The 57,671-nt window shown below is 44.7% G+C and carries 41 protein-coding genes, 2 rRNA genes and 2 riboswitches (2 of these 45 cut by a window edge); of the genes, 26 read left to right on the top strand and 17 right to left on the bottom strand.

The features are described from left to right. Together KUA50_RS08815 and KUA50_RS08810 are read right to left on the bottom strand one after the other, a co-directional pair. On the bottom strand, nucleotides 1-3 hold the beginning of the coding sequence (locus KUA50_RS08815) for a hypothetical protein (protein WP_218457781.1). Its footprint begins 525 nt before the window's first position; only the first 3 of its 528 coding nucleotides appear in the window; the start codon lies at nucleotides 1-3; its stop codon lies off the left edge, out of view. 99 nt (nucleotides 4-102) lie between these two features. After that, nucleotides 103-2,001: a GIY-YIG nuclease family protein gene (locus tag KUA50_RS08810; RefSeq protein WP_218457780.1), complete on the bottom strand. Its 1,899-nt coding sequence runs from the start codon at nucleotides 1,999-2,001 to the stop codon at nucleotides 103-105. 772 nt (nucleotides 2,002-2,773) lie between these two features. On the opposite strand from KUA50_RS08810, the gene KUA50_RS08805 reads away from it, so the two are divergent. Then, the gene (locus KUA50_RS08805; RefSeq protein ID WP_218457779.1) at nucleotides 2,774-3,523 is read left to right on the top strand and encodes a hypothetical protein; all 750 of its coding nucleotides are present in this window, start codon (nucleotides 2,774-2,776) and stop codon (nucleotides 3,521-3,523) included. 192 nt (nucleotides 3,524-3,715) lie between these two features. On the opposite strand, the gene KUA50_RS08800 is transcribed toward KUA50_RS08805, so the two are convergent. After that, entirely contained in the window at nucleotides 3,716-4,117 is a 402-nt protein-coding gene (locus KUA50_RS08800) for a hypothetical protein (RefSeq protein WP_218457778.1), read from the bottom strand. Nucleotides 4,118-4,740: 623 nt separating this feature from the next. Here KUA50_RS08800 and KUA50_RS08795 point away from each other — a divergent pair. From KUA50_RS08795 to KUA50_RS08775, 5 genes are all read left to right on the top strand, one after another. Beyond that, nucleotides 4,741-5,022, top strand: coding sequence for a DUF3127 domain-containing protein (locus tag KUA50_RS08795; protein WP_218457777.1), 282 nt, complete (start codon nucleotides 4,741-4,743; stop codon nucleotides 5,020-5,022). Between the two features lie 150 nt (nucleotides 5,023-5,172). Beyond that, nucleotides 5,173-5,592: a hypothetical protein gene (locus KUA50_RS08790; RefSeq protein WP_256624339.1), complete on the top strand. Its 420-nt coding sequence runs from the start codon at nucleotides 5,173-5,175 to the stop codon at nucleotides 5,590-5,592. 82 nt (nucleotides 5,593-5,674) lie between these two features. Further along, a complete protein-coding gene (locus tag KUA50_RS08785; protein WP_218457776.1) occupies nucleotides 5,675-8,209 on the top strand; it encodes a DUF3987 domain-containing protein in 2,535 nt (844 codons plus the stop codon). An 87-nt stretch (nucleotides 8,210-8,296) separates the two neighbouring features. Next, on the top strand, nucleotides 8,297-8,770 hold the full coding sequence (locus KUA50_RS08780) for a DUF5675 family protein (protein ID WP_218457775.1): 474 nt from the start codon (nucleotides 8,297-8,299) through the stop codon (nucleotides 8,768-8,770). A gap of 16 nt (nucleotides 8,771-8,786) precedes the next feature. After that, entirely contained in the window at nucleotides 8,787-9,218 is a 432-nt protein-coding gene (locus tag KUA50_RS08775; protein ID WP_218457774.1) for an N-acetylmuramoyl-L-alanine amidase, read from the top strand. 77 nt (nucleotides 9,219-9,295) lie between these two features. Here KUA50_RS08775 and KUA50_RS08770 read toward each other — a convergent pair whose 3' ends face one another. The 3 genes from KUA50_RS08770 to KUA50_RS08760 form a co-directional block, all read right to left on the bottom strand. Then, nucleotides 9,296-11,428 (bottom strand): cation:proton antiporter, encoded by a 2,133-nt coding sequence (locus KUA50_RS08770; RefSeq protein ID WP_218457773.1) that lies wholly within the window; start codon nucleotides 11,426-11,428, stop codon nucleotides 9,296-9,298. 299 nt (nucleotides 11,429-11,727) lie between these two features. Continuing rightward, nucleotides 11,728-12,654: an Rpn family recombination-promoting nuclease/putative transposase gene (locus KUA50_RS08765; protein ID WP_413777419.1), complete on the bottom strand. Its 927-nt coding sequence runs from the start codon at nucleotides 12,652-12,654 to the stop codon at nucleotides 11,728-11,730. A gap of 204 nt (nucleotides 12,655-12,858) precedes the next feature. Continuing rightward, entirely contained in the window at nucleotides 12,859-13,746 is an 888-nt protein-coding gene (locus KUA50_RS08760) for an Rpn family recombination-promoting nuclease/putative transposase (protein WP_218457771.1), read from the bottom strand. 385 nt (nucleotides 13,747-14,131) lie between these two features. Here KUA50_RS08760 and KUA50_RS08755 point away from each other — a divergent pair, with 385 nt between their 5' ends. The 4 genes from KUA50_RS08755 to KUA50_RS08740 are packed head-to-tail and all read left to right on the top strand — an operon-like array spanning nucleotide 14,132 to nucleotide 18,523. After that, nucleotides 14,132-15,145 carry an aspartate-semialdehyde dehydrogenase gene (locus KUA50_RS08755; RefSeq protein WP_022110772.1) on the top strand — a complete coding sequence of 338 codons (1,014 nt, stop codon included), beginning with the start codon at nucleotides 14,132-14,134 and terminating at the stop codon, nucleotides 15,143-15,145. A 4-nt stretch (nucleotides 15,146-15,149) separates the two neighbouring features. Beyond that, a complete protein-coding gene (locus tag KUA50_RS08750; RefSeq protein WP_218457770.1) occupies nucleotides 15,150-16,328 on the top strand; it encodes an AAA family ATPase in 1,179 nt (392 codons plus the stop codon). 48 nt (nucleotides 16,329-16,376) lie between these two features. After that, nucleotides 16,377-16,868, top strand: coding sequence for a C-GCAxxG-C-C family protein (locus tag KUA50_RS08745; protein ID WP_022110774.1), 492 nt, complete (start codon nucleotides 16,377-16,379; stop codon nucleotides 16,866-16,868). After that, on the top strand, nucleotides 16,865-18,523 hold the full coding sequence (locus KUA50_RS08740; protein WP_218457769.1) for a vWA domain-containing protein: 1,659 nt from the start codon (nucleotides 16,865-16,867) through the stop codon (nucleotides 18,521-18,523). The genes KUA50_RS08745 and KUA50_RS08740 overlap by 4 nt, the downstream gene beginning before the upstream one ends. An 18-nt stretch (nucleotides 18,524-18,541) precedes the next feature. Here KUA50_RS08740 and KUA50_RS08735 read toward each other — a convergent pair whose 3' ends face one another. Beyond that, nucleotides 18,542-19,006, bottom strand: coding sequence for a copper resistance protein NlpE (locus KUA50_RS08735; protein WP_118117339.1), 465 nt, complete (start codon nucleotides 19,004-19,006; stop codon nucleotides 18,542-18,544). A gap of 255 nt (nucleotides 19,007-19,261) precedes the next feature. On the opposite strand from KUA50_RS08735, the gene KUA50_RS08730 reads away from it, so the two are divergent. The 7 genes from KUA50_RS08730 to KUA50_RS08700 all read left to right on the top strand — a co-directional run bounded on the left by KUA50_RS08730 (nucleotide 19,262) and on the right by KUA50_RS08700 (nucleotide 32,011). After that, nucleotides 19,262-19,939 (top strand): HAD family hydrolase, encoded by a 678-nt coding sequence (locus KUA50_RS08730; protein ID WP_218457768.1) that lies wholly within the window; start codon nucleotides 19,262-19,264, stop codon nucleotides 19,937-19,939. Nucleotides 19,940-20,085: 146 nt separating this feature from the next. After that, nucleotides 20,086-20,343: riboswitch (cobalamin riboswitch) on the top strand. Between the two features lie 129 nt (nucleotides 20,344-20,472). Further along, on the top strand, nucleotides 20,473-22,479 hold the full coding sequence (locus KUA50_RS08725) for a TonB-dependent receptor domain-containing protein (RefSeq protein ID WP_256624338.1): 2,007 nt from the start codon (nucleotides 20,473-20,475) through the stop codon (nucleotides 22,477-22,479). A gap of 35 nt (nucleotides 22,480-22,514) precedes the next feature. Beyond that, complete coding sequence (locus KUA50_RS08720; RefSeq protein ID WP_218457784.1) at nucleotides 22,515-23,663, top strand: YncE family protein; 1,149 nt, start codon at nucleotides 22,515-22,517, stop codon at nucleotides 23,661-23,663. A 9-nt stretch (nucleotides 23,664-23,672) separates the two neighbouring features. Then, nucleotides 23,673-24,911 (top strand): cell surface protein, encoded by a 1,239-nt coding sequence (locus KUA50_RS08715; RefSeq protein WP_218457766.1) that lies wholly within the window; start codon nucleotides 23,673-23,675, stop codon nucleotides 24,909-24,911. Between the two features lie 61 nt (nucleotides 24,912-24,972). Then, complete coding sequence (locus KUA50_RS08710; RefSeq protein WP_218457765.1) at nucleotides 24,973-28,170, top strand: DUF5074 domain-containing protein; 3,198 nt, start codon at nucleotides 24,973-24,975, stop codon at nucleotides 28,168-28,170. Between the two features lie 284 nt (nucleotides 28,171-28,454). Continuing rightward, nucleotides 28,455-28,630, top strand: a riboswitch (cobalamin riboswitch). Between the two features lie 72 nt (nucleotides 28,631-28,702). After that, nucleotides 28,703-30,808 carry a TonB-dependent receptor plug domain-containing protein gene (locus tag KUA50_RS08705; RefSeq protein WP_218457764.1) on the top strand — a complete coding sequence of 702 codons (2,106 nt, stop codon included), beginning with the start codon at nucleotides 28,703-28,705 and terminating at the stop codon, nucleotides 30,806-30,808. 42 nt (nucleotides 30,809-30,850) lie between these two features. After that, nucleotides 30,851-32,011, top strand: a complete 1,161-nt coding sequence (locus KUA50_RS08700) for a YncE family protein (RefSeq protein ID WP_218457763.1) — start codon at nucleotides 30,851-30,853, stop codon at nucleotides 32,009-32,011. Between the two features lie 318 nt (nucleotides 32,012-32,329). On the opposite strand, the gene ettA is transcribed toward KUA50_RS08700, so the two are convergent. The 3 genes from ettA to KUA50_RS08685 form a co-directional block, all read right to left on the bottom strand. Further along, nucleotides 32,330-34,027 (bottom strand): energy-dependent translational throttle protein EttA, encoded by a 1,698-nt coding sequence (ettA, locus tag KUA50_RS08695; protein WP_006847047.1) that lies wholly within the window; start codon nucleotides 34,025-34,027, stop codon nucleotides 32,330-32,332. 20 nt (nucleotides 34,028-34,047) lie between these two features. Further along, nucleotides 34,048-34,887 carry a S1 RNA-binding domain-containing protein gene (locus tag KUA50_RS08690; protein WP_022109750.1) on the bottom strand — a complete coding sequence of 280 codons (840 nt, stop codon included), beginning with the start codon at nucleotides 34,885-34,887 and terminating at the stop codon, nucleotides 34,048-34,050. 84 nt (nucleotides 34,888-34,971) lie between these two features. Beyond that, nucleotides 34,972-35,733: an ABC transporter ATP-binding protein gene (locus KUA50_RS08685; protein WP_218457762.1), complete on the bottom strand. Its 762-nt coding sequence runs from the start codon at nucleotides 35,731-35,733 to the stop codon at nucleotides 34,972-34,974. Between the two features lie 241 nt (nucleotides 35,734-35,974). On the opposite strand from KUA50_RS08685, the gene dnaG reads away from it, so the two are divergent. The 3 genes from dnaG to KUA50_RS08670 all read left to right on the top strand — a co-directional run bounded on the left by dnaG (nucleotide 35,975) and on the right by KUA50_RS08670 (nucleotide 40,101). Then, the gene (gene dnaG, locus KUA50_RS08680; RefSeq protein WP_218457761.1) at nucleotides 35,975-37,909 is read left to right on the top strand and encodes a DNA primase; all 1,935 of its coding nucleotides are present in this window, start codon (nucleotides 35,975-35,977) and stop codon (nucleotides 37,907-37,909) included. A gap of 24 nt (nucleotides 37,910-37,933) precedes the next feature. Beyond that, on the top strand, nucleotides 37,934-39,358 hold the full coding sequence (gene cls / locus KUA50_RS08675; protein ID WP_218457760.1) for a cardiolipin synthase: 1,425 nt from the start codon (nucleotides 37,934-37,936) through the stop codon (nucleotides 39,356-39,358). An 89-nt stretch (nucleotides 39,359-39,447) separates the two neighbouring features. Further along, nucleotides 39,448-40,101, top strand: a complete 654-nt coding sequence (locus KUA50_RS08670; RefSeq protein WP_022109754.1) for an MgtC/SapB family protein — start codon at nucleotides 39,448-39,450, stop codon at nucleotides 40,099-40,101. A gap of 63 nt (nucleotides 40,102-40,164) precedes the next feature. On the opposite strand, the gene KUA50_RS08665 is transcribed toward KUA50_RS08670, so the two are convergent. From KUA50_RS08665 to KUA50_RS08655, 3 genes are all read right to left on the bottom strand, one after another. Beyond that, nucleotides 40,165-40,890, bottom strand: a complete 726-nt coding sequence (locus KUA50_RS08665; protein WP_218457759.1) for a class I SAM-dependent methyltransferase — start codon at nucleotides 40,888-40,890, stop codon at nucleotides 40,165-40,167. 64 nt (nucleotides 40,891-40,954) lie between these two features. After that, nucleotides 40,955-41,629, bottom strand: coding sequence for a DUF4476 domain-containing protein (locus KUA50_RS08660; protein WP_218457758.1), 675 nt, complete (start codon nucleotides 41,627-41,629; stop codon nucleotides 40,955-40,957). A gap of 309 nt (nucleotides 41,630-41,938) precedes the next feature. Then, on the bottom strand, nucleotides 41,939-42,136 hold the full coding sequence (locus KUA50_RS08655) for a hypothetical protein (protein WP_218457757.1): 198 nt from the start codon (nucleotides 42,134-42,136) through the stop codon (nucleotides 41,939-41,941). A 666-nt stretch (nucleotides 42,137-42,802) separates the two neighbouring features. Here KUA50_RS08655 and KUA50_RS08650 point away from each other — a divergent pair. After that, nucleotides 42,803-44,848 carry an ATP-binding protein gene (locus KUA50_RS08650; protein ID WP_218457756.1) on the top strand — a complete coding sequence of 682 codons (2,046 nt, stop codon included), beginning with the start codon at nucleotides 42,803-42,805 and terminating at the stop codon, nucleotides 44,846-44,848. A 59-nt stretch (nucleotides 44,849-44,907) separates the two neighbouring features. Here KUA50_RS08650 and KUA50_RS08645 read toward each other — a convergent pair whose 3' ends face one another. Genes KUA50_RS08645 through KUA50_RS08635 form a run of 3 tightly spaced genes read right to left on the bottom strand, consistent with a single transcriptional unit; the run spans nucleotide 44,908 to nucleotide 48,596 of the window. After that, a complete protein-coding gene (locus KUA50_RS08645; protein WP_218457755.1) occupies nucleotides 44,908-46,611 on the bottom strand; it encodes an acyl-CoA dehydrogenase family protein in 1,704 nt (567 codons plus the stop codon). Between the two features lie 35 nt (nucleotides 46,612-46,646). After that, the gene (locus KUA50_RS08640) at nucleotides 46,647-47,669 is read right to left on the bottom strand and encodes an electron transfer flavoprotein subunit alpha/FixB family protein (protein WP_006847062.1); all 1,023 of its coding nucleotides are present in this window, start codon (nucleotides 47,667-47,669) and stop codon (nucleotides 46,647-46,649) included. 57 nt (nucleotides 47,670-47,726) lie between these two features. Next, on the bottom strand, nucleotides 47,727-48,596 hold the full coding sequence (locus tag KUA50_RS08635; RefSeq protein WP_218457754.1) for an electron transfer flavoprotein subunit beta/FixA family protein: 870 nt from the start codon (nucleotides 48,594-48,596) through the stop codon (nucleotides 47,727-47,729). Nucleotides 48,597-48,931: 335 nt separating this feature from the next. On the opposite strand from KUA50_RS08635, the gene KUA50_RS08630 reads away from it, so the two are divergent. Both KUA50_RS08630 and KUA50_RS08625 read left to right on the top strand, forming a co-directional pair. After that, nucleotides 48,932-50,098, top strand: coding sequence for an adenylyltransferase/cytidyltransferase family protein (locus tag KUA50_RS08630; RefSeq protein ID WP_022110633.1), 1,167 nt, complete (start codon nucleotides 48,932-48,934; stop codon nucleotides 50,096-50,098). 12 nt (nucleotides 50,099-50,110) lie between these two features. Next, nucleotides 50,111-51,457, top strand: coding sequence for a sugar MFS transporter (locus KUA50_RS08625; RefSeq protein ID WP_218457753.1), 1,347 nt, complete (start codon nucleotides 50,111-50,113; stop codon nucleotides 51,455-51,457). A 374-nt stretch (nucleotides 51,458-51,831) separates the two neighbouring features. Here KUA50_RS08625 and KUA50_RS08620 read toward each other — a convergent pair whose 3' ends face one another. Beyond that, nucleotides 51,832-52,434: a riboflavin synthase gene (locus tag KUA50_RS08620; protein WP_218457752.1), complete on the bottom strand. Its 603-nt coding sequence runs from the start codon at nucleotides 52,432-52,434 to the stop codon at nucleotides 51,832-51,834. 330 nt (nucleotides 52,435-52,764) lie between these two features. Between KUA50_RS08620 and KUA50_RS08615 the strand changes: the two genes are divergently transcribed. The 3 genes from KUA50_RS08615 to KUA50_RS08605 form a co-directional block, all read left to right on the top strand. Further along, complete coding sequence (locus KUA50_RS08615; RefSeq protein WP_218457751.1) at nucleotides 52,765-53,826, top strand: glycoside hydrolase family 43 protein; 1,062 nt, start codon at nucleotides 52,765-52,767, stop codon at nucleotides 53,824-53,826. A 579-nt stretch (nucleotides 53,827-54,405) separates the two neighbouring features. Next, nucleotides 54,406-55,937, top strand: a 16S ribosomal RNA gene (locus KUA50_RS08610). 403 nt (nucleotides 55,938-56,340) lie between these two features. Then, nucleotides 56,341-57,671: ribosomal RNA gene (locus KUA50_RS08605) — 23S ribosomal RNA — on the top strand (it continues 1,567 nt past the right edge of the window). Together the 16S and 23S rRNA genes form the textbook arrangement of a ribosomal RNA operon.

Below are 57,671 nucleotides of genomic sequence, written 5' to 3'. Positions count from 1 at the left end.
CATTGTAAATTATTAATTTAAAATATTATTTATACTTATTATGTTAACCATTAATTAGCTATGATTATACATAATGATAAAATCTTTCTATATATAGGACTCTTACTTTTTAAGCCACACCATTAATGCTAACCATCCATTCTGTAACGCAACTCTGTATGCAGCAGGGCTACCTTTTTTAAATGCACCATGAGACTCATACTTATGTGATTCTATGAATACATTTTCACGTGACCATTTATAATTATAGCTCTTTGGGCGCTTTAGCCATGTCATTTCTTCTATCCACCCATTATCTATAGAAGCCCTATAAGCACCTGGATTCCCCCATCTGAACTCGCTGCGTGAAGAGTATTTATGAGATTCATCCAATGTATTCTGTTTATTTTGCCAATAGCCCTTAGGCTTTACATTAGAAACGAACCAATTCATCTCTTCTATCCATTTGTATTTTACAGCTTTTGAATATGCAGTTGGCGCCATCTTTTTAAATTCCATTTTAGTTGAATATTTGGCACCTTCTTCGAATACACGTTCTTTTGTCCAATAGCCTTGTTCTTTCACTTTAGTTTTTATCCAAGGCATTTTTTCCCATAGATTGTGTTTGAATGCATAATCATACGCAGCATGACAACCTTTGCAGAAATCAGTTCTCGTTGAATACTTTTTAGATTCTTCTATGACATGTTCTTCATTTTGCCAATAACCTTGAACGGCTTGATCATGAGCTAGCCATGTCATTTCAGATTCCCATTTATGTTTCCTTGCAGAATAATGAGCAGCAGATGACTTCCAAAAGAATTCATTCCAAGTTTTATATTTCTTCGATTCTTCAAAGACATGTTCTTTTACATTCCACCAACGAGGCGGTTTTCTTTTGCTGTAGAACCATGGAAATGTTTCTTTATTCATCATCTTGTATTTAAGAGCTGCATCATAAGCACCTGCAGCTTTTGTAAAAAACTCTGTAGGCGTTTTATATTTTTCTGCTTCTTTTATAACTTTGTTTCTTGTCCACTTATATACGAGACTACCCAAAGAGCCAATGTTCTCACCTGTAGCATTGATATTATTAAGCAATGTATAGTGGAGTATATCTCTGTAATAAAGGGATTGTATTCGCTCTTCACGCTGTCTTTCAATAATCGTGAGACCTTCTCTCAATATCTTATATTTTGGGACGTTTTTACCTATGCTTGTAAAATATTTAAGCACAGGGTCATCTTTCTTGGTTCTGTGTTCATAATCCCTGCGATCAATATTGTTGGTGGCTCCTACATAAGCATATTTTTTGTCTTCATCAATATAAACATAAATTTTGTGTACTGGTCCCTTAAGAGCACGGTCGTACCCTTTGGGCTGGAACCACGTCATTTCTATAAGCCACCCGTTTTTCCATGCGGTAGCATAAGCAGAAGGAGCTTTACGGCTAAAATCACTTTTGTATTTATATTTTCTAGCTTCTTCGAAGACAGCCTCCTTATTTTTCCAATGCCCCTTTTTCATACGATTTGCTTTCTTGAGCCAAGTCATTTCGTCCAGCCACATATTGTCAAGCGCACTTTTATATGCAAGGTAATTTCTCTTACAAAACTCAGTAGTTGTTTTGTAATTATGAGATTCTTCCAAAACGTTTTCCTTGATTTTCCAATAGCCTTTGGGTTTGCTATCAGTTCTCTTTAACCAAGTCATTTCTTTCAGCCATCCCTTTTTCTTTGCAGAATTATAAGCAGCAGAACATCCTTCTCTGAATTCTTTTAAAGTTTTATGCTTATGAGATTCATTAAATACATTCGTCTGTGATAGCCAAAACCCACGTATAACCCTTGTTCTTTTAAGCCAAGTCATTTCGTCAAGCCACCCTTTTTTTCTTGCAACTGCATATGCTGACGCATTTTTGCGGTTGAAATCGCTAAAGAACGAATATTTTTTTGATTCTTTAAAAACTGCCTCTTTCGTCCATTTGATTGGTTTGGGTGCGGGATGTACCAACCAGGTCATTTCATTTAACCAACCATTTATATATGCAATATGGAATGCGCCAGAACTGTTCTTTTTGAATTCTGATCTAGAACTTCATACTTTCTTGCCAGACTGTATCCTTTGTCCACTTTCTAGCCATATCTTGATAATTTTAAATTTTATAATTATAATTATTTGCTTGCAAAGATATACAAAAATCCATAATAATGCAATAATAGCGTCATTGTCATTTTGTGTTTAACTTTCTTTATATATTTATGTTGTTTTGTATGGCTTTTTATGGAATGGGGCTATTTTCTTTTTACCTCTATTGAAAGGAAAACTTAAATGATGGCAGGATATTTTATTCTGCCATCAATACGATTCCTACTTTCACTCTTTTGCCGCAATGAGGGCATAAGGTTTCCGTTTGAATGACAGGGCACCCTGTCTCAACTTCTTGTATGGTTTCGCATTATTTTCATTTTCCGGTAATACTTCAGCAGTCTCTTCTGTTTCTGAATAGAAAAGATCAGTAATGTCGCAGCCTATGCCTTCAGCTACTTGAAAGAGATTAGAGATAGTAGGATTGCCGTTTCTCTTTTTATCAAATGGTAGTATATTTTGAGTAGAGAATAATATTTTTAGAAGATAAATAGACTTTTTCTCTAAAAATGTCTATAATTCAAAAAAAATACTTATTTTTGCAATTAGTTACAATCCTAAAATGCTTACTTTGTACAAATAAGTATTGATTGATATTTACAAAAGCTTATATGTTTGAAAATAAATAATTTTATACGATTTGATTATGACAGAAGAAGAAAAGAAAGAGTTCGAGGAATTCCTACAATGGAAAGCCGAGAAGAAGCAAAAGGAGGAGGAAGAAGAGGCTGAAAGACAAGCTAAACTTGCTGATCAAAAATGTATTGCAGCAGATCAGGTTAGAGCTGAGGCAGATATTATTGATACTCCAGAACCTAACAATTGGGAAAATGAAAAAAGTAAATCTGATAAACTTATACAAAAAGGCTTATTTGGTTTATGTATTTTTATACTTATAGCTTTAATAGCTATTCTCGCGACTATAGATCATACACCTAAAAACGAACAAGTGTCAGCCACAAGAGAGAACATTCAAAAGGATGCTGATTCTATTCGTATTGATAGTATCAGAAAGGCTGACAGAATAGATAAGGTCAAACATTCAATAAAAATCATAAAGGCTTATCTGTCTGCTCCCAACAGCGCAGGGGGTGTAGATGCTCATTTTATTTGGAAAAATGTTTCAAAGAAAACTATCAAATACTTAACTTGGAGTGGCTATCCAATTAATGCCGTAGGTGATCCTGTATCGTGCGAAATTCGCAGAATATCAGAAAGTGGTGGTAAAGTTACAGGTCCAATTAAACCTGGAGCAACTGATGGATACGATGGATGTTGGGAATGTTTATGGTACAATTATTCCGCAAAGAAGTTAATCCTTACAGGAATTGACATCGAATACATGGATGGTAGTACTATGCGTATAAACCAGAATGAATTGAAATATATTCGATAAAACGGCAAGTAGTGAGAATGAATCTCTGTGAGCTTAATTTCTATTACTAATGCTTTTATTGTAGAAGAGAGGAAAAGTTACAAAGATTATGGTGTCATTATATAGAATTTTATCCATACAAAAGTTTTCCTGTCATTGGTGAAAGAATATAGGCTGATTAAATATAGATGGCAGAATGAAGATATTCTGCCATCATTTAAATTTCCCCTTTAATAGCGGTATTAAGAAAATAGCTAAACCAATTAATAGTATTCCTATAAATGCCATAAGAACTGAAGCTGCGGTTATTACAAATAGAGTTAGAAGCGTTTTCTTACAAAAAACCTCTTCTTTAAATGCTTTCCAAAAACTTATTCCCTCTTTTTTATTTTTTGTATAGCAATCATATATTGTTAATAACAACCATGAACCAATAGCAAAGACTACTGCCGTAATTATACTTGAAACAAATATGGTTTCAAAAGGCACTTTAACTTGACAATTACCTTCTACCTCATGTATAGATTCGTTATAACTATTTCTTCCTATACATGAAACGAAAAATACGATACATCCCACATAATAAGATATTTCTGCTTTTTTCTCTTTATCCATGATTAAATATGTTATATTAAAAGTGATTTATTTCTTCAACTCCAATGATGAAAGGGAATATTGTTCTCTTTTTAATAATCATGGTAGTTGCATTATAGCATTAACATTAAATGATCTGCTAAAACGATGCAAATATAAGGTTTTTTTTTGAATTATAAACTTTTTGGAGTGTAGGATTTTTATTGAGGGGTTGATTTAAAGCGATAATCCCTTAATGTGTGTGTGATAAATTGTTTTTCCTCTATCATTCCCTCTATTTTTCCCAAGGGTTGGAAATTTCTTGGGAAAGCAGATGGTAAATCTATAAGTATCACATTATCAGCGCTTTACGATAAGAAAAATGTCAGAAAAGAGAGACTTTTTTAAGAGCCTTTGGGAAAAATGGGGATTTTTAATGTTAAGAAATGTAATTTTGTCTTCGCTTTTTACTCGTTTTTTCCCTTCAAACAGATTTTTCCCAAAGGGGGACCGATTTTTCCCAAAAACGTGGGTTTTTCGGGGAACCTTTGGGAAAACGATTGTTTCCCTCAGATAGCTGCCGTATCTTTGCACCAGCTTTCAGCAAGATCGGAGCTTGAACTAATGAGCCTTAAAAGGAAGGCGAGGTCTTGTTTCTTTTTATTATGGAAACAAAAATTATGCGAGTGGTGCAGCAGGGCGAGCCTTTCGCTGTACAGAGTCAGAAGAGTGAAAACGGTCAGATGATGAAGTGCAACATCGTGTTGCAGGAGATGGGTGGCAAGTATGAGAACCAGTACGCTGCGGCAATGCTGGGGAATGCGGCTCAGTGCAAATTCTATCCTGGCGATTTGGTGGCTGTTACGCTCCGCTTTACTACCCATGAGCACAATGGTCAGGTTTATCAGGATATTCTCGTTACGGACATTGAAAAGGTAAAAGGGTAAAAAAGTAAAAAGGTAAAAAGAGCTTCGCAGGGAGAAAGGCTGCGAGGGTTCTGGAACAAGTTATTAATCTGAGTTGGGACAGACGGAGGATTTTCTTAAGTAAAGCGCGCAACATTCCTGATGTTTCTCCTCGTAAATTTCAATTCAGATATGAACAAAGATAATTCTAAAAACTGCAACCAGCAGAATAATGGTTGCGAGCAGGTGCAACAGAATAACGGTTGCAATCATGTACAGTTGGGCGGTGTGGCTTTCTATGACGAGAGAAAGTGTTTTCTCTTTACACCTGACCAGCAGGGCGTGAGAGACCAAGTGCCTGGGTTCCGTTCACAGGGCGTTGCCCAGCAGTTGAGCGACGGCACATTCGATTTCGTTGCGAAAGCGAAGCCGCGCTCTCAGTCTAAACTTATCAAGAAATTGGCTCACGGACGTGTGAGCAAGACGAAGGATAATGCCGTGCAACTTACCCTCAAGGTGTATAGTGACGAGGGGGTCAATATCGGCAAGGCGCTCGTAAAGGAAGCAAGAGAGGCTGCCAATGCCGTAGTAGAGCTACAGTTGAAGCAGTAAGTTTGTTTATGCGATAAATATTTTTAAACATTGTAGAAACTAAATAAACATTGTAGAACTAAAACATGAAGAACGAAACAGAATGAGCAGTTATTTAATTAAGGTGGAGAACGGGCACAAGGTTGCCCGTCCCATCACCTCGGAAGAGGAATATAAGCAGCTGCGTGGAAGCAAAGAGCAGAAGGCGAATTTGCGTCAGGCTCGTGCCGGAAGCGATGCTGCGAAACGCAGACTGATACAATTCAATTACTCCGGGCATTATCCGCAGGGCGTAGTGAAAGGCATGAAACTGCCAAGTTCGGCTTTCGGATTTGATATGGATGAACCAGAGGCTTTTGCCCAAGCTGCCAAGCTGCTGCTGAAGGAGCCGGGCAAATACGGACTTCTGATGTTGGAAAGGAGCGCAAGACAGGGCGGTCATGCGGTGTTTGAGCGTGAAAAGGGCAAGACCATCTTGGAGAATCAGGTGAGGATTGCTACAATGCTGAAATGCGAAATGGATACGTCGGCTCACGACATCAACCGGGTTTACTTCACCACCACTTCGGATGATGAAGACTTGCTTTTCCTCTCGCCGCATCTCTTTCAGGATGCTTATGACGAGGCTGCTGTGGCAGCTGAAGCAAAGGTTTTGGAGGAACGAGAGAAATATGGGCAGGAGGAACTGCCAGAAGGTGCTCATAAAGCCAACAAGCATTATAAACCTTGGGAAAATCCGATACAGAACGCCTCTGCTACGACTTTTGGCGGAAACGCTTCGGCTGCTGGCAAGAAAGAAAAGGTAGCTACTTCAGCAGTTGCAGCTGCAAAGAGTGGAACTTCAAACTCATCTGCTGGAACTCCCAAAGTTTCAGCCCCATCTGATCTCAAATATCTTGGCATTCCTTATTCCGACATCATCGCCAAATGGTGGCAGATGTATAATGACGGTCAGGAACCCGTGAAATCCAATCGCAACACATTGACTTTCGAGCTTGCCGTTAATCTCCGTCATATCTGCGGTTTCGACCGCAATCTGATGGCTCAGGTGATTCCCTGCTACGATGGTTTCCCTGATCAGGAGAAGATGGCTTGCATCAACTCGGCACTGAATGAGAAAATCACGCAAATGCCGAAACGCCTGAAAGACGTATTGGCTGCCATTAGACAGGAGAAGTTGAAAAAGGCTGCGTCTGGAGGAACGGATGAAGACGATGAAGCTTTCATCAATGCACTTGATGAAATCAATGCACAGGATGACCAGTTTTACTATAATGCTCTGCCTAAGTTGCCGCTGGGTGTCAAGGAATCTGTTGATGCAGTTGGTCCATTCTTGGCTATGCCTGTTATCTCTGCCATCTGCCCAATCATCGGTGCGTTGGCTACTGGAGTGAAAGTGTCTGTGCATAGTAAAATGAACTCTCTCAACCTCATTTCCTACATTGCTGGTGATTTTGCCTCTGGCAAGGGAAGCATTGACCCTGTGGTGGATTCCTGGCTGAAAGAAGTGAAGGACATGGATAAAATGTATCAGCAGAAAGAGGATGAATGGAGAGCCAAGAAGCGGGCTGCAAAGAATAAGAAGGAGCAGCCGGAAGAGCCTAAGCTTCCTGTAAGATGTCTGACGCTGAACAATACTGTGGCCAATCTCGCAGAACGTCTGGCTAACACCGAGGGCAAGCACGCCTTCTCCTTCACTCCAGAGGCCGATACCGTGGCACAGAAATGGAAATCGGCCATGAGCGATTTCTCTGTGATGCTCCGACAGGCTTACGACGGAACGAGCTATGAACGAGAGGCGAGAAGTGCGGATGCGGTGAATGTTCACATCGAACATCTGTTGTGGAACGTGGTGATGTGCGGAACGCCGGATGCACTTTACCGAGTGGTCAGCAATTATACGGATGGTTTCCAAAGCCGTATTGTCGTGGCTCGAACTCCTGATAATACCTTCACGCCACTCACCGACAATCTTCATGTGCTGACTGAGCGTCAGAAAGAGCGTATTCAGATGGTAGCCCATCTTCTGCCTCTGATGAGTGGCGAGGTGGAACTGCCTAAACTGGAACAGAAAGGCCGTGATTGGCTGGAGCAGATACGAATGGAGACCATGAAGAATGATGATATGGTGAAAGCCCGTCAGCGTTTCCGTATCTGTCCTACCACCATGAGAATGATGACTTGCATCATGCTCTGCAAAGTGGCAGAGCAGCTGATTCAGAAGCATGGACTGAACGGAGCAGAGAAGCGGTTGAAGGAAGATCCGCAGTTATGGAGAGACATGATTGTCAAGACGCAGACACCAACCATGCTTGCAGCCTTCAATGTCCTTGCCGATTATCAGTTGGATAATGCACTCTATTACTTCCGCCAGCGCATAGAGGAAGCATTCACTTCCAAAACATATCGCAGTCGTTCTGTTATTTCCGAACGTTCCCATCGTGGCAAGAATGATTCTATCTTTGAACGCTTGGATACCAACTTCACATTTGAACAGGCTCTACAACAGAGCATTGCCATGAAGGGAGCCAGTGTAACGAATGAGACGGCAAGACAAATGCTGAAGAACTGGCGAAAGCAGGGATTGATAGTTATACTGAAAGACAAGCATTACCAAAAAATAACTGCTACAATATAAAGTGGTCATTAAGGTCATGGTAATTTCCGGTCAAAATTATTCGGGGGATACACTTCCCCCGAATATCACTTTCAAAATTTTAAAATCATGGAAATAAATATTTATCGTCAAATTGGTTCTCCCTGGGGCTTAATGGGTACTATACTTGTAGAAGGAATGCTTGAGTATAGAACATTGGAGCATCCTACTCGCCATTTGCCTGCCGGTGAATACAAGGTTGAAATCATGTTTAACAAAAATTACAGGAAGAAATGGATGGAATCTCCGATTGATAAGGAGCTTATCAATGTTCCTGTGATTAGAAAGATAGACGCCCGCCCCATAAAGACTGCATCTCGCATCCCGTTCTTCATGCCTGGCAATGGGGCTTTCACGCTGAAACATGGTAGTATTATCATCGGGAAGGCTGGTCCAGCAGGTCTGTTGCTTCATACATTAGATTGCTACCTTGATCTCTATAAGGTATTGGAAGGAGCTATAGGGAAAGGTGAAGAGATCAGGCTGATTATTCAGGACATTGAGCAGAATGAAATCCCTCTGAGTTCTGTATATCTTTTCTAATATTTAATTTTATATCATGAAGCGTATTATCAAGGAAATCATCATTCATTGTAGTGCTACCAAAGAAGATAAGGACTACACAGTTGCCGACATCGACCGCTGGCACAGAGCGCGCGGTTTCAGAAAGATCGGTTATCATTTTGTTATCTACCGCAACGGCGACATTCACGTAGGCCGTTCTTTGTCTGAAATCGGTGCCCATTGCAAGGGGCACAATGCTATCAGCATCGGCATCTGCTACATCGGCGGCTTATCCAAGGATGGCAAGCCAAAGGATACCCGAACCATTGAACAGAAGGCTGCCCTGCTGGATCTCATCACTCAGCTGAAGGAGGAATTCCCTCACGCCACCATCCACGGTCACAACGAGTTTTCCGCCAAAGCCTGTCCTTGCTTCGATGTAAAGAAGGAATTAGTTCCCTATTTTGAGAAAGGAAGTGAGAAATAAAATAAAAGGTGTACGTCCTCATTGCGAGGGGCGTACACCTTTTTCTTATCTTTAGCCTTTTTATTCATTTCTCATTTTTATCGTCTCATTTTCTTTCTGATCCATTGACTGAATGCCTCGTAAGCACTGATTTCCTCCTGATGCTGTGGCTCTGCGAAGGTAAGTTGATCACCGGATGAATCGCCATACTGGTCTGGGAAGATAATCATCAGATTGGTGCCCGAGAAGAAGCGGGTGATTTCCTCTGGCAGACGTTCCAGGGCGGTCTTGTAGGATACTGTTCCCTTGCGGGCGGTAATCACTACCAACATGTGGTCGTTGGAAATCTGGGCTGCCAACTGTGGCATTTCGTTCCAATGGTTCATCAAGGCATAGTCGGCACGCACTTCATGATGGCGGTTCTGTATGTACTCATTGATGAGCGCCAAGGTTTCGGTGCGACCATGAAACTGGATACGACAGTCGAGATTTCCTGCCATTCGGCTGAGGCGTTCAAGCCAGCGGTAAAAGCCTGGTTCAAACTCTGCTCGTGATGGCACGGCTACTTGGATTCTGCGTATCGTATTCAATGGTTGTATGACGCGAGCCATGATAATCTGTCGGCTCAAACCATTGAAAAGGCTCTGATGGAATTCGCCCCAGAATTTCGGAGAACGCTCCGGATGCATGTGCATGCCGATGATAATCTCTGAGCATTGGAACTCGTTGAAAGCATGCTTGATGCCATTGGCGATGTTGGCCGCAATACGAACCTGCGTCTGGGTCATCACATCGGTAGCTGCTGCTAATTGGCTGCAATGGTCGAGCAGTTGTCTGCCCTGTTCCTGATTGTATCGCATGTCCTTATCATCGTAAACCACGTTCAGACAAACCAGTCCCCGGTTCAGTTTCTGATTTCTTACTAAGAGTGCCAAATCCATCAGGTTGTCGGCATATTCCGGGTATCTCACAGGGATGAGAATCTTCTCGTCATTGCCCTTCTTCTCGTCTTCAGCTTCCGGCAATTCCTTGTCTCGGAGGATAATCTTCTGGGACGACCAGTCGGTGAGGAGCGAGGAGATGATGCAGGTAAAGAGGATCATGATGACCACACCATTGAGCATGTCATCATTCACCAGATAAGTGTTGGGGCCGATGAGGATATTCATTCCGACCATGACCATGGCGATACTGCCGGCTGCGTGGGCTGAGGTGAGTCCAAACATCATGTGGCCTGAGGAAAGCGGAAGGCGGAAACCGAGGCATGCTGCATAGGCTGCTATGGCTTTGCCCAACGTTCCGAAAAAGACGATGCAGAAGATTACCCAGAGGATATGACCGCCCTGGAAGAGCAGGTTGACATTGATGAGCATGCCTACTCCTATCAGGAAATAAGGGATGAAAAGGGCATTGCCGATGAACTCCAAGCGGTTCATGAGTGGAGATACGTGGGGAATGTATCTGTTGAGGATGAGGCCGGCAAAGAAAGCTCCGAACACGCCCTCGATGCCTACTATCTGGGACAAGGCTGCACTCATGAAAAGCATCGCCATGACGAAGATGAACTGCATGACGGCATCACTGTAGCGGCGCAGAAACCAGCGGGTAAGACGGGGGATGAGGAATATCATAAAACCGCAATAGGCTGCAAACTTGGCGGCGAAGAATATCCAGAAGAGTACGCCGTCATGCTCGCCAAATGAGGCAACGAGACCTGCTAAGATGACCAACGCTATCAGAAGCGAAAGCATACTGGACCCGACACTCAGCGTGACACTCGGTTTCTGCTGCAATCCGTATCTCGAAACTATCGGGTAGGCTATCAGCGTATTGGAAGCCATGATACAGCTGAGGAGGAGCGAGGCCTTGGTGGAGTAGTGGAGCAGGTTGACGCTCATGAGATAGGTGAGCGTAAACGGCACGAAGCAGGTAAGCAAGCCATAGATGAGTAGTCGCGACTTGTTTTTCTTCATACCTTCCATGTCCATCTCCAAGGCTGCGAGGAACATGATGTAGTAGAGGCCCACCTTTCCAAACAGTTCGAAGGAGGAGTCTCGTTCCAGGATATTCAGTCCATACTTGCCGACAACGATTCCTGCCAACACCATGCCAATGATGTGTGGAATACGCAGTTTACCCATAATGATAGGGGCAAAGAGAACGATGAGCAGCACTACGAAGAAGATCAACGTAGGGTCGGTTATCGGGAAGTAATGTGTTAAGTTCAGCATAGGCATTCTATTTTTTTTTGTTTGCAAGTGCAAAGATACGTCGTTTTTTTGAATTGACCATACAAAATTACGGAGAATTATTTTCTTAGTGGTATTTAATGGTATTATTTCTCTTTCAGTTTGCATGTTTTATATTCATGCTCATCAATGCCTCCTTCTTGGCACTCATACGCATCGGGGGCTTTCACCCGCACTTCACGGAAAAACGACAAGGGTCTATATGCCACGATGACAAGGTGGCGTATAGACCCTTGATTATATGGTGATATTAGAAATCTACATCTCCGCTATTGTATTTTTTATGAATTGCTTAGATTCTTAATGATTTCCAAAGGCAGCTGGGTAGCTTTGGCAACCTGTTCGGCAGAAAGTCCCATTGCCAGCAATCGTTGTGCTGTTTCTGTGTTGGCCTCATGTTTGCCTTCTGCTCTACCTTTTTCCATGCCTTGCTTCATACCCTTTTCCATGCCTATTTCTATACCTTCAGCAAGCCCTTCTTGTTTTGCCGTATCAATTGAATTCTTGATATCCCGATATGCCTTCTTACTAGCTTCATACTCCCTCATTTCCTGCGGAGTAAACTTGGCTATTTCGGCTTCCTCAAAGAGGCGATCGAAGACCTTGTCGCACAGTTCTTTAGGGCGCTGGGTAAGCTTATAGAGGTTCTTCAGTGCATAGAGCCACTTCTCGTAGAGCGTATCCAGCTGTTCAAGGGTTTTGTTGAACTTGGCAATCTCTACATAGATAAACTCCAACTTATCGTAGAAAACCTTGTGGGTAGCGGTATCGCACAACTGTACATGATGGCGGATCTTCTCTTTGTCGAATGCATCCTCGTTCATGCTGAAGTTGAGCAGGGCTACGGTATAGACATGATTGAGTTTGAAATCCCAGTCATTCCCCTTAGGTGCCTGCTCACGGATAGGGAAGGTTGAGTAGAAGAGGGAGCGATCCTTGAAATACGCCTGATAAGCATTCTGCATTTCAACGATGAACTTCTCGCCGTTTTCGCCCTCGCAATATACATCAAAGATGGCTCTGCGGTCGGTATAGACATCTCCGACATGCTCTGGATTCAGATACGATACGTCCTTCACAACCTGTTTGCCATTAAACAAGCTGTTGAGGAAGCAAATGAGCAAATCCTTGTTCATTGCTGTTCCAAAAATTCGCTTGAAACCGAAGTCGGTCAGCAAGCTGATATATCTTTCTTCTACCTGCTTCATAATCAACTATATTAAAATGCTACCGCAAAGTTACGACTTTATTTCCAAACCCGCAAGAGCTTTCTGGGAAAAGTTTCTGAAAAAGTTTAGAGATTGCGTTTTTTATGTGACAGGACAAGGGTCTATATGCCACGATGAACAGGTGGCGTATAGACCCTTGATTATATGGTGATATTCGTAATCTACATCTCCGCTATTGTATTTTTATGAATTGCTTAGATTCTTAATGATTTCCAAAGGCAGCTGGGTAGCTTTGGCAACCTGTTCGGCAGAAAGTCCCATTGCCAGCAAACGTTGTGCTGTTTCTGTGTTGGCCTCATGTTTGCCTTCTGTCTTACCCTTTTCCATGCCTTCAGCAATTCCCTCTTCCTTCCCCTTCTGGTAGCTGTCATCTATGAGGGTTCTTTCAACGCTTACGGAATCCCAGAATTTGTCGTAGGCCCAGAGTTCGGCATCAGTGAAACCGGAAATCTCCAGTTCCTCTACGGCTTTTCCTATCTCCGGATCATTAAGCAGGTCGGCAGGAATCTCCTTCGTGTTGGAATTGATTTCCGTGAGGAAACGGAGCCACAATACCATCATGCGCTTGTCGGCAATGGAATGTGGAGTGAACTTGGGGAGTTCTATGAAGGTGAAATGCAAACCTTCGATTACCTTATTACTGTCCTTATCGTGCACGATGCGGTAGTTGTGGATGAAATCTGGAGTATCATGCGCAAAGATATCATTTATCAGGTTGAGAGAATACACAGGTTGGAGTTCACTATATTTTCCTCCCTTTTTAGCCTGACTCACATAGAGCTTGGATGCATTGAACAGTACTCGCTGCTGGAAGGCTTCAGACCATTCCATCTGCATCTCCACGCAGAACTTCCTGCCGCTGACATCTGTGCAGAGTACATCCACAATGGTGTTCTTGCCCCCTTCGAGCTGGGGCACAAGTTCTGTGGGCAGATACTTGATTTCGTGTATCTGTTCCTCTTCGCTGAGTGGCAGGAGTGCGTTCAGAAGGCTGATCAGTCTTTTAGGGTGATTGCCGAATATCTTCTTGAACGTGAGGTCTGCCTTAGGATCTAAGTACTTCATAACCATCTGTTTTAAAATCTACAGCGCAAAGTTACGACTTTATTTCCAAACCCGCAAGAGCTTTCTGGGAAAAGTTTCTGAAAAAGTTAGAGATTGCTTTTTTCATGTGACAGGACAAGGGTCTATATGCCACGATGATGAAAACGTGACGTATAGCCCCTTAAAACCATAGAAATGCATGTTTTTTTTAGTAAAAATGCAGGCTTGTTGATAGAAATGTAAGTAAAAATGAGAAAAATGCAGCAAAAAGCAACAATTCTTGCAAAAATATGCTTGGTTTAACAGAAAAAGTCTTAACTTTGCAGCGGATTTGAGATAATATGCAGTTTTTTGCTGTTTCTCGTTTCCAAGTTCACACTTATAACAACTTTTAAATTAAAAAGATTCGATTATGAAAGTAGCAATTGTTGGTGCAAGTGGCGCAGTAGGTCAGGAATTCTTGCGCATCCTTGCAGAGAGAAATTTCCCAATGGATGATTTGGTGTTGTTTGGTTCTGAGCGTTCTGCTGGACGAAAATACAACTTCAAGGGAAAGGACTATGAGGTCAAACTTTTGCAGCATAACGATGACTTTAAAGATGTCGATATTGCTTTCACATCTGCTGGTGGTGGTACTTCTGAGGAATTTGCTGAGACCATTACTAAGTATGGTGCTGTCATGATAGATAACTCAAGTGCATTCCGTATGTGCGACGATGTGCCTCTGGTTGTGCCTGAGGTGAATGCTGAGGATGCGCTGAACCGCCCTCGTAATATCATCGCCAACCCTAACTGTACTACTATTATGATGGTAGTGGTTTTGAAGCCTATCGATGACTTGAGTCATATCAAGAAGATTCATATCTCTTCTTACCAGAGTGCTTCCGGTGCTGGTGCTGCAGCTATGGCTGAACTTGAGCAGCAGTATAAGGACATCATTGAGACTGGTAAGACTGATCATATCAATAAGTTCCCTCATCAGTTGGCTTACAATGTCATTCCTCAGATTGACAAGATGACTCCAAATGATTACACCAAGGAGGAGATGAAGATGTATAACGAGACTCGCAAGATCATGCACTCTGATGTTCGTACAAGTGCTACTTGTGTGCGTGTTTCTTCTCTCCGTTCTCACTCAGAGAGTGTATGGTTTGAGACAGAGAAGCCATTGGCTGTAGAGGATATCCGCAAGGCTCTAGAGGCTGCTCCAGGCGTTACAGTGAAGGATGATGCTCAGAACTACGTTTATCCAATGCCTTTGGAGAGCGCTGGTAAGGATGATGTCTATGTAGGTCGTATCCGCAAGGATTTGGCTGATGACAACGGCAATACTTTGTGGCTCACTGGCGACCAGATTCGTAAGGGTGCTGCCTTGAATGCTGTGCAGATTGCTGAGTACTTGATTAAGGTGGGCAACGTAAAGTAATTGCATGCTGGAAAGATTTAAACTTTTGCTCCAGGAAATGAACCGGGGCATATATGAAAAAGATACTGAAATTTCGCTCTCGCTCCTTGCCGCTCTGGCAGGCGAGAGCGTTATTCTTTTAGGCCCTCCTGGAGTAGCGAAGAGTATGGTGGCCCGTCAGTTGAAGACTGCTTTCAGAGATGCTCATAGTTTTGAGTACCTGATGTCGCGTTTCTCTACTCCTGATGAAATCTTCGGTCCTGTGAGTATTCAGAAATTAAAGTCTTCTGATACTTATGAGCGTGCGGTGGATGGTTATCTGCCTACTGCTGATGTGGTCTTTCTGGATGAAATCTGGAAGGCGGGGCCTGCTATTCAGAATACGCTTCTCACGGTGATCAATGAAAAACTGTTCCGCAATGGTAATCGGGAGATGCACCTTCCGCTGAAACTTCTCGTGGCTGCCAGCAATGAGTTGCCGGCAAAGGGCGAGGGCTTGGAGGCTCTCTGGGACCGATTTGTCATTCGCATTGAGAGTCGTCCGATTAAGAAGGAATCGAATTTCAGGGCGATGCTCTTGGAGGTGAAGAGTGAAGAACGAAGAGTGAAGAATTCAAATGCGATTACTGCAGAAGAGTATGCGGAATGGTCGGAGAATATCAATAAGATAGGTGTAAAGGAGGAGGTGCTGGATGTCATTTCCGTCATTCGTAAATCCTTGAGAGCCGTGAATGTGGATGAGGCTGCTGAGCGCAGGAATATCTACGTGAGCGATCGTCGCTGGAAGAATATTGCCCGTCTGCTCCGTACTTCTGCTTTCATGCAGGACAGGGAAGAGGTTGATTGTTGCGACTTGCTTCCTATCTATCATTGTCTCTGGCAGGAACCGGAGGAAAGGGATGCCATCCGTACTATTGTGATCCGTGCTCTTTTTGCTCCTTTGGCAGAGAAACTGGTGGAGATGAAGAATGCGCTTGCTGAAGACATCAAGTATCATCGCATTCGTAAGAGCCCGGATGAGGGCAGAGATTATGAGGGAGAAATAGAAGCTCTCTCCGATGGTCTGAGTTCGCTGGAGAGACGTTTGGGTGAGAATCTCTTTGTTTCGTCTGATGATAAAAATGAAATCTCAGCTTATCTGAGAGACTTCTATAAGGAACTTGCCTTTACAAGACAGGACACGATGAAACTGTATGAGGATTAAGTGGAGCGTACGGAGCTAGGATAGAGGAAGTGAAATAATTTAGGAAATATGAATCAAGAAAATCAAATATTGTCTCCTGAACTGGAGGCTCGTGTGCATCAGGCAGTGGAGAATTTCATGCAGGGCTATGGCTGCTGCCAATCTGTGGTGGCTGCTTTTGCTGATCTGTATGGTCTCGATGAAACAATGGCTAAACGTATCGGTGCTGGCTTCGGCGGCGGAGTGGGTAGAATGCGCATGATGTGTGGCGCAGTATCAGGTATTGTCGTACTGGTGGGGCTGGACTGTGGTCAGACCGAAGGCGACGACCGGGAAGGTAAGTCTGCCTGCTACAAGGTAGTGCAGGATTTGTTAGCTAAGTCAAAGCAGCAGAATGGCAGTATCATCTGTGCTGAAATCCTCGGTCTGAAAGGATATGAGAAGGCACAGTCCAGTTATGTGGCTTCAGCCCGTACGGCAGAATACTACAAATCTCGCCCTTGTGCTGCAAAGGTGGAGAGTGCAGCCCGCATCTTTGCTGAATATCTGATGGAAAAATGAAATATCAGACCAATAAGGACTTGGTTGAATCCCAGTTCTACCTGAAAATGCTGGATGATTTCTGCAAGTCGGGACAGGTGAAAATTCCTGATCCGGCAAGTACTGTCATGCCTTGGAATTTGAAGGAAGATCCGCTCAAGGATTATCTGATTCACCTCTTTACCTTGAAAGTTACTATTGCAGAGACAGGTGAAGAGGTGCAGAAATTCCAGCGCCAGGTGGTTAACAGCAGAATCAAGAGCAAAATTTTCTATGAGACTGTAGGAAAATTCATCGTGGAATGTGTTCACCACATGAGATTCCAGCGACAGAGAGCCTGGACGGAAAGTCATCGGGCTGATGATGTGCTCGACTGGACTCCCTTCCGTAGGATGAACGAAGAGGTTTGGAGACCCTTGCTTGACCAGATTGATGAGGAGCATCGGAATGATGGATTCGACAAAACTTTCTTCCTCCGGCTTTTCGGGGAGGAGTCTATTCAAGCTAATCATAATGGAGAAATTCATGATGGAGATACTGACAGGTTGCATTCCTCTATCGGCGCTTCCAAAGCTGAGAACTGGGAACGGCTGGTAAGGGATTGGAAGGCTTGTATAGAGCAGCAGGTGATTTCTAAATTGAAGGACTTCATAGCGCTCAGACAGACTCATTTCGAGACCGGATTGGTCCGCATGATGGATCAAATAACCCGCAATATGAAGTTGAAGGGTATTTCTGAACAGCGGGCGGTTCAGGCATGGGAAATGATGAAGAACGCCTGGACAGAGACGGAATTTGAGCGTCGACTGAACGAGATGAAAATACAGGATCAATATCCTGAAATCAAGGAGATTGTAGCGAAGATGGGACGTGTGGCGGATGCCAATGGTAAGGACCGGCTGACCATCGCTTCGGGTGTCGATATGAAGATGGAACATTCCTCAGGAAGTGATATTGAGGGCATTACCGTGGGCGATGATCTCAACTCGCTTCTTCCGCTCGAACTTGCACAATACAGTGATGAGGACATGGAGGGACTCTTTATATATAAGTATCGCACGCGTAGGTTGCAGACTTTCCGCTACAAGAGTGAGATGGCTAAGCCTTCCCGCAAACTCGGTTTTACACATGCCTCCCGCAAGGGTCCTATGATAGTCTGCCTCGATACTTCTGCGAGTATGTATGGCACTCCTGAAAGAATTTCTTCCACGCTCATTTCTCTGATAGAAGAAACGGCAGAAGAATTGGAGCGAGACTGTTTTCTGATAGATTTCTCGGTGAGTACACGTGCCATCGATCTCATGGCTAAGAGAAAGGCAGAACGGCTGAAGAAGATTGGAATCAATATTGTGGAAGGGACGGAAGATACGGCATCAGCCAGTCATCTCCCTTTTATCGGAGGAGGAACATCTGCGAAAAAAATGATGAGCCAGATGTTCGAGTTGCTCGATCATGATGGATTGCATTATGTGAATGCAGACGTACTTTGGATAACCGACTTCCTGATTCCGAATCCCTCGCAGGCTATGCTGTCGAGATTCAAGGAATACAAGGAGACGGGCACCCGTTTTTATGGCATCCGTATTGTCAGAAGCGACGATAAGGAGCCGAATGAATGGAAGGCTTACTTCAACCAGATTTATACCGTCAGGTATCGTCCTTTGAGGCGATACTGACGGTTGAAGTCTGTGGGCTTATTTCTTCTTGGTCAGCACATAGTGCTTGGCCATTGCGCCCTCTGGTTCTGTGCCGAGAGAATCGGTCATGATGAGACTCTGGGCATCCTTTACCTTGTAGTATGACTTCTCGCCACTTGAAGGGCGGGTGATTTCTACTACGCCATTAGCCAGCATCTTGAAGATTCCGCTTGCTTCGTCGTGACCATCCTTGCGCTCGATATAGTCGGCTGAGTACTGGTAAGTACTGTCGGCATTGAGTGTGAGCACGGTCTTGATACCTGGGCAATCGGCTGCAGGGAGTGTTCCTTCGTAAGTTCCTGCGATAGAATCGAGGACGAAGGCATTGGATTCGAGTGAATCCTTCTCTGTATAGCTGAGACTATCTTGGTCAGCTTCCTGATTGTTGGTTTTCTTGCTATTGCAAGAACCAACTGACAGAGCTGCTATGACAGCTGCTGTCAAAACTAATTTCTTCTTCATAATGAATTCCTTTACTGTTCTTACGGCAAATATACGCTTTTTCTTCACTATCTGCAAACTTTTGCATAAGAATTTATGTAATATTTAACATTCGCCGTTCTATCAGTAAAAGTTGTTAAAGAGGTAATGTGGGACTTAATCGTCGCCCCAAATTTGGTGGAGTCGCAAAATATCGTTAACTTTGCAATCGTAAAGAGAAATCTCGGGAAAGTTATCTTTACAATAATAGATTTTTAAACAGTTTATAGAAGAAATATGAAATATATTATCTTTGATTTTGACGGAACTATCGGAGATTCTCAAAGTCTGATCGTCAAGACTTTGCAGGACACGATGAGGGCCAGGCATCTCGAAGTGAAATCGGATGAGGAATGTGCCAAGACTATCGGTTTACGACTGGATGAGGCTTTCGTCTCGCTCTTTGATATGAGTGATGAGGAAGGGATGGAGTGTGCTGCTACTTATCGCGAGATATTCCTGGAAAACAAGCAAACGATGATCGTAAAGCCGTTTCCTCATGTGATAGAAACGCTCAGGGAGTTGCATCATCGCGGATTTGTATTGGGAATGGCAAGCAGCAGAAACCATTGCTCGCTGGATGGATATGTGAAACAGATGCAGTTGGAGGATATTTTCTCCTCTATTGTGGCGGGTGATGATGTGGAGCATGTGAAGCCTGCACCCGATATGGTATTCAAGGCACTGGGAGAGATGAGAGGAATGAAAAATCCTGTAACTTCGCCTGATGACGTGAAGGATATGCTTGAAGAAACCTTAGTGGTTGGTGATATGAATTTCGATGTGGATATGGCGCATCATGCCGGTTGCAGGGCCTGTGCCGTAACTTATGGAAACGGAACCCGTGAGCAGCTTGCCGCTGCAGAATGGATCATTGATGATTTCGCCGAACTTCAGAAAATCCTAAAAGGATAAATGTTTCAGAAAACATAAAATGCTCAAGGAGTAAAAAGATAAAATCAAGAAGTAAAAGAATAAAACAGGAAATGAATGAAAGATTATTTTATCGCTTGTAGAATAAAAAAGCAGGTGAAATAATCTTTTATTCATTTTTTTATTGTACCTTTGCACTCGCAATTGGTTCGCTGCCACTTCCTGCCGCCGCAGGCATGGAGGGTGCGTAGTGATTAAAAGGGAATCGGGTGAGAAGCCCGGACAGTCCCGCTGCTGTAAGCGTCTTATTGCGGTAAGCACCATGGTCACTGACATTTTTTCGGGAAGACCGCTTGCCATGAGTTTTGCATCTTTTTATGGTTAACATAGAGTGAGATGCTGGGAGGATGCAAGTCAGAAGACCTGCCGTTGCCATCGGAAACGATATGATTAAAGGTTGTCTTTAGGGTAAGAGATTCCGATGATTCTATCCAACCCCGTGGGATGGGTTCGTGATGGAGACATACTATTTATTTACTTATTATATTAAGGTATAAGAAGATTAAATGAGAATAATGAAATTACTGCTATGCGTCGTGGGATGCATGGTAGCAAGTGGGGTACTATATGCGCAGAAGCAGCATGTAGGTAGTTTGGATAGTATTCATACTATTAAGGAAGTTGTCGTAGTGGGTAATAATACTCCGAGTGTGATTCCGGCACAGGTGATGACAGGTGATGAACTGCAGCGGCTCAACTCGATGAGTGTGGCCGATGCCCTGCGTTTCTTCTCGGGTGTGCAACTCAAGGATTATGGTGGTGTGGGTGGTATCAAGACCATCAACATCCGTTCTATGGGTACCAATCATGTGGGCGTGTTCTATGATGGTATAGAACTCTCCAATGCACAAAATGGACAGGTGGATTTGGGAATGTATTCACTCGATAATATGCAGACTATCTCGCTTTATAATGGACAGAAAAGCCAGATATTTCAAGCTGCCAAGGAATTTGCTTCGGCAGGTTCGGTGTATCTGCAGACTCGTGTTCCAGAATTTGAAGAAGGTAAGGCTTATCATCTGAAAGCGAAATTCAAGACTGGTTCTTTCGATCTGGTGAATCCATCGCTGCTTGTCGAACTGAATCTCTCTGATAGGGTGAAAGTTTCCTTCAATGGCGAATGGCTCAGCAGCAGTGGTAAGTATAAGTTCCGTTACCGTAGAAAGGCAGTAAAAACCGATGAAATCATGTATGATACAACGGCTGTAAGAGAGAATGGTGATATTCGTGCCACCCGACTGGAGGGAGCCTTATTTGGTGACGTTAAGGGAGGTGACTGGATGCTGAAAGCATATAATTATACCTCAGAACGTGGTGTGCCAGGGGCTATCGTTAATAATGTATGGCGGCGAGGCGAGCGTATCAGCGACAATAATTCTTTCATACAAGGTTATATTCATAAGCGCTTTTCTCCCCATTACCAAACGAAGTTAATGGCGAAATACTCTTACTTTCTCACCAAGTATGTCAACAAGGATACCACGGTAATGCTGATAGATAATGTGTATCGCCAGAAGGAGTTCTATCTGTCCACTCTGCATCAGTATGATCTTTGCTCTTGGTGGAAGGTGTCATGTGCTTATGATTTCCAGTGGAACAACATGGATGCTGATATGTATGGATTTGTGCATCCTACTCGCTGGAATCATATCGTGTCTTTAGCCACAGCAATAGCCTGGGGTGGATTCAAGATGCAGGGGAGTGTGGTTTATAATTATGTACATGATGTAACAAGGGATGCAGAGGCACCAGCTGATAAGAATACCTGGTCGCCGGCAGTGTTTCTCTATTATAAGCCGTTCCAAAACATAGGTTTCTCCTTGAGGGCCTTCTATAAGAAGAGTTTCCGCATGCCAACCTTCAACGACCTCTATTATGCAGAGATGGGCAACTCTAAACTTAACCCGGAATATACCACCCAGTATGATGTGGGATTTGCATATTTCAGTCCTCGTATGAAGGGAATATTGTATGAGTGGGCTGTGCAGGTGGATGGGTATCGTAATTTTGTGAGTGATAAGATTGTGGCTTATCCTAAGGGAGCACAGTTCCGTTGGACGATGCTCAACCTGGGCAAAGTGCATATCAATGGACTCGATGCCAAGGTAAGTGCAACTCTCCGACCATTGCGCAAACTTTATGTTACTACTCGTCTGCAATATACTTACCAGCAGGCCATTGATGTAACCAATCCTGCCGATACCTATTATCGCGACCAGATACCATATATTCCATGGAACAGTGGTTCGGCTGTGGTACAGATGGATTACGGAACTTGGGGTTTGAACTATAGTTTTATTTATACCGGTGAGAGATATAACCAGCAGGAGAATATCATCTATAATCATACACAGCCATGGTATACTCACGACCTCTCTCTGCAGAAAAGTTTCAATTGGAAGGATTACAAGGCTCGTGTAGCCTTAGAGGTGAATAATCTCTTCAGCCAGGACTATGATGTGATACTCAATTATCCGATGCCTAAGCGCAACTATCGCCTCACGTTGACGTTTGAGATGTAATAATGGTGGCACGCATCAAAAAAAATAAAAACATGATGAAAAAGCTATTGCTATATTTACTAATAGGTACATGTTTGGTAAGCTGCCGCGAAGATGAAGTGGTGGTTCCTACTGAGTACGAAATTATCCCCGAGGAGGTGAAGCCGGGACAGAAAATTATCGGCATGTACCTGCTCAACGAGGGCAACATGGGTAGCAACAAGAGTACGCTCGATTATGTTGATTTCTCACAGGGGTATTATGTACGTAATCTCTATGCTGAGCGCAATCCTCATGTTATCAAGGAATTGGGTGATGTGGGCAATGACATTCAGATATATGGTTCCCGAATTTATGCCGTCATCAATTGCTCTAATAAAATAGAGGTGCTGGATGCTCGCACAGCTCATCGCATCGGGCAGGTTAATATCCCAAATGTGCGCTATGTGCGTTTTCACAAGGGGTATGTCTATGCCACTTCTTATGTAGGACCGGTGCAGCTCAATAACCCTGATGCGGTTCAAGGAGCAGTCTATAAGATAGATACGCTTTCGCTGAAGCCCGTGGCTAAATGTACGGTGGGATTCCAGCCCGATGAACTTTGTGTGTTGGGACAGTATATCTATGTGGCAAATTCAGGAGGATATATGGCTCCCAATTATGACAAGACCGTGTCGGTGATAGAAATAGAGGGATTCAAGCAAGTAGAGAAAATTCCAGTGGGTATCAATCTCCATCATATTAAAGCTGATAAGTACGGCAAACTTTGGGTAACTTCCCGGGGAGATTACCAGAACATCCACTCCAATCTCTATGTGTTAGTTAGAAAGAAAGGACGCAACGAGATGGAGGTAACTGATACGCTCAACATACCTTGCAGCAACTTCTGCATCAGTGGCGATTCGCTCTATTATTATGCCACGGAGTGGAACAACTATACACAGAAGAATACCATCACGTATGGTATCGTCAATGTAAAGACCCTGAAGAAAGTGAGCGACTCGTTTATTACCGATGGGTCGGAAAAAAACATCACCATCCCCTATGGTATCAATATCCATCCGGAAACACATGACATCTACGTGACAGATGCCAAAAACTATGTTTCGAGTGGGGTGTTGCACTGCTATAATCGGTATGGAGTGAAAAAGTGGAGTGTGAGGACAGGGGATATTCCTGCCCACATGTGTTTTCTTACAAAATAATGGAAGACGATGAAGATAAGATTATGTGATATATTGATCAGTTTGTTGCTGGGGATGGGATTGTCGAGTTGCCATCAGGACTTGGAAAACGTCTCATCGGGACTCAATGACTACTATTACATAGAGCGCATGCGTAAACTCCGACTTTCGCCAGCCTATGAGGGCAAGAGCTATCGATGGACGGTGCAGACTTCAGATGGGCGGGATTCCCTGCTTAGTACGGATCGGGATTATGTGTTTCTTTCCGAAAAAGAAGGCACTTACACGCTTACTTTCTCCCTCGATGATGGGGAGCGTGGATATAAGCATATTTTTCCCGTACAGGTGGTACATGAGGATACTGAGTATAGTCCATATACAGCTAAAGTATATGAGTATCGACCTGCACCAGGGCAGTTTGTCAATACCATGCCTATTTATGAAAAGGGCGATAATGAAGAGACAATGCGCCAGAAAGCAGAAGATGATCTGACCAACGATGTGATGATTTCGTTAGGTTCCTACGGAGGTTATGTTACTTTCGGTTTTGATCATACCGTCATCAATGTGCCGGGGCAGAAAGACTTCTTTATTAAAGGAAATGCTTTCTATAGCGATATTCCCGCCTATAAGGACATGAAAGGAGGTTCGGCAGAACCGGGCATTGTAATGGTGGCGTTCGACCGCAACTGTAATGGCAAGGCGGATGATGATGAGTGGTATGAGTTGGCTGGCAGTGAATATTACAAGCCGGCAACGCTCAAAAACTATGAGATAACGTATCGCCGTCCGGATGATTTCCATAAACCGGTCCCTGATGTAACGGGGATGCTGACCGATACCTTGTATATCCCTTGGACGGATAATCGTGGTGAAAGTGGCTATGTAGCAAAGAACTCATTCCACACGCAGAGTTATTACCCGGAGTGGATTAAGGCTGATGAGATGAAGTTTGAGGGAACTTTGTTGCCTCAAAACGGAGTGGACGAAAGTCATATAGGAACCTACTATGTACTTTATTCCTATCCGTGGGGATATGCTGATAATCATCCCAATGCGGAACAAGACCTCTGTTCCTTTGATATTTCCTGGGCTGTAGATAAGCAGGGAAATCCTGTGCATCTGCCAGGGGTTGATTTCATTAGAGTCTATACTGGAGTGAGACAGTATTGCGGATGGGTTGGAGAAACTTCCACGGAAGTGGCGAGAGCACAAGACTTGCATGTGGAAGTTAAATCGTCTTTACCTGATGATCCATTAGGTGAATAGATGATTGGTGATAAGAGAATAAATAGTTAATTATTATAAGTTTAATTTTAAGGTAATAAGTATGAAGAAGAAACTTTACTTTCTTTTATTGATGCTCTTGTGCACAACTTTTGCATTTGCACAAGTCAGCGTTCAGGGGGTACCTCGCAAATTAGCGAGAAGTGCCAAGGCTGAGATAGCCTCAGTCATGCCTAATATTGATTTTGATAATATCCAGTATTGGGTAGGAAATGGTAGAAATCATGCTGCTCTCGTTGTAAAATGGGATGATGGTAAAGGTAACAACACGAATTTAGTGTGGGGGTATAGATGGAGTGGTAAAGCCACTGGTGTGGATATGCTGAAAGCTGTTGCTGCTGCCGACCCACGCTTTTATATGTTAGTGAATGAGGGTACTCAATATGGTACTGCTGTTGGAGGACTTGGCTATGACATCAATGGGAATGGAAACATCAAACTATTGAATGGTAGTAGTTCCTTTAGTCTTACTGCTGGTACCTATAATTGTGCAGATTATACATTTGATAAGTTTACTTCTAATGATGCGTCAGATCACTGGTGTGCTGGTTGGTATAATGGCTATTGGAGTTATTGGACAACTAACTCTTTGGATCAAGCGTATGGCTATTCGTCAGTAGGAGCAACTTCACGAGAACTGACCAGTGGTTGTGTTGATGGATGGTCTTATATCTCAGATATGTCAAACTGGTATAGCAATGACATGAGTGGAAAACTCGAATATGTTTCAACTCTTACTGTTCCTTCTGCTAAAGCTAAGATAAAGTCAGCAACAGCAGAGACAGGCAAGGTCACAACAGTAAACAATTTAAAGGAATTTGCTGAGGCACTGAAAAATGCAACAGATGGCGAGACTATTAAGTTCCGTGAGGGATTGCGTGGTACTGAGTTTGATACATCGGGCATATTAGATTATGCAGAGATTAACACCAGTGTTACTATTAATGGCAATGGTGTTGTCTTGACAAATGGTCCTCTTCCTTTGAATGCTTATCCGAGTGATTATAAGACAATCCGCATAACTGATTTCGTCTTTAAGAATTTGCAAGAAAGTGCTTTCTATTATGCTCCTTATAAAGGAGGAAGTTTGACTATTGACAGGTGTGTTTTTGATGGTATCTCTGGAAATGGTGATGGCGTTGGTTGTGCTATCAGTGGTACATCAGCTAGTAAGGATATAAATGTTACTATCAGCAACTGTCGTTTTTCTAACATTAAAATGACAGGAGAGGGTAGTGTCTTAAATATTTGGGAGTTGCCTAATAAGGATTTGGTACATCTTAATCTTGTATCTTGTACCTTTGCTGATAATGATAAGGCTTCAGATGGTCTTATTTGTGTAGTGAATGCTCCACATGTACATTTTGCTAACAATGTGTTCTATAATAATGGAGATGGTATTACTCTTAATATTAAAAGTGATGATGCGGCAAAAGACGTTGTTTCTTATGGATATAATGTAATAAATGGTACGATTACTGAGTCTGCAAAATCTCGTCTACTGAACAGTGATATTTGTAGTACAGACCTTTCTCCTGTAGTCAAGTTCGTTGATGGAGAGTACCAGGTAGTAAAGAATGGTGCTGCTTATAATCATCTTCCTGCCAATACGAAGATTGAAGGCATTACATTGCCAGAACGTGATGTACTTGGTACAATTATAGATTACTCTCAGCCAACTCAGACTGGTGCTTGCCAGTTGGTATATGATGAGAATGCTAATACAGACTATACCAAGGGAACATTTATTGTTAATGAAGACTGGTATGGTCATCAGAACTCTACTATCAACTTCTTAACTGATAATGGCGAGTGGGTTTACCGTGTTGTTCAGAAAGAGAATCCTGGTGTAGAGTTGGGATGTACTGCTCAATATGGCCAGATTTATGGCGATAAGTTCTATGTGACGTCAAAGCAGGAGAAAGACCCTGGAGCTTCTGTTGTCGGTGGTCGTGTCAATATTCTTGACGCCAAGACCATGAAGATGGAGAAGCAAATCCAGACGATATCTACCAATGCCGATGGCCGTGCTTTTCTTGGCGTAGATGAGCATAAAGGCTATGTTGGTACAAGCAATGGTATCTTTATCCTCGACCTCGATAAGCAGGAAATTGCTGGTAGTGTGGAGGGAACCACAAATGGTGGAGGTAGTGCTTACGATCAGCTTTATAGCGGACAGATTGGTAGTATGATTCGTGTTAACGATCGTGTATTCGCTGTACACCAGAAGAGTGGTCTTCTTGTTATTGATGCCAATACTGATAAGGTTGAACAGGCTATTGCTGCACCTGAAGGATGGGGCTTTGGTTCTGTAGTTCTTTCAAAAGACGGAAACCTCTGGTTGAGTTTAGCTGCCACATCGGGTTCAGGACAGGCTGATAACAGAATCGTAAAGCTTAATCCTAACACTTTGGAGCAGACCATCATTGTTTTGCCAGAAGGTATCTATGGACCTGCTAATTCATGGTATGCTTGGACTCCTGATTGTTTCTGCGCAAGCAATCAGCAGAACGTGCTTTATTGGAATGGCGGCAGCTCTTCTTGGTTTAGTAACTATACTATCTATAAGTATGATATTGACAACAATAAGTTCTCTAAGTATCTTGACTATACAGATGCGGCTGATGGCTTCTATATCTACGGTTGCTCATTCCGCGTAGATCCTGTAAGTGATGATGCATACGTTAGTTTGTTCAAGGGCTTTACTGATGCTACTTATGTGGTTCGCAAGTATGATGCAGAGGGTAAACAACTTGCAGAATATCCAATGATTTCTAACTATTGGTTCCCATCATTGCCTGTTTTCCCTGATAATGAAGCTCCTGTGATTGCTAATCCTGTAGGAGATTTGACTTTGGCAGCTGATAAGACTGCTACTATTGATCTGAAAGATCTTGCCACTGATGCAGACAACTTTGATGCTGCTATCGTTAAGAGTGTGAAAACTGTCAGTGATGCATCTGTGTTGGATGCAAAGATGCAGAATGGTTCACTTATCATCACCCCAAAGAAGGAGGGTGAAGCAGCAGTAACTATCAAGGTAAACTCTAATGGTAAGTTAGCTGAAACTACATTCGTAGTAACCGTAACTCCTGCTACTGGTATTAAGAATATTACCACTAATGGTGCAGTTGAGGTGGCTCGTTTTTCTGCTGACGGCAAGCGCATCTCTGCTCCTCAGAAGGGTCTCAACATCATCCGCATGAGCGATGGTTCTACTCGCAAGGTAGTAGTGAAATAATTCCGCTTTCTATCTATCAGTAGAATATTTGAAAAATAAAATAAGCCCAGAGTAAATTGCCCTGGGCTTTTTCGGTTCTTATCATTTTCGATTTTTTCTTTTTCATTTCCGAATATTTATTCCTCCATCAACTTGCGGTAGCGGCCCTTCTTGATTTTTGTGCAAAAAATAAAATGGCAGATTACCAAATAAAAGGCGATGAAGTTGATGTCTTTTCCGAAAAAATGTCGTAAATTTGCTCCCGCAATTGGTTCACTGCCACATCATGCCGCTATAGGGATGATATTTTTCTTGGGAAAGATGATTACTCGGAAAGGAGTGGGTTGTGATTAAAAGGGAATCGGGCGAGAAGCCCGGGCAGCCCGCTTGTCATGAGTTTTGCATTCACGAAGTCTTTAGGAATGAGGAGTGCTGAAGAAGGTTGCAAGTCAGAAGACCTGCCGTTGCCATAGTTTTCTGCTATGATTCTATCCTCCCCCGTGGGATGGGTGTGTGATGGAGATATTGATAATAATATAAAAAAATAGAATGAATGAAGACATTGAGGAAGTTTTGTCTCGGTGGCTTGCTACTGTTGTATGTGCAAGTTAGTATGGGGCAAGATTCCATTCGTACCGAGCACTTGCAGGAAGTAAAAGTGAATGCTCGGCAGCACTGGATACTTACGAGCACATCGCCTCTCCAGCTTTTGGACAAAGGGGATATGTTGAGGCTTGGCGTTACGGATATGGCAGACGCATTGCACCGCATGCCAGGCATCAATCTGCGCGACTATGGTGGGGCAGGAGGAATGAAGACGGTAGCCGTGCGTGGATTCGGAGCGGGGCATACGGGTGTGAGTTACGATGGTGTGCTGCTCAGCGAATGTCAGGGCGGCGAAATTGATGTGTCCCGTTATTCGCTCGACCAAGTGCAGACATTGCGACTCACCATTGGTGACAACGACGACATTTTCATTTCGGCTCGGCAAGCCTCGGTGGCAGCTTTACTTGCCATCGAGACTATGAGCGAGATTCCCATCGGCAAGCAGCCTCACCTCTCTACTCAGTTGCAGGTGGGGTCCTTCGGATATGTCTCGCCTTATCTGCGCTATGTGCAGAGGTTGTCAGATAGGTTCACACTCCAGGCGATGGGTGAATATACCTATGCCGAAAACGACTATCCTTTCATCTTGCACAATGGTAAATATACTACCCATGAGCGAAGAACCAACAGTCGCATGAACTCGGGGCATGGCGAACTGAATATGCACTGGATGATGGGCAGACGAGCCGATGGCATGAGCCGGAGCCAATTGTGGGCAAAGCTCTACTATTATGACAACGACCGACAGTTGCCTGGCATCGTGAGATATTACACCGATGTAGCTGCCGAGCAGTTGCACGACCGCAACGTCTTTGCTCAGGCGAGATGGCAAGCCAGAAGTCTTGATGACCGTTGGATGCTGAAGGTGCAAGCCAAGATGAACTGGGCGAGCTCTGCCTATCAGGACACGCTCGTGGCAAATCGGCGCAATGATGCCACCTACTGGCAGAGGGAATATTATACTTCGGCAGCACTGATGTGGATGCCGGATGATGGCTGGGCGCTGGATTACTCTGCCGACTGGATGATGAACTCGCTCAACAGCACCCTCGCCACCGACCTGCGACCTCATCGACATGGCATCCTGCAGTCGCTCTCCGCCCGATATGCGAAGGGAAGATGGGTGGCTCTTGCCAGGATGCTGGCTTCGGTTTACCTCAACAGCGTGGGGCGCAAGATAGAGACTCAGCAAGGTAGCGCCAATCCTACCAAAGCAGGACAGGCTGCCAAGGATGCACGCCGGCTTTCGCCATCGCTTTCGCTTTCTTATCGGCTCCTGGGGAATGGTACTGCCAGCGATGAGCTTTATCTCAGGGCTTCGTACAAGGACATCTTCCGAGTACCTACTTTCAACGAGAACTATTTCTTCCATTATGGAAGTTCTGATTTGAAGCCTGAGAAAACCCGGCAGTTGAATATCGGGCTTACGTGGAAAAAAACTTCTTCGGGAGATGGGGGAAGCGGCGAATCTCTACGTTATAAGGGATGGAATGTTCAAGCAACGCTGGACGGCTATTGCAATCGGGTGACCGACAAGATTGTGGGCGTTCCTTACAATATGTTCGTTTGGCGTACTGTGAACATGGCACGTGTTGATGTCGTTGGCGCGGATGCCTCTTTGCGTAGTACCTGGCAGATGGCTCCGGGGCAGCAACTCTCGCTGCAAGGGTCGTATAGCTACCAGCACGTGGTGAATCATACCGATCGCTCGTCCAAATATTATGGCAATCAAGTAGCCTATATCCCTCTGCACTCGGGCAGTATTGCCTTGGGGTGGGAGAATCCTTGGGTGAATGTCTCGCTCCATGGACAGGGAATGAGCAAGCGATGGGCCAACAATGAACATTATGAAGGCACCGAAGTGGAGGGTTACTGGGACATGGGACTGACGCTCTATCGTCAGCTCGACGACCTACACCTCTTTGGCAAATCCCTGCGAGGCGTGAAGGTAAGGATGGATGTGAAGAACCTGCTGGCGAAGCAGTATGAACTCGTAGGGCATTATCCGATGCCTCGCCGCAGCTGGATGTTCAGCATCGGGTATAACTTCTAGATAGTAACAAATTAGATTCAAATATAAACAGAAAAAAGAAAAATGAAAAAGTATTTATTAGGTTTGGCGGTGCTCTTGATGGGCACTGCAGTGATGACATCATGCGATCCTGCCGAAGACTATCCTGAGACTTATCTCCAGGTGTATAGTACGGGCGCTTACGTTGTGAATTCTGGTAACATGTATAGCAAGATCGAGAGCTCTCTCACAGCCATCGACTATGCTTCAAGCACAGCTACACAGAATGTATTCAAGACTGCTAACGGTCGTTCGCTCGGTAATACTGCCAATGATGGCATCGTATATGGCAACAAGATTTATCTCGCCGTAGATCAGAGCAACACCATCGAGGTAATCGACAAGAAAACCAAGCAGAGTATCAAGCAAATCAAGACCACAGAGTTGCTGGGCAATGCCGAGGGCGCCGAGCCTCGCCATATTATCGCTGATGGTGGCAAGGTTTATTTTACCACATACGGTGGATATGTGGCTGCCGTGGACACCACAAGCTTTGCTCTTCAAAAGAAGTGGCAGGTGGGCAGCTATCCTGAGAGCTTGGTCATCGGCAATGGCAATCTCTATGTAGCTAACAGCAACTACGGTTATGGTGGTGGCAACATCTCTTGCATCAATCTTTCCAACGACAATGTTGAGACTAAGAATATCGAGGGCGTGAACAATCCTACCAGCATCTATTATGCATCTAATGTTTTGTATGTTCTCGACAACCCAGTATATGGACCTGCTCCTGACTATGCGACCACTGGCGAGAATGCCCTACGTGCAGTGAGTTTCGCCGAGGGCAAGTCGCAGAAGGTGGCAGATGGCAACTATGCTGTATGCGTAACCCCTGGTACTACAACACGTACGGCGCAGTTGGTTCGTTCTTATTTCTTTGTGCTCAATGCACCTTATGGCGGCACTCCTAGCGTGAGCGTGCTTGCAGCAGGAAGTACACAACCACAGGCGCTGACGCTCTCTGAGATGCCTGTGAGCCCATGCGGAATCTTTGCCGACCCATTGAACGGTCATATCTTCGTGCTCTCTTATAAAATGGGCGATAAAGGTACTCCAGACTATAATGGTAACGGCTATGTAGTGGAGTATGACAGCGCAGGTCAGAAGCAGCATGAGTATGAGACTGGCGTAGGTTCTTGCGCTATGTTCTTTGACTCTGCCTACAAGACTGCATACGCAGAATAAGATGTCGCGAGACAGATGATTATATAACTCATCCAATCCATGGGGAAGTGTCGTTTCGGCGCTTCCTTTTTTTTGTGTGTCGGGCATGCTGTTTTGTTGTGTGTCATCAGTGTTTGCTGATGATTGTGGTTTGATAACCCAGCAGATAACGATTAATGTTCCTAAGGCAGGAACACTGAGTAGTTTGGGATAATTATACTCTTTGAAACCAAAAAGAGGGTGCGTCTTGTACTTATGACACACCCTCTTTTCTATTTTTTTGTTTCCGAAACGATTATTCTTTTCGTTTCCGAGTTCTTCTTTTTCATTTTCGAATCTTTATTCCTCCATCAACTTGCGATAGCGACCCTTCTTGATCTCTGTATCTCCAAGGCGGCGTGCTTTGTTGATTTCATACTCAGAATAGCTGCCCTCGAAGAAGAATACCTCACCATTGCCCTCGAAGGCAAGAATGTGGGTACAGATTCGGTCGAGGAACCAGCGGTCGTGGCTGATAACCACAGCACAACCGGCAAATGCTTCCAAACCTTCCTCCAAGGCACGGAGGGTGTTCACGTCGATATCGTTGGTTGGCTCATCGAGGAGCAATACGTTGCCCTCTTGCTTCAATGCCAATGCCAACTGTAGACGGTTGCGCTCACCACCCGAGAGAACGCTGCAGAGCTTGCTCTGGTCGGTGCCCGAGAAGTTGAAACGGCTGATGTAAGCACGTGCATTCACATCTCTGCCACCCAGACGCAAGGTTTCGTTGCCCTGGGAAATCACCTCGTAAACAGTCTTCTGAGGGTCGATGTCCTTGTGCTGCTGGTCAACATAAGCCAGCTTCACGGTCTCACCCACCTCGAATGTTCCGCCATCTGCCTGATCCAAGCCCATAATGAGGCGGAAGAGGGTAGTCTTGCCGGCTCCGTTAGGACCGATGACGCCTACGATGCCGTTAGGAGGAAGCATGAAGTTGAGGTCGTTGAAGAGAACCTTCTCGCCGAACGCCTTCTTTACATGCTGAGCCTCGATCACCTTGTTACCCAGACGAGGACCGTTAGGGATGAAGATTTCCAGCTTCTCCTCGCGCTCCTTCTGCTCCTGGTTGAGCATCTGCTCGTAAGAGTTCAGACGAGCCTTACCCTTAGCCTGACGGGCCTTAGGCGCCATGCGAACCCATTCCAACTCGCGCTCCAAAGTCTTGCGGCGCTTAGAGGCAGTCTTCTCCTCCTGAATCATTCGCTTGGTCTTCTGGTCGAGCCATGAAGAATAGTTGCCCTTCCATGGAATACCCTCGCCACGGTCCAACTCCAGAATCCACTCGCTCACGTCGTCGAGGAAGTAGCGGTCGTGGGTTACGGCGATTACGGTACCCTCATACTGCTGCAGGTGCTGCTCCAGCCAGTCGATGCTCTCAGCATCCAGGTGGTTGGTAGGCTCATCGAGCAGGAGCACATCCGGCTTCTGCAAGAGCAGGCGGCAGAGAGCCACGCGGCGGCGCTCACCACCCGAGAGATTGGTAACTGGCCAATCACCAGGAGGACAGTGCAGGGCAGCCATCGCACGCTCCAGCTTGGAGTCGATATTCCAGGCATCGGTAGCATCAATGATATCCTGCACCTCAGCCTGACGTTGCATCAGCTTGTCCATCTTATCAGGGTCTCCGTAATATTCTTCGAGACCGAACTTGTTGTTGATGTCCTCGTATTCTGCGAGTGCATCATAGATTTTCTGCACACCCTCCATCACGTTTTCCTTCACGGTCTTGTTCTCGTCGAGCGGAGGATCCTGAGGCAAGTAGCCCACAGAGTAGCCTGGGCTCCAAACCACCTCACCCTGGGTAGGTTGCTCAAGTCCTGCGATGATTTTCATCAACGTAGATTTACCGGCACCGTTCAAACCGATGATACCGATTTTTGCTCCGTAGAAGAACGATAGGTAGATGTTCTTCAGAATCTGTTTCTGGTTTTGTGGGATAATCTTAGATACGCCCACCATTGAGAAGATGATCTTCTTGTCGTCAACTGTTGCCATATAATAATTAAAAAAATGTGTTATGCCAATCGGATGCTCATCGGGCTCACGGTGATGAGTCGCTTCTTGTAGAGATCTCCGATGGCACGCTTAAATACTTTCTTGCTTACGTGGAATCGCTCGTAGATATCGTCTGCCTCGCTCTTGTCGCCCAGATTGCATTCCCCGTCATTGTCGAGCAGGTACTGGTAGAGGGTTTCAGCGAAATCGGCAGTCTGTTCCATGCCTGTCTTCTGCAGGGTGACGTCTATCTTGCCGTCTGGGCGTACTCGTCCGATGTAGCCCTTTAGTTTGTCGCCTGTATGGATATACTGGAATATCTGGCTCTTGTAGAGCAGACCGGAGTACTGGTTATCGATGATGACCTTGAATCCGAGGTCGGTTTTCTGCCAGATGAGCAGATCCACTTCCTCTCCGTGCTTGTAGTGAGGATGGTCTTCCTTCAGGTATCTTTCCACCTTGGCTGAGGCTACGATGCGGTAACTCTCCTCATCGATATGGATATGAACGATGTAGGAATTGCCCAATACCATGCGCTTCTTCTGTTCACGGAATGGACAGAAGATATCCTTCATCAGTCCCCAACCGAGGAAAGCACCATATTCGTTGACCCATTTCACTTCGAGATAGGCGAAGTCGCCCACTTTGGCAAGAGGGGTTTCGGTGGTGGCGATAATACGCTCTTCCTGGTCGAGATAGATGAAAACGTCAATCTCGTCGCCAATGGAAAGTCCCTCCGGTACGTAGCGGGTAGGAAGGAGGATTTCTCCCTCATCGCCTCCGTCGAGGTACATGCCGAAATCTACTTTCTTTACAACTCTGAGGCGGTTGTAATCACCGAGCTTTATCTTGTTTGCCATGTTTTCTTATTTACTCCTTTTCTTGGATTCTTATTCCTTCTTGTAAATTCTGATCTTCTTTCTACGAATGCGAATTCTATGATCTTAGATTACATCCTCCTGTTCACTCTTTTTCTGAACAATATCTTCCTGGACTTTTTCTTCCTGAATGTCCTTTGCAGGAGTCTCGTCTTCAGCAGAATTAGCCTCTACGGTTTTCTCGATCATTCCGTCTTTCAGGTGAATGGTGCGGTCGGTGATGGCAGCAAGCCCCTCATCGTGGGTTACGATAACGAAGGTCTGTCCGAACTTGTCACGCAGATCGAAGAACAGTTGGTGCAGTTCTGCCTTGTTTTTGGTATCGAGGCTTCCTGATGGTTCATCGGCCAGGATGACGGCAGGATTGTTGATCAATGCCCTGGCCACAGCCACACGCTGTTTCTCGCCACCGGAGAGTTCGGCAGGCTTGTGGTTGGCTCTATCGCTCAGACCCATGAACGCCAGCAGTTCCTCAGCGCGTTCCTTCGCCTGTTTGCGACTCTTGCCGGCAATGAAGGCAGGAATCATGATGTTCTCCAGTGCGGTGAACTCAGGCAGAAGCTGGTGAAACTGGAACACGAAGCCCAGATGCTGGTTGCGGAAATCGCTCAGTTTCTTGGTGGAGAGCCTGCTCACATCAATGCCATCGATGATGATATTTCCTGCGTCAGGCTTATCGAGGGTTCCGATGATCTGGAGCAGCGTGGTTTTGCCGGCTCCACTGGGACCGACAATGCTTACCACCTCGCCCTTGTCGATGTGCAGGTCGATGCCCTTAAGTACCTGCAGCGAGCCGAAGCTTTTGGTTATGCCTTTGATATCTATCATTTTTCTTTTCTTTTCGTTTGTATCAGTAGGCAAAGTTAAGCAAAATAATTGGAAATGCCTAATAGTTGAAGACAAAATAACTAAGTTTTTCTTAAAAATGTTTGGAATGTAGGGTTTCGGGAGAAATGTTTACATTATTTAGTGCGGAAAATGTGCTCATTTCGAATAAAAGTAGTAACTTTGCATTTAAATAGTTTCTGATTTTGATATTTTTCAAATATGATTTGATATTTTACCAGATATGATAGATAGACCGACGATAGAAAGAATTATGGATTCCACCAAGATAGAAGAGGTGGTAGGAGAATTCGTGACCCTTAAGAAAAGAGGGGTCAACTACATCGGCTTGTGCCCTTTCCACAACGACTCCCATCCGTCTTTCTCCGTATCACCGACCCGTGGCATCTGTCATTGTTTCACCTGTGGCAAGGGTGGTAATGCCATCAACTTCCTCATGGAACTGGAACAGATGACCTATCCCGATGCCTTGCGCTGGCTTGCCAAGAAATATCATATCGAAATCAAGGAACGCGAACTGACCAACGAGGAAAAGCAGCGGGAGAGCGAAAGGGAATCTATGTTCATCGTCAACGAGTGGGCTGCCAAGTATTTCCAGGATATCCTTCAGAATGATGTGGACGGTCGTGCCATCGGTATGCAGTATTTCAGAAGCCGCGGTTTCAGAGATGACATCATCCGAAAATTCCAGCTCGGCTTTTCGCTCAACAGTCGTACTGCTCTCGGCGAGGCGGCTGTGAAACAGGGTTATAATCCGAAGTATCTGGTCAAGACGGGTGTGCTCATCGCCTCTGATAATGAACCGGGAAAGTATTTCGACCGATTCTCAGGCCGTGCCATCTTCCCATGGTTTAGTGTGAGTGGCAAGGTGGTGGCTTTCGGTGGACGTGTGCTCGATAGCCGTACCAAGGGTGTGAGCCAGAAATATGTCAACTCGCCCGACAGTGAGATTTATCACAAGGAACGTGAACTCTACGGCCTTTTCCAGGCGAAGAAGGCGATTGCCAAGGAAGACTGCGTGTTTATGGTGGAGGGCTATACTGACGTGATTTCCATGCACCAGTGTGGCATTGAAAACGTGGTGGCCAATTCGGGTACGGCACTCAGCATCTATCAGATCCGACTCTTGCACCGCTTTACCAATAATATCGTATTGCTCTATGATGGTGACAAGGCGGGTGTGCATGCTGCCCTGAGAGGAACCGACATGCTGCTGGAGGAGGAGATGAACGTCAAGGTGCTTTTCCTGCCTGACGGTAACGACCCTGACAGTTTTGCACGCAATCATACTGCCGAGCAGTTCAGACAATATATTGCAGACCATCAGACAGACTTTATCCAGTTTAAGACCGACGTGATGCTCAAGGGCGTTACCGATCCTGTGAAGCGAAGTGAGGCCATCAATTCCATCGTGGAGAGCATCTCGAAGATCAAGAATCAGATTACCCGAGCGGCTTATATCACCGACTGTTCTCACCGTCTGGGAGTCAACGAGGCGGTTATCATCAATGCCCTCAATTCCTTTATCCGCAACGGAATGAGCGAGCAGGTGAAGGAGGAACGCCGGGCAGCAGGACTCAGAGATGCCGGCTATCCGGTGAAGCAGCAGGCATTGCGACAGGCGGCTGTCACTCCGCTCGACAAACTGATGGAGGTGGAAGACCTGCTCATCAAACTGGTAATCCATCATGGCGATGAAATCATCAAGGTGCAGGATGCTGACGGCAATGATGTGGAACTGCCAGCCGCCCAGTATATCTATCTGGACATGGAGGGCGATGACTTCAAGTTCCACCATTCCATCTACAATCAGATCATGGCTGAGGCTATGGAGCATATTGAGGAGGAAGGATTCAGATGTGAAACCTATTTCGCTTCTCATCCCAATCCGGAAATCAGTAGGATAGCCGGTATTCCGACGGGTGAACAGGAGATAACGACGGCAAGTCTGCAGATGAAGATGAACGAGGAGAAACTGCGCCAGCAGATATTCAAGGACATGCTTTCCTTCCGTACCCACTATATTGCGCAGCGTATTATCGAGGTGCAGCAGGAGTTCAAGCAGAATCCTGGCAACAGGGAACTTCTGGAGGAATTCGTGAAACTGAAGAAGATGAACATGCTCGTGGCGTCACAGTCGAATAATGTCTTCAACTAAAATATAATATAAGGAGGTAAGAATATGCTGTATATCCATTGGTTTCTGCTGGTAGTATATCTGGCGATAACAATAAGTGGAATCGTGGCTGTTCTCATGGACAACAAGCAACCGGAGAAAGCCATGGCATGGATTCTTGTGCTCTGTTTCATGCCGGTAGTCGGCATCATCTTCTATCTTTTCTTCGGCAAGAATACCCGTAAGGAAAGGGTAATCAGTAAGCGCAGTATGGACTTGCTCACCAAGCGCAGCATGCTCGAATTTGCCGAGCAGGAAGACCTGCATATTCCTCGCCGCAACAGACCGCTGATGAAACTGTTTACCAACCAGAACTGGGCGCTCCCTTTCAAGGATAATGAGGTGGATATTCTCATGGACGGCTATGAGTTTGCATTCTCACTTCTGAATGCCATCGGACAGGCGAAGGACCATATTCATCTGGATACTTATATCATCGAAGACGATGCTTTAGGAAATCTGGTGGCTGATGCGCTGATAGACAAGGTGCGTGAGGGCGTGGAGGTACGACTGATATACGACGATGTGGGGTGCTGGAAGGTGAAAAACCGCTTCTTCGAAAGGATGATTAAGGCAGGAGTGCGTGTCCAGGCTTTCATGCCAGTTAGGTTTCCAGCCTTTACGGGTAAGGTGAACTATCGCAACCATCGCAAACTCTGTGTCATTGATGGAAAGGTAGGATTTATCGGGGGCATGAATATTGCCATGAGATATGTGAAGGGAACGGCCAAGCAGGCTTGGCGAGATACGCATCTCCGTATCCGTGGCGGTGCTGTCTATGCCATCCAGAGAGCATTCCTTGTGGACTGGTATTTCGTGTGCCGGGAACTCATCAACGACCGCCGCTATTATCCGTCTGTAGATAAGAGTATTTCCAATAATTGTCTTACGCAGATCGTGACGAGCAGTCCTATTTCTCCTTGGCCTGATATCATGCAGGGCTATGTACGCATCATCCTGCAGGCCCACAGGTATGTGTATATGGAGAGTCCTTATTTCTTGCCTACTGAACCCGTGCTCTTTGCCATGCGAACTGCGGCTTTGGCGGGAGTAGATGTCAGACTCATGGTGCCTCGCCGGGGCGATGCCAAACTGGTGGAATGGGCTTCGCGTTCTTATCTGATGGAGGTGATAGAGGCTGGTGTAAAAGTCTATCTTTATGAGGATGGATTCAACCATAGCAAACTCCTGGTAAGCGATGATAATCTGAGTTCCTGCGGCAGTACCAATATCGATTTCCGCAGTTTTGAGAATAATTTCGAGGCAAATGCTTTCTTCTTTGGTGAGGGAATGGCTTTGCGTATCAAGCGGATATTCCTGGCAGATCAGGAACGCTCCATGCTGGTAGATGATGTGGCTTATTTCATCAAGCGCCCGTTCTTCCAGCGATTGTTTGAATCGCTTGTGAGATTGCTCTCGCCATTGTTGTAGAGTGATTTCTTGATGATGTGTCGTTGGGTAATTTTTGCTGAAGATGTCGTATAACGATTTTTTGATTTAGAAACTGAAAACTATAGAATATGGATGCAACTTATATGGAATTGACTATTCGTCTTATGCTGGCGCTCTTGTTGGGTGGAGCGATAGGTATCGAACGTGAATATCGTGCCAAGGAAGCTGGTTTCCGTACTCATTTCCTTGTAGCTTTGGGTAGTGCTCTTTTCTGTCTCGTGTCCCAGTTTGGCTTTGGAGTAGATCTAAAGGATTCCTCCCGAGTGGCAGCGCAGGTAGTTTCGGGCATCGGTTTTCTGGGTGCCGGTACGATTATCTTTCAGAAGAATGTGGTGCGCGGCTTGACTACGGCAGCTGGTCTTTGGGTCACGGCAGCTATCGGCTTAGCTTGCGGTACGGGCATGTATTTGGCAGCGGTGCTTACCACGGCTATGGTACTGTTGGGTCTGGAGGTCTTGAACTATTGGATTCCTCAGTTGGGATTATCCACCATTGAGTTGTCCTTTTCAGCTCCATCCCGTGAGAGTGTGAAGGAATTTATCACGCGCATCAAGCAGGACGGGATGGAAGTACATTCTTATGAGTTGAAGGAACGTCGCTTGTCGAAGGAAGAATTTCTGGAAGCAAGCTTAGAAATCAGAGCGAAACGCGACTTTCATACATTGGAGATACTGGATTATATGAATGATTTTTCAGATGTCACGATTTCTACGATTAAGTAGAACATGGTGTGTCAATAAGTCCACTCTGTATGCTCGACTATGTGTTTTAGACGTTCCGTTTTATTAGAAAAATCTTGCCAGATAATCGTAGTGCTCGCCTTCAGCAATCAGTTCACCATGTAATCCACAACTCTCTGCGATAGATTTGAGCAGCGGGAAATCAACATAGAGCCAGTCGAAAGAGTCTCCCTTTACGTCTTTGTAAACCATCTGATAATCCACTTCACCATAGTAGGCTGTATTGAGATTGATGTCGAAACTTCCGTCCTCGTTCTCGTAGATGTATTTGATGTCAGAAGAATCGATAAGAATCTGTCCGCCTTTATTGAGCAAAGCCTTGAGACGGTTGAAGAGGGCAGGGAGGTTTTCTATTTTTCCGGCAATGCCAGTGCCGTTCATCAGGAGAAGAATGGTATCGAACCCAGTTTCCAGATGTTCATCGAAAAGATTGATGCATTCCGCATCCATCACTCCTCTCAGCTCCATCGCTTCGCAGCTCAGAGGAGAAATATCAATGGCTTTTACCTCCAAGCCCTTCTCCTGCAAGGCGAGCGTATGGCAGCCGCAGCCGGCTCCGATATCCAGTACACGCCCTTTTGTGAGTTGCAAGGCCTTCTGCTCCAGCATCGGCATCTCCTCAACTTTTCTGAAGAGATGTTTCACCGGCATTTCGTCCTCTTCGAACATAGAAGAGAGCACACGTAATCTTCCTACTCTTTCCGATTTCTGATAATCAAGGATGGCGGCACCCATCGGGTCTTTGTCTTTTGATAATATCTTTATATTCATATATTTTGCAATTTTTGAGTGCAAAATTAATGCTTTTTCATTGAATATGCAAGTGTTAGGGAGATTATCTGCTGCTTCTTAATATTTCTCCTACCTTTTGCTTTTCGCTTTCAAAATTGAATTGCTGATAGATGATAATGGCATTCTGCAAATCTACTATGCGGGGAGCCATCATGCTGAGGACTTTCATCTTACTGTCGTCAAAAGAGAAAATCTTCATGATGCGAACGACCTGGGCACAGGAATAATAGCATCCGAGACTTGCTACTTCTATCAAGTCGAACTTGTTGTCATCAAAGTTAGTCTTCTTTATCTTGTTGTATAGTTTTGAGAAAGAGGCATCGTCCAGACAATAATCATAGTTCATTCTGCCGTTAGGATAATAACCTCCGTCGTATGGGGGAAGTGATGGCTGCTGAGGCTGCTGGGGTTGCTGACCATTCGGCTGCTGGCTGTTGGATTCTATGATTCTCGTGTTGTATTCTACCACTTTTCCTGATCTGTCGAAGAATACCGTGATGTACTTGGAATCTCCAAACAGATTATTATATTTAGCATATTCCCATTTGTCCCCATACATGTCGAAACTGGTGAGCTTAGGTTCTCCAAGAATGGCTATTACTTCCTGCTTGGTCATTCCCCGCTCCACGTTTCTTTTTCCTTTAGCCGAAGCCGAGAGGCATACGGCAAACATCAATATTGTTGTGGCAATCAGTGCCATCAGTTCATTTCTTTTCATAATCGTTACTGTTTTTGAGGGTTCCTAATCATTTACTGAAACATTCTTGTTGTTTTGTTTCGCTTGCAAAAGTATGCTTTTCTTGTGAGATGGTGTGGAATAAATCCCTAAACTTGAAAGGAAAATCCCTATCGTGTGGGATTCATACACTTGGGAGTTGCTAAATCCTTCGGGGGATGCCATGTTCCTTCAGAATTTGCGGGTTTCAACAAAAATAATAAATCAGAAAAGTCCGTGGAAATTTGTTTCCCCACGGACTTTCTTATTATATTGTTATTGAAGCTTATGCCTTGAAGCTCTGGATAATAGCTATAAATCAAGTAACCATTTCCATACAGGTATCACTTCTATTTTCTTGTCTTTTACAACAATTTCTTCTTCCACCTCGTAAGTTAGGATTATGAGACGCTTGCAATCCAATACCTTGGAAAGTTTGATAAGAGCTGTAGATTCTCTTTCCCAAGTTTCTGTAGATTTTTTGGGATTGTAGCTTACTTGTATAGCCATTGCTGCATCAGGTATATAAAAATCTACTTCTATATTAGTATTTCTCTGATAACTTCTTTTTGTATCATAATCTCTTATTGTTTAATTGATTTTGCTAAAATACGACTATTTTGTTAAATCGACTAAACAATATGCATAATTTAACATAAAAAGTATCTATATATCCTAGTTGATGTCGTTTTAAGATATCGGATAGCTTATGTTCATTTCGATGCATGGATGATTGGCTCTGTCTTTTTCCCTTTAGTCGAAGCAGAGAGATATACGGCAAACATCAATATGGTTGTGGCGATAAGTGCCATTACCTCATTTCTTTTCATAATCGATACTGTTTTTGAAAATTATAATCTTGTTTACGCCTGCAAAAGTACTACTTTCTTCCGAAAAGGAACGAGAAGGATTCCCTAATTTAGTTCTTTTTAGCGCAATATACTTAATCAGTTGAAAATGAGAGAGATAAATGAAGAATATCCGATTCCCCCGAAATTTTTTATGGCGAAATATCCGATTCCCCCGAAATTTGGTGATTGATAAAAAGCACTAATTCGAAAATATTTTCTTTTTTATTTGTAGATTTGTTTTTTTTTGTTTATCTTTACCACCGAATAGCTAAATGGATTAGAAGATGGTGTTTTCCTTTACCTATTTATATAATAAGAAAAAGAAATGAAGACTGCAAAGGAATTATTTGACGAACTGAATAGCTGGGATGAGAACAGGCGGATAGAAGCCAAATCTGCATCGGCTGTTGGTAAGAGTATGATGGAGACAGTTTGTGCTTTTGCCAATGAGCCTGGACTGCGTGGTGGCTATCTTCTCCTTGGCGCCAAGCGTATAGGGATGACAGAAGACGGCAAATCAGTCTATGAGCCTGAGAATATAGAGAAAACAGACAAGATTCAATCGGATTTTGTCGCTATGTGCAATTCTATGTTCAATGTCCGTATTCGCCCGATTATTAATGTGGAAGAATATTTGGGTAAGACTGTTATTGTTGTCAAAATCGAAGAGTTACCTGAGAGTCAGAAGCCTGCGTATTTTGCCAAGCGTGGCTTGCCTGAGGGGGCGTTTCGTCGTATAGGTCCTTCTGATGAAAAATGCTCAGAAGAGGATATGTATCTTTTCTATCAATCTGCTGATACCTATGATAGTTGTATTGTAGATGATGCAGACCTTGATGATATAGATGAGAATGCACTCAATTTCTATCGTAAACTTCGCAAGGAAGTGAATCCTGATGCGGAAGAACTGACGCTGAATGATGTAGATTTGTTGAGGGCATTAGGAGCTATTAAGAAGAATAAGCAAGGTGGATATGATTTGACTTATACGGGGCTCTTGGTTTTTGGAAAACAAATGTCGCTTCGTCGTTTGGTTCCTTCTTTCAGAGTTGATTACATTAGAATTTCTGGCAATCAATGGTTAGCTGATGGTGATAATCGTTTTGAGCAAACCATCGATATGCGCGGACCATTAATCCTCATGGTGAACAAGGCGTGTAGTGCAGTGATGGATGACCTGCCAAAGGGCTTTGAACTGAAGAAAGATTCAATGCAGGCATCTACACCAGCGATTCTTCCAAACAAGGTATTACGTGAGGCGATAGTCAATTCGTATATTCATCGTTCTAATCGAGTAAATCAACCGATTCAGATTATCCGCTATTCCAATCGTATTGAGATTCACAATCCAGGCTATTCTCTGAAACCTCAGGATGATTGGGGAGAGCCAGGCTCTATGCTTCGCAATCCAAGAATCAGTGAGATTTTCCATGATACGAATCTTGCTGAGACTAAGGGGACTGGTATTGGTGCGATGCGCAGATTGATGAAGGAGGCAGGCTTGATGCCGCCGACTTTTGAGTCGAACCATGAAGCGAATAAGTTTACGGCAAGACTTCTGCTCCATCATTTCCTCAGCAAGGAGAATGTGGAGTGGTTAGCGCAATATGCCGAGTTTGGTTTGTTGAATGAGCAGAAATTGGCTCTTGTCTTTGTTAGAGAGGTAGGGGCGATTGATAATGCTACGTATCGCCAGCTGGATTCTTCGATTACTCATGCCCGTGCACGTCTGGAGATTCATAAGCTCTGCGATCTTGGATTCCTAGAGAAGAAAGGGCAGGGTCGTAACACTTACTATATAAGAACCTCCAAGGTGGTATCCTTAGAAGAAAGGTTACGACCTCAAGGCGAAAGGTTACTACCTCAAGATGAAAAGATACCACCTCAGCATGGTACATTGGGAGAAAAGATACCACCTCAAGGCGAAATGTACCATGGTAAGCATGGTACATTTGATGAAATGTACCATGGTAAGCATGGTACATTTGGGGAAAGGTACCAAGGTGAGAACGAAAGGTACCAAGGTAAGCTTGGTACCTTTGAAGAACCAACTCCAGCTCTTAATCGAGATACGTTGTTAGAGGAGTTGCCTGATGAATTAAAGATAAAGATAGAAAAAGTAGGTAAGAGGATCTTAAAAGAGGATTTGAACCAAATCATAATTGCTCTTTGCTCTATGCGTCCTTATAATATTGAGGAGTTAACTTTATTGTTAGGAAGAAATCCGAAGTCTTTCAAGAACTTCAATATAAAAAATCTTCTTGAGACAAAACGTCTGTTCTATTGGATTCCTGAGATGATTAGGCATCCGCAGCAAAAATATGTGGCAGACCCAACAATGACTCGAAGTAATACAAAGAAGAAAAAATAAAGAAAAGTCCGTAGGAATTTGTTTCCCCACGGACTTTCTTATTATATTGTTATTGAAGCTTATGCCTTGAAACTCTCCAAGTCTTCTGCCTTGAAGTTCTGGATGTATGCTGAATGGCCGAGAACTTCCTCCTCTGCCATGCGAACATATACATTTGCACTCTTGGCAAACAGCTCTGGTGCCTTGGTAGCATCATCGAGGATGAGGAGAGACATTACGATGTCGCCAGTCATATTGTAGAGACGGCGAGCAAGGAAGTCGTGAACTGCCTGATCATTAGCCTCCTTCACCTTGTTGATGGCTGCCTCGTAAAGTTCTACGAGCTTGGCTACACGCTCCTTCAATGCCTTCAAATCATCAGAAACCTCGCTCTCCAACATCTCCTTGATGATGCTGAGATAAGTGCCGTTGGTGATGTAGCGGATAGCTGCAACTACCTGCAACTGGGTTGTTCCCTCATAGATAGAGAAGATGCGGGCATCACGGAACAGGCGCTGGCACTTGTACTCCATGATGAAACCAGAACCGCCATGAATGCTGATGGCATCGTATGCATTCTGGTTGGCATACTCTGAGTTCATACCCTTAGCCAATGGAGTGAACGCATCAGCCAAGCGGGTGTATTTCTTCATCTCCTGACGCTCCTCTGGAGTGAGCTTGGTGTCGCGGGCGATGTCTTCCAAAGCCTTGTAGATATCTACGTAGCGAGCGCAGCAGTAGAGGAGTGAACGACCTGCATCCAACTTAGCCTTCATTCTTGAAAGCATGTCATAAACGGCTGGGAAATTGATGATCTTCTCACCAAACTGAGCACGCTCCTTGGCATAAGCCAGGCCCTCGTTGTAAGCCTCCTGCTCAACACCTACACTCTGAGCTGCAATACCCAGACGGGCACCGTTCATCAAAGCCATCACGTACTTAATCAATCCGAGACGGGTGTTACCGCAAAGTTCTGCCTTGGCATTCTTGTAAACCAACTCGCAGGTTGGAGAACCATGAATACCCAACTTGTGCTCGATGTGACGAACAGTTACGCCACCATCACGCTTGTCGTAGATGAACATAGAAAGGCCACGACCATCCTTGGTTCCTTCTTCAGAACGAGCCAGAACCAAGTGGATGTCTGAGTCACCATTGGTGATGAAACGCTTCACACCATTCAGACGCCATGTGCCGTCCTCATCCTGTGTAGCCTTCAACATCACGCGCTGCAAGTCAGAACCTGCATCAGGCTCTGTCAAGTCCATACTCATGGTCTCGCCAGCGCAGATGCGAGGAATGTACTTTTGGCGTTGCTCTTCAGAACCGAACTCATAGAGTGTATCGATACAGCTCTGGAGAGACCAGATGTTCTGGAAACCGGCATCAGCAGCTGCGATAATCTCAGAAGCCATAGAGAAGATGGCGTTAGGCAAGTTCAAGCCGCCATAACGACGAGGCATTGACAAGCCCCAGAGGCCAGCCTTGCGGGTAGCATCGAGGTTCTCGAATGTCTTGCTGGCATAAATCATGCGACCGTTTTCCAAGTGTGGACCTTCGAGGTCAACATCCTCAGAGTTTGGTTCGATGATGTTAGCAGCTACATCGCCAGTAATATCCAGCAATCGCTTGTAGTTCTCGATGGCATCCTCGTAGTTGACAGGAGCATCTTCGAACTGGTCTTTCTCAGCGTAGTTGCGCTCCTTCAAGTCAACAACACGCTTCATCAATGGGTGATTGAGATGAAATTCAATCTCAGGGTGATCACTATAGTAATTAGCCATTTTACTTTTCTTATTTAAATAATGTGTAATGCAGATTACTTAGAATTCTGCTTGTAGTACTTGATGAGCTTAGGAACTACATCCTCAACATTGCCGTTGATAACGTAGTCGGCAATCTTGTTGATTGGAGCATCTGGGTCGTTGTTCACAGAGATGATGATGCCTGAATCCTGCATACCGGCGATGTGCTGGATCTGACCAGAGATTCCGCAAGCAATATAAACCTTTGGATGAACAGTAACACCTGTCTGACCAATCTGACGGTCGTGATCTACCCAACCTGCATCTACGGCAGCACGGGAAGCACCAACCTCACCATGCAAGAGATGAGCCAACTCGAAGAGCTGGTCGAAACCTTCCTTGCTTCCTACGCCATAACCACCAGCTACAACGATGGCAGAACCTTTCAGGTTGTGCTTGGCAGCCTCTACGTGGTGGTCGAGTACCTTCACTACGAAGTCCTCAGCAGGAACATACTTGCTTACCTCTGGGTAAACCACTTCCTTCTTGCACTCACCCTCGTAGATGCTCTTCTGCATCACGCCAGAACGGACTGTAGCCATCTGTGGACGATGATCAGGATTGACGATAGTAGCCACGATGTTTCCACCGAAAGCAGGACGGATCTGATAGAGCAGACCCTCATAGTGCTTGCCGCTCTTCTTGTCGTCGTAATCACCAATCTCAAGTTCTGTACAGTCGGCAGTCAGACCACTGGTGAGGGAAGAAGAAACACGAGGACCGAGGTCGCGACCGATAACGGTAGCACCCATCAGTGCAATCTGAGGTTTCTCCTCCTTGAAGAGGTTGACGAGAATGTCTGTATGAGGAGCTGAAGTGTATGGGAATAAACCCTCAGCATCGAAAACAAATAATTTATCTACACCATAAGGGAGAATCTGATCCTCTACCTGACCCTTGATGCCAGTACCAGCCACGATGGCATGGAGCTCCACACCCTGTTGGTTAGCGAGCTTACGACCCTTGGTGAGCAATTCCTGAGATACTTCGGCAACGGTTGTGCCTTCTACCTCGCAATATACAAATACGTTGTTCATTGTCTTTTTTAATAAAGCATTTTAAAATGAATCGGTTTGCTGAATCATCAGTGATGATTATCCGATAATACTTTCGTTCAACAATTCCTTCATCAAGCTGTCGATGTCCTCATCGCTGCTGGTCAAGGTCTTGCTTTCCTTAGCCTGGAACACGATGTTCTTTACAGCCTTCACCTTGGTAGGTGAACCGCTCAAACCGCACTGTGCAGGGTCGCCGTCAACATCGGCCACGCTCCACTGGTTCAGAGTCAGGTAAGGGCGCTCCTCATAGAGATTAGCCCAAGGCTCATCACCCTTGCGCTCCATAGGGCAAGTAGCGTATTTATATTTCATTACGAGCTTCACATTGCATGGGCGACATGGAGCTGCACTACCATTCACGGTAATAACCAATGGCAATGGAGCTTCTACTGTCTCTACACCACCATCAATGAGGCGGCGGATAGTAGCCTTGCCATCTTCTACCTTCAGAATCTCCTCTGCATAGGTAACCTGGTTCAATCCCAACTTCTGAGCCACCTGTGGACCTACCTGAGCTGTATCACCATCGATAGCCTGACGACCACCAATCACGATGTCAACGTCACCAATCTTCTGGATACCAGTAGCAAGGGCATAGGATGTAGCCAATGTATCAGCACCGGCAAAGAGACGATCGGTAAGCAACCAACCCGTATCTGCACCACGATAAAGACCCTGACGGATGATTTCGCTAGCACGTGGAGGACCCATTGTCAAAATACCAACTGTAGAACCAGGATTCTGCTCCTTCAAACGAAGAGCCTGCTCCAATGCGTTCAAATCCTCAGGATTGAAGATTGCAGGAAGGGCTGCACGATTTACGGTGCCTTCGGCAGTCATCGCGTCCTTACCCACATTTCTTGTGTCAGGTACTTGCTTGGCAAGTACTACGATTTTTAAACTCATATTAATAAATGGTTATTGTTATAATATTCTAAGTTTGTTAGTGTTCGGTACTCAAGTTGTCCGTTTTCGAGTTCGCTTTTCGGACTGTCCAATGTCAATTTGGGACAAAACACAGCCGCAAAAGTACCATTTTTTTGTCTTTTACCAAAATATTTCGTTATAAAAATGAACAATTTTGCTTTCTTTGTGCGCAAAATAGAATATTTGTGCATGTTTTTCTTGGAGTTATGGAAGAAATGTTGTAGTTTTGTAGGCGAATGAGAAGGGGTGTTTTTCCTCTTATACGTCTCATATATAAGAAACTACAGCAAAACAATAAAAGGAATCAACAATATATGAAAAAGGTTTTTGTAAGTGGTTGTTATGATCTGTTGCACAGTGGTCATGTTGAGTTCTTCCGCCAGGCTTCACAGTTTGGTGAACTCTATGTGGGTATTGGGTCTGATCAGACAATCCTCGGTTATAAGCACCATAAGACGTTCTATCCGGAACAGGAACGCCTTTTTATGGTGAAGTCTATCCGATATGTAAAGGATGCTTTCATCAATCAGGGTGACGGCATCATGGACTTTATTCCTACGGTAGATATGGTGAAGCCGGACGTCTTTGTTGTCAATGCGGATGGTGGAAGTGAAACCAAGCGTAAGTTCTGCGAGGAGCGTGGTATTGAGTATGTAGAACTGCAGCGTACGCCTGCTGAGGGATTGACAGCCCGTTCCAGTACTGATATCAAGGATTCTACCTGTCAGCTTCCTACTCGTCTCGACCTGGCGGGCACCTGGATTGATCAGCCTTACGTAAGCTGCTATGCACCAGGATGGGCTATCACCATGTCGCTGGTGCCAACTTTCGAAGTGCGTGAGCGTTGTGGACTCTCTACTTCTACCCGCAATATGATCAAGAAAATCTGGCCGATGAAGTTGCCAGACATGAATCCTGAGATTCTTGCCAAACTCGTTTTCTGTTTTGAAAATGATCCTGAGCGTAGTGATGGCATCATCAGCGGTGCGCAGGATTCTATCGGTATTTGTATGCCGGGACTGGTCAGACATTATTACAATAACCGTTTCTGGCCGGAGAAATTTGAAACTTGCAGCGATGAGGCGGTGCTGACTTGGTTGGAGAGTCATATCTGTATGATTCCGATGGATCCGCGCCGCCCAGGTTGTTCTGTGGTGGAAGGTAAGGATATTACAGAGGTGAAGGTGAAGGCTCTTGCCAAAGCAGCCGATGACTGTTGGAATGCTATCCTTTCCAGAGATTTTCCTGCGTTTGCAGCAGCATTCAAGGCTTCTTTCGATGCACAGGTAGCCATGTTCCCTGCCATGATTCAAGGTTGTGTGCAGGGCTTTATCGACCAGTATTCTGTTTTGCCGGAAGTGCATGCTTGGAAGATGCCTGGCGCGGGTGGCGGAGGCTATCTCGTGCTCGTGGTCGATGATGTGAAGGAGTTTGCAGGAAAGCATCCTGAGGCTATTGCATTAACAATTAGAAGAAAATAGGAAATTGGTACGATGAGTAAATTGGTAGATAAGAAATATCTTTTTCCATTTGCCCTTGTGGCATCCTTGTTCTTCTTTTGGGGATTTGCCCATAGCATCCTTGATATTCTCAACAAGCATTTTCAGGATGCGCTTGTTATCTCTAAGTGGCGCTCGGCTTTGGTGCAGGCGATGGTGTATGGCGGCTATTTCATCATGGCGCTTCCTGCCGGTTGTATTATCCGTAAATGGGGCTATAAGGTAGGAGTCATCACGGGTCTGATACTCTATGGTATAGGTGCTTTGCTCTTTATACCGGGTGAACGTCTGATGTCTTTTGAGTTTTTCCTGATGTGTCTTTTTATCATCGGTTGTGGACTTACTTGTCTGGAAACGGCTGCGAATCCCTATGTCACTGTGTTGGGTGATGCAAAATCGGCTCCTTCTCGCCTCAATCTTGCCCAATCGCTCAATGGATTTGGATGGATTGTCGGTCCATTGGTAGGAGGATTGGTCGTGTTCAGCGGTGAGGATGGCAATAGTGGTTCTGTAGCTTTGCCGTATGCGGTGATAGGTGTGATCGTCCTGATTGTGGCATTTGTCTTCAGTCGAATCCAACTGCCTGAAATTGTTGACGCTCAGGTGGAATCTGGGGATGATAAAAAGGCTTCGGCGTGTTGCAAGGAGGCTTCAGAGGAAAATATGGAGGCTTCAGAGGAAAATATGGAGATTTCAGAGAGAAATTCAGAGTTTTCTGAGAGTCCTATATATAATAAGGTGGAAAATGGTCTGATGGGGGAGAATAAGAGGGATTGTCATTGCGAAGTTTCGCTTTGGCAGTCTTCCGTCTTCGTATTCGGCCTGATAGCTTTGTTCTTTTATGTAGCCTGTCAGACGGGCATCAACAGTTTCTTTATCAATTATGTGACGGAGAAGGTTCCTACGATTTCTTCTCGTGTGGCAGCATTGATTTTGTCTTTTGGAGGCATGGGCTTGTTCTTCGTGGGAAGATTGGCGGGTAGCTGGTTGATGAATCGTATGGCTGCGGCAAAGGTGCTGCTGTATTGTGCTATTGGCGGTATTGTCTGTATGATATTTGTGATAGTCGGTTCGGGTGTTCCTGCTTTGGTGGCATTGATTCTCACCTATCTCTGCGAGGCTACGATGTTTCCTACTATTTTTGCCTTGTCCCTCAAAGGTCTCAGTGTCAGCAACACCAAACGTGGTTCGTCTTATCTCATTATGAGTATTGTAGGCGGTGCGATTGCTCCGTTGTTGATGGGCATGATAGGAGAAAATAATATGGCGATAGGCTTCTTTGTACCGCTTGTCTGCTTTATCGTAGTGTCTGCTTTTGCGGTAAAAGTTATCCGAAAATAGTGGGTCTTTTGCAAGAAAAAGATAGCTTTTCAAATCAGAGAGGACTCTGTAAATTGATAAAAGGACTAAAGACGGTCAAGATAAAAATCGGTCAAGATAAAAGAAAAGACAGGAAAGTTTAACCGGAACGGATAGACTTTCCTGTCTTTTTCTTTGTTTATTTTCACCCATCCACAAGTTCCTGCTATGCTCTTTAAGCGGTCCCTCGGGGATCACGTGATGGGGAACCGATGAACATGAGACGAGCAACTGTTGCTCACGAGGTGGGCAATGAGTGCCCAAACTAAGGGTCGCAATTTGGGCAACGCAAAATTGACTTTTCCTGATTACTCTGACTTTTTATTCTTCTTGTTCGTGTAGTACAAAAATCAGTTTTATTCAAAGCTCTTGAGGCGGGCGATGTATTTGCCTAAGATGTCGAACTCGATATTTACGACAGTTCCCACTTCGATATTGCAGAAGTTGGTGTTTTCACGAGTGTAAGGGATGATGGCTACAGTGAAGGTGTTGTCTGTAGGTTCGCAAACGGTGAGCGATACGCCATTGACCGTTACGCTGCCTTTGTCAACAGTGAAATATCCCTTGCGTGCCATTTCCTTATTGAGTTCATATTCGAAGGTGAAATAGGTGGAACCATCTGCATCTTTTGTGGCGATACATTTAGCGGTTTCGTCCACGTGTCCCTGTACAATATGTCCATCCAGTCGCCCGTTCATAATCATCGAACGCTCCACGTTCACCTTGTCTCCCACTTTGAGGATTCCTAAGTTGCTGCGGTCGAGCGTTTCCTTCATAGCCGTAACCATATAAGTTCCGTCTTTGATTTCTACTACGGTAAGACAAACTCCATTGTGAGCCACGCTCTGGTCGATGCTGAGTTCATCCACAAAAGAACAAGATAAAGTAAAGTCTATATTCTCCTGATCATGCTTGATAGCCACAACGGTGGCCATTTCTTCTACGATTCCACTAAACATATTTTTCTATTGTTATTATATGATGATTAATATTTTGCTGAGATGCAGCTTATCTTTTGCAAAGATAATGCAAATGAGCGCAATGAAAATTTGTTTTCAAATTGCCGAGTGCAGCTTATCTTCTGCAAAGATACGACAAAAAGTCGAGAATCTGTAAAAAATGAAGTAAAATCATTCCGTCATAGTTTAAAAACTTATTAAAATAATTGTGAGTTTCCTTTGTTCTTTCAATGAAAAGCCGTATCTTTGCAACCAAAGTGTAAAGATACACTTAAAAGATTCAACTGAGACTTAAACATTTACAATCAATCATATAAAACTAACAATAAAATGAAGAAAAAGTTATCAACAATCATGATGCTATTGGCCTCTTTATTGCCGATGAATGCACAAAATCTACAAAAGGGTGATTATGGTTATCTCTATTGTCACATGAGTGATAAGGGGGAATATACTGCTTTTGCCGTTTCTCGTGATGGATACAACTATCAGGATATCAATGAAGGAAAAGCTATTTTCAATTCTAAAGAACATGCTCGTATTGAGGGTGGTACACGTGATGCTTACATAACTCGTACACATGATGGTAAGGGCTATCTGATGGTTACTACCGACATGTGTGTGGCTAAGAGTCATAAATGGGATAATTATGGTATTGATTTGCTCAAAAGTGATGACCTGATTCATTGGACAAGTGTTACTTTCGATTATCGTAAGGGTATGCAGAATTTCTGTGATGCGGCAACTGCTCAGTCTCCTTATAAGGATTGGAGTACTATCAACCGTGTCTGGGCTCCTCAGATATTCTGGGATCCAAATTATGTTTGGGAAAATGGTGAGCGAGGTGGTTACATGATTTATTATTCAATGTTGAATCGCCCGGAGGAAAAGTATGATCGTATGTATTACAGCTATGCTGATAAGAGTTTCACGAAATTGACTACTCCGAGAATTCTCTTTGATTGGGGGTATGCAACTATTGATGCTGATATTAATTTCCTCAAGAGCGATGGACTTTATCACATGCTTATCAAGAAAGAGGGTGGACATCGTGGCATCTTTACCGCTACAAGTAAGTATCTTACTCATAGTTGGGGCGCACCAGTAGAGGATGATTTCGTTAGCTTCGAGGGAAACAAAATGTGTGAAGGCAGCAGTGCATTCCAGTTGATTGGCGATGATACATGGCGCGTGGCTTATATTCAGTATAGCGACCGTCCTAAGCATTATCGTATTTGCAAGGCCGATAAATATCTTCGTAATTTCTCTGATCCTGTGGATATTAAGGGTGTAACTGCTCCTCAGCATGGTAGTTTTATGAGGTTGACCAAGAAAGAATACAAGCGACTCTTGGCATGGGATAAAAAACTGAGAGGAGAAAATAGTAAGTAATCTGAAATGTTAGCCTAACTGGCTTTCTATAATTTACCCACATAGTGTAATGTATATCATTCATATTGATAAAATGATATGCGGACCTATGTGGGTAATATATTTATGAATATCTTTAATCTGTATATGTGTGCCTGTATATGTGCACATCTATGTGTATGTATGCCCGCACGCTCGTGTGTGAGTGCGCATGTATATTATAATGAGTTTCCTTTCAGTTTTAATGTCAAATTGTAATTAAATGTTAAAATCATACTATTTTTGAAACTTTTTTCTCAAAATATTTGGTGGAATGGAAAATAGTTAGTACTTTTGCACTCGCTTTTGAGAAATCAAGCATTCCTCTTAGCAACAAAAGAAAGAGTTCTTTGAAAGATTTTACATAAACAGACAAGTAGTACAAGAAGCGGTTAACTTCTTAGAAATAAGAAAGTTGACTGGGTAAAAGAAACGAACCGTCAAGAAATTGACAAGTCAGGTTTACTAAGCTTCAATAAACGAAAAAGGATATTCGTCCTAAGTACAGACAACAAACACCGATTGCTTCAGCAATGAGGCAAGAAGTAAAAATGATATTTTACAATGGAGAGTTTGATCCTGGCTCAGGATGAACGCTAGCTACAGGCTTAACACATGCAAGTCGAGGGGAAACGACATCGAAAGCTTGCTTTTGATGGGCGTCGACCGGCGCACGGGTGAGTAACGCGTATCCAACCTGCCCATCACTTGGGGATAACCTTGCGAAAGTAAGACTAATACCCAATGATATCCCACGAAGGCATCCGAATGGGATTAAAGATTTATCGGTGATGGATGGGGATGCGTCTGATTAGCTTGTTGGCGGGGTAACGGCCCACCAAGGCGACGATCAGTAGGGGTTCTGAGAGGAAGGTCCCCCACATTGGAACTGAGACACGGTCCAAACTCCTACGGGAGGCAGCAGTGAGGAATATTGGTCAATGGGCGAGAGCCTGAACCAGCCAAGTAGCGTGCAGGACGACGGCCCTATGGGTTGTAAACTGCTTTTATAAGGGAATAAAGTGAGTCTCGTGAGACTTTTTGCATGTACCTTATGAATAAGGACCGGCTAATTCCGTGCCAGCAGCCGCGGTAATACGGAAGGTCCGGGCGTTATCCGGATTTATTGGGTTTAAAGGGAGCGTAGGCCGGAGATTAAGCGTGTTGTGAAATGTAGAGGCTCAACCTCTGCACTGCAGCGCGAACTGGTCTTCTTGAGTACGCACAACGTGGGCGGAATTCGTGGTGTAGCGGTGAAATGCTTAGATATCACGAAGAACTCCGATTGCGAAGGCAGCTCACGGGAGCGCAACTGACGCTGAAGCTCGAAAGTGCGGGTATCGAACAGGATTAGATACCCTGGTAGTCCGCACGGTAAACGATGGATGCCCGCTGTTGGCCTGAATAGGTCAGCGGCCAAGCGAAAGCATTAAGCATCCCACCTGGGGAGTACGCCGGCAACGGTGAAACTCAAAGGAATTGACGGGGGCCCGCACAAGCGGAGGAACATGTGGTTTAATTCGATGATACGCGAGGAACCTTACCCGGGCTTGAATTGCAGAGGAAGGATTTGGAGACAATGACGCCCTTCGGGGTCTCTGTGAAGGTGCTGCATGGTTGTCGTCAGCTCGTGCCGTGAGGTGTCGGCTTAAGTGCCATAACGAGCGCAACCCCTCTCCTTAGTTGCCATCAGTTTAAGCTGGGCACTCTGGGGACACTGCCACCGTAAGGTGTGAGGAAGGTGGGGATGACGTCAAATCAGCACGGCCCTTACGTCCGGGGCTACACACGTGTTACAATGGCAGGTACAGAGAGAGGGTTGTACGTAAGTGCGATCAAATCCTTAAAGCCTGTCTCAGTTCGGACTGGGGTCTGCAACCCGACCCCACGAAGCTGGATTCGCTAGTAATCGCGCATCAGCCATGGCGCGGTGAATACGTTCCCGGGCCTTGTACACACCGCCCGTCAAGCCATGAAAGCCGGGGGCGCCTGAAGTCCGTGACCGTAAGGAGCGGCCTAGGGCGAAACTGGTAATTGGGGCTAAGTCGTAACAAGGTAGCCGTACCGGAAGGTGCGGCTGGAACACCTCCTTTCTGGAGAGACGAATTTCCTATGAAGATATAGGAATCTGATAAAAGTTCGCTTCTCTTCTTGTACGCACCATCTGTTTAATTAAATACAGGAGACAGGGACTCCGAAAAATATATGGTTTACACCTTATATAATATATAGGACGGCCCGCAGGAATGGTTCAACTCCACAATCTCCACTCCAAAGGAAAAGGCCGGTATGAAGTATTTTACTTTTTTACCTTTTTACCCTTTTACCTTTAAAAGATCTTTGACATATTGACACAAGCAAAACTGTAAGTAATGAACTTTAGTTCAGACTAAAGTAAATCAAATCGCAAGATGAGATTTCACTTTGTTAGAATACAGCTGAAAGTATGAGCTACTTATTCGTTATTCGGAAACGAGTAACAAGAATACAGTCGTAAAGAAAGTAAGAAAGGGCGTATGGCGGATGCCTAGGCTCACGGAGGCGATGAAGGACGTGATAAGCTGCGATAAGCTTCGGGTAGGTGCAAATAACCCTTGATCCGAGGATTTCCGAATGGGACAACCTAGCCGTCTGAAGGACGGTTACTAGCACCTAAGTGTTAGAGCTAACGCAGGGAACTGAAACATCTTAGTACCTGCAGGAAGAGAAAATAAATGAATGATTCCCCCAGTAGTGGCGAGCGAACGGGGAACAGCCCAAACCGTTGACGTCGCAAGGCGTCATCGGGGTTGTAGGACCGCGACATTGTATTGAAATGGTGAGTGGAAGTATCTGGAAAGTTACATCACAGAAGGTGATAGTCCTGTACACGAAGCCAAATCAAGCATAGCGGTATCCTGAGTAACGCGGGACACGAGGAATCCTGCGCGAATCTGCCGGGACCATCCGGTAAGGCTAAATACTCCCGTGAGACCGATAGCGAACGAGTACTGTGAAGGAAAGGTGAAAAGAACCCCGAGCAGGGGAGTGAAATAGTTCCTGAAACCATACGCCTACAAGCGGTCGGAGCATCTTACGATGTGACGGCGTGCCTTTTGCATAATGATCCTACGAGTTACCGTCACTGGCGAGGTTGAGTGTCATGAGACACGTAGCCGCAGTGAAAGCGAGCCTGAATAGGGCGCAGAGTCAGTGGGGGTAGACGCGAAACCAAGTGATCTACACTTGGCCAGGATGAAGTCCCGGTAACACGGGATGGAGGTCCGCACCAATAAGCGTTGAAAAGCTTCTGGATGAGCCGAGTGTAGGAGTGAAAGGCCAATCAAACTTGGAGATAGCTCGTACTCCCCGAAAGGCATTTAGGTGCCGCGTCGGATGGTCACCGTGAGAGGTAGAGCGACCGATAGGACGAGAGGGCTTCACCGCCTATCGAGTCCTGACGAACTCCGAATGCTCACGGTCTGTAGTCCGGCAGTAAGGGGGCGGGTGCTAAGGTCCGTCCCCGAGAGGAGAAGAATCCAGACCGCCGTCTAAGGTCCCGGAGTTCTGCCTGAGTTAGTCTAACGAAGTCTGGTCCCTATGACAGCTAGGATGTTGGCTTGGAAGCAGCCATTCATTCAAAGAGTGCGTAACAGCTCACTAGTCGAGGGTCCGGGCATGGATAATAATCGGGTATAAGGCAGACACCGAAGGCGCGGGATAGCATTTAAGAAAGTATCGGTAGGGGAGCATACTCACAGCGTGGAATGGTGTACGTAAGTTATCCTGGAGCGGTGAGTAAAGCAAATGTAGGAATAAGTAACGATAAGGAGGGTAAGATTCCCTCC

The sequence above is a fragment of the Segatella hominis genome (assembly GCF_019249725.2).
GTDB lineage: Bacteria > Bacteroidota > Bacteroidia > Bacteroidales > Bacteroidaceae > Prevotella.
Note: the sequence above shows the minus strand (reverse complement) of the source record. Positions and strands in the feature narration are given on the sequence as shown.

What these genes read in the sequence shown, in the direction of transcription:
- KUA50_RS08625 (WP_218457753.1), top strand. Translation starts at nt 50,111, where the DNA reads ATGAGTAAATTGGTAGATAAGAAATATCTTTTTCCATTTGCCCTTGTG.
- KUA50_RS08640 (WP_006847062.1), bottom strand. Translation starts at nt 47,669, where the DNA reads ATGAACAACGTATTTGTATATTGCGAGGTAGAAGGCACAACCGTTGCC.
- KUA50_RS08690 (WP_022109750.1), bottom strand. Translation starts at nt 34,887, where the DNA reads ATGGCAAACAAGATAAAGCTCGGTGATTACAACCGCCTCAGAGTTGTA.
- KUA50_RS08755 (WP_022110772.1), top strand. Translation starts at nt 14,132, where the DNA reads ATGAAAGTAGCAATTGTTGGTGCAAGTGGCGCAGTAGGTCAGGAATTC.
- KUA50_RS08810 (WP_218457780.1), bottom strand. Translation starts at nt 2,001, where the DNA reads ATGACCTGGTTGGTACATCCCGCACCCAAACCAATCAAATGGACGAAA.
- KUA50_RS08735 (WP_118117339.1), bottom strand. Translation starts at nt 19,006, where the DNA reads ATGAAGAAGAAATTAGTTTTGACAGCAGCTGTCATAGCAGCTCTGTCA.
- KUA50_RS08615 (WP_218457751.1), top strand. Translation starts at nt 52,765, where the DNA reads ATGAAGAAAAAGTTATCAACAATCATGATGCTATTGGCCTCTTTATTG.
- KUA50_RS08750 (WP_218457770.1), top strand. Translation starts at nt 15,150, where the DNA reads ATGCTGGAAAGATTTAAACTTTTGCTCCAGGAAATGAACCGGGGCATA.
- KUA50_RS08730 (WP_218457768.1), top strand. Translation starts at nt 19,262, where the DNA reads ATGAAATATATTATCTTTGATTTTGACGGAACTATCGGAGATTCTCAA.
- KUA50_RS08710 (WP_218457765.1), top strand. Translation starts at nt 24,973, where the DNA reads ATGAAGAAGAAACTTTACTTTCTTTTATTGATGCTCTTGTGCACAACT.
- KUA50_RS08630 (WP_022110633.1), top strand. Translation starts at nt 48,932, where the DNA reads ATGAAAAAGGTTTTTGTAAGTGGTTGTTATGATCTGTTGCACAGTGGT.
- KUA50_RS08800 (WP_218457778.1), bottom strand. Translation starts at nt 4,117, where the DNA reads ATGGATAAAGAGAAAAAAGCAGAAATATCTTATTATGTGGGATGTATC.
- KUA50_RS08745 (WP_022110774.1), top strand. Translation starts at nt 16,377, where the DNA reads ATGAATCAAGAAAATCAAATATTGTCTCCTGAACTGGAGGCTCGTGTG.
- KUA50_RS08645 (WP_218457755.1), bottom strand. Translation starts at nt 46,611, where the DNA reads ATGGCTAATTACTATAGTGATCACCCTGAGATTGAATTTCATCTCAAT.
- KUA50_RS08700 (WP_218457763.1), top strand. Translation starts at nt 30,851, where the DNA reads ATGAAAAAGTATTTATTAGGTTTGGCGGTGCTCTTGATGGGCACTGCA.
- KUA50_RS08795 (WP_218457777.1), top strand. Translation starts at nt 4,741, where the DNA reads ATGGAAACAAAAATTATGCGAGTGGTGCAGCAGGGCGAGCCTTTCGCT.
- KUA50_RS08765 (WP_413777419.1), bottom strand. Translation starts at nt 12,654, where the DNA reads ATGAAGCAGGTAGAAGAAAGATATATCAGCTTGCTGACCGACTTCGGT.
- KUA50_RS08740 (WP_218457769.1), top strand. Translation starts at nt 16,865, where the DNA reads ATGAAATATCAGACCAATAAGGACTTGGTTGAATCCCAGTTCTACCTG.
- KUA50_RS08670 (WP_022109754.1), top strand. Translation starts at nt 39,448, where the DNA reads ATGGATGCAACTTATATGGAATTGACTATTCGTCTTATGCTGGCGCTC.
- KUA50_RS08655 (WP_218457757.1), bottom strand. Translation starts at nt 42,136, where the DNA reads ATGGCTATACAAGTAAGCTACAATCCCAAAAAATCTACAGAAACTTGG.
- KUA50_RS08770 (WP_218457773.1), bottom strand. Translation starts at nt 11,428, where the DNA reads ATGCTGAACTTAACACATTACTTCCCGATAACCGACCCTACGTTGATC.
- KUA50_RS08775 (WP_218457774.1), top strand. Translation starts at nt 8,787, where the DNA reads ATGAAGCGTATTATCAAGGAAATCATCATTCATTGTAGTGCTACCAAA.
- KUA50_RS08785 (WP_218457776.1), top strand. Translation starts at nt 5,675, where the DNA reads ATGAGCAGTTATTTAATTAAGGTGGAGAACGGGCACAAGGTTGCCCGT.
- KUA50_RS08805 (WP_218457779.1), top strand. Translation starts at nt 2,774, where the DNA reads ATGACAGAAGAAGAAAAGAAAGAGTTCGAGGAATTCCTACAATGGAAA.
- KUA50_RS08685 (WP_218457762.1), bottom strand. Translation starts at nt 35,733, where the DNA reads ATGATAGATATCAAAGGCATAACCAAAAGCTTCGGCTCGCTGCAGGTA.
- KUA50_RS08715 (WP_218457766.1), top strand. Translation starts at nt 23,673, where the DNA reads ATGAAGATAAGATTATGTGATATATTGATCAGTTTGTTGCTGGGGATG.
- KUA50_RS08705 (WP_218457764.1), top strand. Translation starts at nt 28,703, where the DNA reads ATGAAGACATTGAGGAAGTTTTGTCTCGGTGGCTTGCTACTGTTGTAT.
- KUA50_RS08725 (WP_256624338.1), top strand. Translation starts at nt 20,473, where the DNA reads ATGAAATTACTGCTATGCGTCGTGGGATGCATGGTAGCAAGTGGGGTA.
- KUA50_RS08635 (WP_218457754.1), bottom strand. Translation starts at nt 48,596, where the DNA reads ATGAGTTTAAAAATCGTAGTACTTGCCAAGCAAGTACCTGACACAAGA.
- ettA (WP_006847047.1), bottom strand. Translation starts at nt 34,027, where the DNA reads ATGGCAACAGTTGACGACAAGAAGATCATCTTCTCAATGGTGGGCGTA.
- cls (WP_218457760.1), top strand. Translation starts at nt 37,934, where the DNA reads ATGCTGTATATCCATTGGTTTCTGCTGGTAGTATATCTGGCGATAACA.
- KUA50_RS08660 (WP_218457758.1), bottom strand. Translation starts at nt 41,629, where the DNA reads ATGAAAAGAAATGAACTGATGGCACTGATTGCCACAACAATATTGATG.
- KUA50_RS08790 (WP_256624339.1), top strand. Translation starts at nt 5,173, where the DNA reads ATGAACAAAGATAATTCTAAAAACTGCAACCAGCAGAATAATGGTTGC.
- KUA50_RS08650 (WP_218457756.1), top strand. Translation starts at nt 42,803, where the DNA reads ATGAAGACTGCAAAGGAATTATTTGACGAACTGAATAGCTGGGATGAG.
- KUA50_RS08720 (WP_218457784.1), top strand. Translation starts at nt 22,515, where the DNA reads ATGAAAAAGCTATTGCTATATTTACTAATAGGTACATGTTTGGTAAGC.
- KUA50_RS08665 (WP_218457759.1), bottom strand. Translation starts at nt 40,890, where the DNA reads ATGAATATAAAGATATTATCAAAAGACAAAGACCCGATGGGTGCCGCC.
- KUA50_RS08760 (WP_218457771.1), bottom strand. Translation starts at nt 13,746, where the DNA reads ATGGTTATGAAGTACTTAGATCCTAAGGCAGACCTCACGTTCAAGAAG.
- KUA50_RS08620 (WP_218457752.1), bottom strand. Translation starts at nt 52,434, where the DNA reads ATGTTTAGTGGAATCGTAGAAGAAATGGCCACCGTTGTGGCTATCAAG.
- KUA50_RS08780 (WP_218457775.1), top strand. Translation starts at nt 8,297, where the DNA reads ATGGAAATAAATATTTATCGTCAAATTGGTTCTCCCTGGGGCTTAATG.
- dnaG (WP_218457761.1), top strand. Translation starts at nt 35,975, where the DNA reads ATGATAGATAGACCGACGATAGAAAGAATTATGGATTCCACCAAGATA.